Annotated in this window: 53 protein-coding genes, 8 tRNA genes and 1 pseudogene (2 of these 62 cut by a window edge); 20 read left to right on the top strand and 42 right to left on the bottom strand. The window is 72.6% G+C overall.

Features of this window, described 5'->3' with window-relative positions; genetic code table 11:
• Positions 1-687: the 3' portion of an exonuclease domain-containing protein gene (locus ACH4OW_RS04230; RefSeq protein WP_360135729.1), read on the top strand. The gene continues 39 nt to the left of window position 1, outside the view; only the last 687 of its 726 coding nucleotides appear in the window; the start codon falls outside the window, past its left edge; the stop codon is at positions 685-687.
• A gap of 66 nt (positions 688-753) precedes the next feature.
• Here ACH4OW_RS04230 and ACH4OW_RS04225 read toward each other — a convergent pair.
• The 4 genes from ACH4OW_RS04225 to ACH4OW_RS04210 all read right to left on the bottom strand — a co-directional run bounded on the left by ACH4OW_RS04225 (position 754) and on the right by ACH4OW_RS04210 (position 2,105).
• Positions 754-825: transfer RNA gene (locus ACH4OW_RS04225), tRNA-Val, on the bottom strand.
• A 118-nt stretch (positions 826-943) separates the two neighbouring features.
• Complete coding sequence (locus tag ACH4OW_RS04220) at positions 944-1,405, bottom strand: SRPBCC family protein (protein WP_398024804.1); 462 nt, start codon at positions 1,403-1,405, stop codon at positions 944-946.
• An 86-nt stretch (positions 1,406-1,491) separates the two neighbouring features.
• A tRNA-Val gene (locus tag ACH4OW_RS04215) sits at positions 1,492-1,563 on the bottom strand.
• 74 nt (positions 1,564-1,637) lie between these two features.
• On the bottom strand, positions 1,638-2,105 hold the full coding sequence (locus tag ACH4OW_RS04210) for a TIGR02611 family protein (RefSeq protein ID WP_360135224.1): 468 nt from the start codon (positions 2,103-2,105) through the stop codon (positions 1,638-1,640).
• A gap of 190 nt (positions 2,106-2,295) precedes the next feature.
• Between ACH4OW_RS04210 and ACH4OW_RS04205 the strand changes: the two genes are divergently transcribed.
• The gene (locus ACH4OW_RS04205; RefSeq protein WP_003987206.1) at positions 2,296-2,709 is read left to right on the top strand and encodes an SsgA family sporulation/cell division regulator; all 414 of its coding nucleotides are present in this window, start codon (positions 2,296-2,298) and stop codon (positions 2,707-2,709) included.
• A 236-nt stretch (positions 2,710-2,945) separates the two neighbouring features.
• A complete protein-coding gene (locus ACH4OW_RS04200; RefSeq protein ID WP_398024801.1) occupies positions 2,946-3,512 on the top strand; it encodes a CGNR zinc finger domain-containing protein in 567 nt (188 codons plus the stop codon).
• 36 nt (positions 3,513-3,548) lie between these two features.
• Here the strand turns inward: ACH4OW_RS04200 and ACH4OW_RS04195 are convergent, their stop codons facing one another.
• Positions 3,549-3,722 (bottom strand): hypothetical protein, encoded by a 174-nt coding sequence (locus ACH4OW_RS04195; protein WP_360135228.1) that lies wholly within the window; start codon positions 3,720-3,722, stop codon positions 3,549-3,551.
• A 174-nt stretch (positions 3,723-3,896) separates the two neighbouring features.
• Entirely contained in the window at positions 3,897-4,352 is a 456-nt protein-coding gene (locus ACH4OW_RS04190; protein WP_398025228.1) for a hypothetical protein, read from the bottom strand.
• A 201-nt stretch (positions 4,353-4,553) separates the two neighbouring features.
• On the opposite strand from ACH4OW_RS04190, the gene ACH4OW_RS04185 reads away from it, so the two are divergent.
• Positions 4,554-5,078 (top strand): DsbA family protein, encoded by a 525-nt coding sequence (locus tag ACH4OW_RS04185; protein ID WP_360135230.1) that lies wholly within the window; start codon positions 4,554-4,556, stop codon positions 5,076-5,078.
• Between the two features lie 30 nt (positions 5,079-5,108).
• Here the strand turns inward: ACH4OW_RS04185 and ACH4OW_RS04180 are convergent, their stop codons facing one another.
• The 3 genes from ACH4OW_RS04180 to ACH4OW_RS04170 are packed head-to-tail and all read right to left on the bottom strand — an operon-like array spanning position 5,109 to position 7,866.
• Complete coding sequence (locus ACH4OW_RS04180) at positions 5,109-5,939, bottom strand: GNAT family N-acetyltransferase (protein WP_360135232.1); 831 nt, start codon at positions 5,937-5,939, stop codon at positions 5,109-5,111.
• Positions 5,940-5,974: 35 nt separating this feature from the next.
• On the bottom strand, positions 5,975-6,799 hold the full coding sequence (locus ACH4OW_RS04175) for an aminotransferase class IV (protein ID WP_398024799.1): 825 nt from the start codon (positions 6,797-6,799) through the stop codon (positions 5,975-5,977).
• Positions 6,796-7,866, bottom strand: coding sequence for a chorismate-binding protein (locus ACH4OW_RS04170; RefSeq protein WP_398024796.1), 1,071 nt, complete (start codon positions 7,864-7,866; stop codon positions 6,796-6,798). The genes ACH4OW_RS04175 and ACH4OW_RS04170 overlap by 4 nt, the downstream gene beginning before the upstream one ends.
• Before the next feature lie 177 nt (positions 7,867-8,043).
• Between ACH4OW_RS04170 and ACH4OW_RS04165 the strand changes: the two genes are divergently transcribed.
• The 5 genes from ACH4OW_RS04165 (at position 8,044) to ACH4OW_RS04145 (ending at position 8,522) form a co-directional block, all read left to right on the top strand.
• A tRNA-Gly gene (locus ACH4OW_RS04165) sits at positions 8,044-8,116 on the top strand.
• Positions 8,117-8,150: 34 nt separating this feature from the next.
• Positions 8,151-8,224 (top strand) — tRNA-Cys (locus ACH4OW_RS04160).
• A gap of 1 nt (position 8,225) precedes the next feature.
• A tRNA-Val gene (locus ACH4OW_RS04155) sits at positions 8,226-8,297 on the top strand.
• A gap of 47 nt (positions 8,298-8,344) precedes the next feature.
• A tRNA-Val gene (locus tag ACH4OW_RS04150) sits at positions 8,345-8,416 on the top strand.
• A gap of 34 nt (positions 8,417-8,450) precedes the next feature.
• Positions 8,451-8,522: transfer RNA gene (locus ACH4OW_RS04145), tRNA-Val, on the top strand.
• A gap of 192 nt (positions 8,523-8,714) precedes the next feature.
• Here the strand turns inward: ACH4OW_RS04145 and ACH4OW_RS04140 are convergent.
• Positions 8,715-8,921 (bottom strand): hypothetical protein, encoded by a 207-nt coding sequence (locus tag ACH4OW_RS04140; protein ID WP_360135238.1) that lies wholly within the window; start codon positions 8,919-8,921, stop codon positions 8,715-8,717.
• Between the two features lie 188 nt (positions 8,922-9,109).
• Complete coding sequence (locus ACH4OW_RS04135; protein WP_360135240.1) at positions 9,110-9,376, bottom strand: hypothetical protein; 267 nt, start codon at positions 9,374-9,376, stop codon at positions 9,110-9,112.
• Between the two features lie 203 nt (positions 9,377-9,579).
• Between ACH4OW_RS04135 and ACH4OW_RS04130 the strand changes: the two genes are divergently transcribed.
• Entirely contained in the window at positions 9,580-11,076 is a 1,497-nt protein-coding gene (locus ACH4OW_RS04130; protein ID WP_360135242.1) for a protein kinase, read from the top strand.
• 53 nt (positions 11,077-11,129) lie between these two features.
• Positions 11,130-11,528 (top strand): DUF4440 domain-containing protein, encoded by a 399-nt coding sequence (locus tag ACH4OW_RS04125; protein WP_398024792.1) that lies wholly within the window; start codon positions 11,130-11,132, stop codon positions 11,526-11,528.
• Position 11,529: 1 nt separating this feature from the next.
• Here the strand turns inward: ACH4OW_RS04125 and ACH4OW_RS04120 are convergent, their stop codons facing one another.
• From ACH4OW_RS04120 to ACH4OW_RS04080, 9 genes are all read right to left on the bottom strand, one after another.
• Positions 11,530-12,369, bottom strand: coding sequence for a TrmH family RNA methyltransferase (locus ACH4OW_RS04120; protein WP_398024791.1), 840 nt, complete (start codon positions 12,367-12,369; stop codon positions 11,530-11,532).
• A gap of 35 nt (positions 12,370-12,404) precedes the next feature.
• Complete coding sequence (gene cobA, locus ACH4OW_RS04115; RefSeq protein WP_398024789.1) at positions 12,405-13,628, bottom strand: uroporphyrinogen-III C-methyltransferase; 1,224 nt, start codon at positions 13,626-13,628, stop codon at positions 12,405-12,407.
• 223 nt (positions 13,629-13,851) lie between these two features.
• Positions 13,852-17,466, bottom strand: a complete 3,615-nt coding sequence (cobT, locus tag ACH4OW_RS04110) for a nicotinate-nucleotide--dimethylbenzimidazole phosphoribosyltransferase (protein ID WP_398024787.1) — start codon at positions 17,464-17,466, stop codon at positions 13,852-13,854.
• Positions 17,467-17,703: 237 nt separating this feature from the next.
• Positions 17,704-18,918 (bottom strand): precorrin-6y C5,15-methyltransferase (decarboxylating) subunit CbiE, encoded by a 1,215-nt coding sequence (cbiE, locus tag ACH4OW_RS04105; RefSeq protein ID WP_360135252.1) that lies wholly within the window; start codon positions 18,916-18,918, stop codon positions 17,704-17,706.
• 193 nt (positions 18,919-19,111) lie between these two features.
• Entirely contained in the window at positions 19,112-19,747 is a 636-nt protein-coding gene (locus tag ACH4OW_RS04100; protein WP_360135254.1) for a GNAT family N-acetyltransferase, read from the bottom strand.
• A gap of 192 nt (positions 19,748-19,939) precedes the next feature.
• Positions 19,940-20,803: a MetQ/NlpA family ABC transporter substrate-binding protein gene (locus ACH4OW_RS04095; RefSeq protein ID WP_360135256.1), complete on the bottom strand. Its 864-nt coding sequence runs from the start codon at positions 20,801-20,803 to the stop codon at positions 19,940-19,942.
• Positions 20,804-20,912: 109 nt separating this feature from the next.
• Positions 20,913-21,689 carry a methionine ABC transporter permease gene (locus ACH4OW_RS04090; protein WP_398024784.1) on the bottom strand — a complete coding sequence of 259 codons (777 nt, stop codon included), beginning with the start codon at positions 21,687-21,689 and terminating at the stop codon, positions 20,913-20,915.
• Positions 21,686-22,747, bottom strand: a complete 1,062-nt coding sequence (locus ACH4OW_RS04085; protein ID WP_360135260.1) for an ATP-binding cassette domain-containing protein — start codon at positions 22,745-22,747, stop codon at positions 21,686-21,688. The genes ACH4OW_RS04090 and ACH4OW_RS04085 overlap by 4 nt, the downstream gene beginning before the upstream one ends.
• Before the next feature lie 384 nt (positions 22,748-23,131).
• Positions 23,132-23,779, bottom strand: coding sequence for an HAD-IA family hydrolase (locus ACH4OW_RS04080; RefSeq protein WP_398024782.1), 648 nt, complete (start codon positions 23,777-23,779; stop codon positions 23,132-23,134).
• Positions 23,780-23,916: 137 nt separating this feature from the next.
• Here ACH4OW_RS04080 and ACH4OW_RS04075 point away from each other — a divergent pair, with 137 nt between their 5' ends.
• The gene (locus ACH4OW_RS04075) at positions 23,917-24,285 is read left to right on the top strand and encodes a hypothetical protein (protein WP_360135264.1); all 369 of its coding nucleotides are present in this window, start codon (positions 23,917-23,919) and stop codon (positions 24,283-24,285) included.
• Positions 24,278-24,721 carry a hypothetical protein gene (locus ACH4OW_RS04070; protein ID WP_360135266.1) on the top strand — a complete coding sequence of 148 codons (444 nt, stop codon included), beginning with the start codon at positions 24,278-24,280 and terminating at the stop codon, positions 24,719-24,721. The genes ACH4OW_RS04075 and ACH4OW_RS04070 overlap by 8 nt, the downstream gene beginning before the upstream one ends.
• 40 nt (positions 24,722-24,761) lie before the next feature.
• Here ACH4OW_RS04070 and ACH4OW_RS04065 read toward each other — a convergent pair whose 3' ends face one another.
• The 3 genes and pseudogenes from ACH4OW_RS04065 to ACH4OW_RS04055 all read right to left on the bottom strand — a co-directional run bounded on the left by ACH4OW_RS04065 (position 24,762) and on the right by ACH4OW_RS04055 (position 27,222).
• Positions 24,762-25,292 carry a GNAT family N-acetyltransferase gene (locus tag ACH4OW_RS04065; protein ID WP_360135268.1) on the bottom strand — a complete coding sequence of 177 codons (531 nt, stop codon included), beginning with the start codon at positions 25,290-25,292 and terminating at the stop codon, positions 24,762-24,764.
• A 142-nt stretch (positions 25,293-25,434) separates the two neighbouring features.
• Positions 25,435-25,956: pseudogene (locus ACH4OW_RS04060) on the bottom strand (sigma-70 family RNA polymerase sigma factor); the annotation flags it as partial.
• 117 nt (positions 25,957-26,073) lie between these two features.
• Positions 26,074-27,222 carry a glycerophosphodiester phosphodiesterase gene (locus ACH4OW_RS04055; protein WP_398024779.1) on the bottom strand — a complete coding sequence of 383 codons (1,149 nt, stop codon included), beginning with the start codon at positions 27,220-27,222 and terminating at the stop codon, positions 26,074-26,076.
• Positions 27,223-27,474: 252 nt separating this feature from the next.
• Here ACH4OW_RS04055 and ACH4OW_RS04050 point away from each other — a divergent pair, with 252 nt between their 5' ends.
• A complete protein-coding gene (locus ACH4OW_RS04050) occupies positions 27,475-28,143 on the top strand; it encodes a lysophospholipid acyltransferase family protein (RefSeq protein ID WP_360135272.1) in 669 nt (222 codons plus the stop codon).
• Between the two features lie 94 nt (positions 28,144-28,237).
• Here ACH4OW_RS04050 and ACH4OW_RS04045 read toward each other — a convergent pair whose 3' ends face one another.
• The 6 genes from ACH4OW_RS04045 to ACH4OW_RS04020 form a co-directional block, all read right to left on the bottom strand.
• Complete coding sequence (locus tag ACH4OW_RS04045; protein ID WP_398025225.1) at positions 28,238-30,190, bottom strand: bifunctional metallophosphatase/5'-nucleotidase; 1,953 nt, start codon at positions 30,188-30,190, stop codon at positions 28,238-28,240.
• Between the two features lie 152 nt (positions 30,191-30,342).
• The gene (locus tag ACH4OW_RS04040; RefSeq protein WP_398024777.1) at positions 30,343-31,938 is read right to left on the bottom strand and encodes an MFS transporter; all 1,596 of its coding nucleotides are present in this window, start codon (positions 31,936-31,938) and stop codon (positions 30,343-30,345) included.
• Complete coding sequence (locus tag ACH4OW_RS04035) at positions 31,935-32,486, bottom strand: TetR/AcrR family transcriptional regulator (protein ID WP_360135276.1); 552 nt, start codon at positions 32,484-32,486, stop codon at positions 31,935-31,937. The genes ACH4OW_RS04040 and ACH4OW_RS04035 overlap by 4 nt, the downstream gene beginning before the upstream one ends.
• Positions 32,487-32,677: 191 nt before the next feature.
• Complete coding sequence (gene argH / locus ACH4OW_RS04030; protein ID WP_398024775.1) at positions 32,678-34,105, bottom strand: argininosuccinate lyase; 1,428 nt, start codon at positions 34,103-34,105, stop codon at positions 32,678-32,680.
• A gap of 110 nt (positions 34,106-34,215) precedes the next feature.
• Positions 34,216-35,409 (bottom strand): argininosuccinate synthase, encoded by a 1,194-nt coding sequence (locus ACH4OW_RS04025; protein ID WP_398024773.1) that lies wholly within the window; start codon positions 35,407-35,409, stop codon positions 34,216-34,218.
• Between the two features lie 134 nt (positions 35,410-35,543).
• Complete coding sequence (locus ACH4OW_RS04020) at positions 35,544-35,921, bottom strand: DUF488 domain-containing protein (RefSeq protein ID WP_398024771.1); 378 nt, start codon at positions 35,919-35,921, stop codon at positions 35,544-35,546.
• Between the two features lie 168 nt (positions 35,922-36,089).
• Between ACH4OW_RS04020 and ACH4OW_RS04015 the strand changes: the two genes are divergently transcribed.
• Positions 36,090-36,163 (top strand) — tRNA-Pro (locus ACH4OW_RS04015).
• 57 nt (positions 36,164-36,220) lie between these two features.
• On the opposite strand, the gene ACH4OW_RS04010 is transcribed toward ACH4OW_RS04015, so the two are convergent.
• Entirely contained in the window at positions 36,221-36,760 is a 540-nt protein-coding gene (locus ACH4OW_RS04010; RefSeq protein ID WP_360135283.1) for a GNAT family N-acetyltransferase, read from the bottom strand.
• Positions 36,760-37,755: a hypothetical protein gene (locus ACH4OW_RS04005; RefSeq protein WP_360135285.1), complete on the bottom strand. Its 996-nt coding sequence runs from the start codon at positions 37,753-37,755 to the stop codon at positions 36,760-36,762. The genes ACH4OW_RS04010 and ACH4OW_RS04005 overlap by 1 nt, the downstream gene beginning before the upstream one ends.
• A 436-nt stretch (positions 37,756-38,191) precedes the next feature.
• On the opposite strand from ACH4OW_RS04005, the gene ACH4OW_RS04000 reads away from it, so the two are divergent.
• Complete coding sequence (locus tag ACH4OW_RS04000; RefSeq protein ID WP_398024768.1) at positions 38,192-38,620, top strand: ATP-binding protein; 429 nt, start codon at positions 38,192-38,194, stop codon at positions 38,618-38,620.
• A 32-nt stretch (positions 38,621-38,652) separates the two neighbouring features.
• Here the strand turns inward: ACH4OW_RS04000 and ACH4OW_RS03995 are convergent, their stop codons facing one another.
• The 7 genes from ACH4OW_RS03995 to ACH4OW_RS03965 all read right to left on the bottom strand — a co-directional run bounded on the left by ACH4OW_RS03995 (position 38,653) and on the right by ACH4OW_RS03965 (position 45,423).
• The gene (locus ACH4OW_RS03995) at positions 38,653-39,822 is read right to left on the bottom strand and encodes an amidohydrolase family protein (RefSeq protein ID WP_398024765.1); all 1,170 of its coding nucleotides are present in this window, start codon (positions 39,820-39,822) and stop codon (positions 38,653-38,655) included.
• A gap of 88 nt (positions 39,823-39,910) precedes the next feature.
• On the bottom strand, positions 39,911-40,453 hold the full coding sequence (locus tag ACH4OW_RS03990) for an arginine repressor (protein WP_360135291.1): 543 nt from the start codon (positions 40,451-40,453) through the stop codon (positions 39,911-39,913).
• Positions 40,454-40,461: 8 nt separating this feature from the next.
• A complete protein-coding gene (locus ACH4OW_RS03985) occupies positions 40,462-41,706 on the bottom strand; it encodes an acetylornithine transaminase (protein ID WP_360135293.1) in 1,245 nt (414 codons plus the stop codon).
• The gene (gene argB / locus ACH4OW_RS03980; protein WP_360135295.1) at positions 41,703-42,626 is read right to left on the bottom strand and encodes an acetylglutamate kinase; all 924 of its coding nucleotides are present in this window, start codon (positions 42,624-42,626) and stop codon (positions 41,703-41,705) included. Before argB ends, ACH4OW_RS03985 begins: the two co-directional genes overlap by 4 nt.
• A complete protein-coding gene (gene argJ, locus ACH4OW_RS03975) occupies positions 42,623-43,777 on the bottom strand; it encodes a bifunctional glutamate N-acetyltransferase/amino-acid acetyltransferase ArgJ (protein ID WP_360135297.1) in 1,155 nt (384 codons plus the stop codon). The genes argB and argJ overlap by 4 nt, the downstream gene beginning before the upstream one ends.
• Positions 43,774-44,802 (bottom strand): N-acetyl-gamma-glutamyl-phosphate reductase, encoded by a 1,029-nt coding sequence (argC, locus tag ACH4OW_RS03970; protein WP_398024762.1) that lies wholly within the window; start codon positions 44,800-44,802, stop codon positions 43,774-43,776. Before argC ends, argJ begins: the two co-directional genes overlap by 4 nt.
• A 216-nt stretch (positions 44,803-45,018) precedes the next feature.
• Positions 45,019-45,423, bottom strand: a complete 405-nt coding sequence (locus ACH4OW_RS03965; protein ID WP_360135301.1) for a DUF5997 family protein — start codon at positions 45,421-45,423, stop codon at positions 45,019-45,021.
• A 58-nt stretch (positions 45,424-45,481) separates the two neighbouring features.
• Here ACH4OW_RS03965 and ACH4OW_RS03960 point away from each other — a divergent pair, with 58 nt between their 5' ends.
• Positions 45,482-46,264, top strand: coding sequence for a LysR family transcriptional regulator substrate-binding protein (locus ACH4OW_RS03960; protein WP_360135303.1), 783 nt, complete (start codon positions 45,482-45,484; stop codon positions 46,262-46,264).
• Positions 46,265-46,268: 4 nt separating this feature from the next.
• On the opposite strand, the gene ACH4OW_RS03955 is transcribed toward ACH4OW_RS03960, so the two are convergent.
• Positions 46,269-46,895: a TetR/AcrR family transcriptional regulator gene (locus tag ACH4OW_RS03955; protein WP_398024758.1), complete on the bottom strand. Its 627-nt coding sequence runs from the start codon at positions 46,893-46,895 to the stop codon at positions 46,269-46,271.
• Between the two features lie 130 nt (positions 46,896-47,025).
• Between ACH4OW_RS03955 and ACH4OW_RS03950 the strand changes: the two genes are divergently transcribed.
• On the top strand, positions 47,026-48,159 hold the full coding sequence (locus ACH4OW_RS03950; RefSeq protein ID WP_398024756.1) for an FAD-dependent oxidoreductase: 1,134 nt from the start codon (positions 47,026-47,028) through the stop codon (positions 48,157-48,159).
• On the opposite strand, the gene ACH4OW_RS03945 is transcribed toward ACH4OW_RS03950, so the two are convergent.
• The 3 genes from ACH4OW_RS03945 to ACH4OW_RS03935 form a co-directional block, all read right to left on the bottom strand.
• A complete protein-coding gene (locus ACH4OW_RS03945) occupies positions 48,153-48,824 on the bottom strand; it encodes a response regulator (RefSeq protein ID WP_398024754.1) in 672 nt (223 codons plus the stop codon). The genes ACH4OW_RS03950 and ACH4OW_RS03945 overlap by 7 nt on opposite strands.
• On the bottom strand, positions 48,821-50,245 hold the full coding sequence (locus ACH4OW_RS03940) for a sensor histidine kinase (protein ID WP_398024752.1): 1,425 nt from the start codon (positions 50,243-50,245) through the stop codon (positions 48,821-48,823). Before ACH4OW_RS03940 ends, ACH4OW_RS03945 begins: the two co-directional genes overlap by 4 nt.
• 201 nt (positions 50,246-50,446) lie before the next feature.
• Entirely contained in the window at positions 50,447-52,669 is a 2,223-nt protein-coding gene (locus tag ACH4OW_RS03935; protein WP_398024749.1) for an NADP-dependent isocitrate dehydrogenase, read from the bottom strand.
• Between the two features lie 282 nt (positions 52,670-52,951).
• Here ACH4OW_RS03935 and ACH4OW_RS03930 point away from each other — a divergent pair, with 282 nt between their 5' ends.
• The gene (locus ACH4OW_RS03930; RefSeq protein WP_360135315.1) at positions 52,952-54,175 is read left to right on the top strand and encodes a beta-ketoacyl-ACP synthase II; all 1,224 of its coding nucleotides are present in this window, start codon (positions 52,952-52,954) and stop codon (positions 54,173-54,175) included.
• 43 nt (positions 54,176-54,218) lie between these two features.
• A protein-coding gene (locus ACH4OW_RS03925) for an AAA family ATPase (protein ID WP_360135317.1) crosses the window boundary here: on the top strand, positions 54,219-54,435 show its beginning. Its footprint extends 416 nt past the window's final position; the window shows 217 of its 633 coding nt (coding positions 1-217); its start codon is at positions 54,219-54,221; its stop codon lies beyond the right edge, outside the window.

The following is a 54,435-nucleotide window of genomic DNA, read 5'->3' as shown; positions in this document are numbered from 1 at the left end:
ACCGAGACCACCGGGATCGACGTGGAGCGAGATCGCATCGTGTCCGCCGCCCTGGTCGTCCAGGAAACTCCGCGCAGCGTCCCCCGCATCACCCGCTGGCTGGTCAACCCGGGGGTGCCCGTCCCCGAGGCGGCCACCGCCGTGCACGGGCTGACCGACGGGCACCTGGCCCTGCACGGCCGCTGGCCGTCGCCCGTCATGGAGGAGATAGCCCGCGCGCTGACCGACCAGTCGCTCGCCGGGCGGCCGCTGATCGTCATGAACGCGCCATTCGACCTGACGCTGCTGGACCGCGAGTTGCGCCGGCACCGCGCCGCCTCGCTCCCGCACTACCTCGGCGCCCACCCGCTGTCCGTGCTGGACCCGCGCGTGCTGGACAAGCACCTGGACCGCTACCGCAAGGGGCGCCGGACGCTCACGGACCTGTGCGCGGAGTACGGGGTCGAGCTGACCGGGGCCCACGAGGCGGCCGCCGACGCGCTCGCCGCGCTCCAGGTCGTACGGGCGCTGGGGCAGCGGTACGCGGAACGGCTCCAGTCGCTCAGTCCGGCGCAGCTGCACACCCGGCAGGCGGTGTGGCACGCGGCGCAGGCGCGCGGCCTGGAGGCGTGGTTCGCGCGCAACGGCACGGAGGAGGCGGTGGACCCGCACTGGCCGATGCGGCCGGAGCTGCCGGCGGCCGCCTGACCGCGCGCAGTGCGTACCAACGCCGAGGGCCGGGCCGCCTGTTGGCGGCCCGGCCCTCGGTCCCGGTGGGCGATACTGGGTTCGAACCAGTGACCTCTTCGGTGTGAACGAAGCGCTCTCCCACTGAGCTAATCGCCCGGGTTTCGTTCCCGCGGTTTCCCCCGCGAACGATCTGAACAATACAGGCCGCGGCGCCTTTCCATCAAATTCCTTGCCGCCGCATTCCCGCCCCGGCCGCGTGGTGCCCTTTAGGAGATCACCCGTGGGCCAGCCAAGAGGCCAGCCCGCGTCGCCCGGCGCGCATCATCAGCGTGTGATTGACGACGAAGAGCGGCCGTCCCGGCAGCGCGAACCGGCGCATGGACGGCTTGCGCACCACCACCTCCTGCTCGAAGACGGCACGCGTTCCGCCGCCGGACGCACCGACCGTCCAGCGCACGAAGCCCTCCAGGTCGCCACGCACCACGAACTCCAGCACGCCTGCGTCGGGGACGCGCCGCGTGCCGGTCGCGGTGACCGTGAGGACGTACGGGAGCAGCGACCTGAAACGCGCGGTGCCGGTGTACTCGTCCACGCGGACCACCTGGCGCACCTGGGGCCACCAGTGCGGGTACGCCTCGGCGTCCGCCAGGGCGGCGAAGACCGCCGCCGGCGGCGCGGGCAGCCGCCATTCGCTCCGGAAGCGGTAGCGGTGCAGGGTGTGCGACCAGCCGGGCATGGACCGATTGTGCCGCTCCGGCGGCGCCGGGGGCAGGGAAACGACGACGGCCCGGAGGTCTGGGACCTCCGGGCCGTCGTCCGGTGTGGGCGATACTGGGTTCGAACCAGTGACCTCTTCGGTGTGAACGAAGCGCTCTCCCGCTGAGCTAATCGCCCGGGCGCAGAGAGAACATTACCGCACGTCGGAGGGGTCTCACGACCACCCGCGGGGCCGGTCAGCCGGGCGCCGGTCACGCATCGGCGTTCCACGGCAGCACGAAGCCGAACTTCCACAGGTAGACGGCGAGCCCGGCCACGATGATCACCGCGCCGATGCTCGTCAGGATGATGTTGCGCCGCCGCACCTTCGGGTCCAGCGCCTTCTGCGCCGCCTCGGTGACCTTGCGCTTGGTCCAGCGCAGCACCAGCTGCGCCCAGACGAACTCGGTCGCCCAGATCGCCATGCCGGCGAAGATCACCAGCCAGCCGGGGCCCGGCAGCGGCAGCATGATGATGCCGCCCACGACCACCGCGAGACCGACGATGAAGATGCCGACCTGCCAGCTCAGGTGCAGGGGCCGGGAACGCTTGATGAAATGCGGCGCCCGCGAGCCGAGTCGCTGTTCCACCTTCGCAGTCTCTCCCGCGCCGTCCTGTTCCGCAGCCGGAGCCGCCGCCGCGGCGGCTATGCCGACTCCCCCGTTACTCTCCGTATTCATGGGGAGAAACCTACCCGAGGGAAGCCGGTCACCGGAATGGCCGCCAGGGAGGATCCACAGCTCCGCCGTAAGAGGTACCGGAAGTCACCCAAAACCCTCAGAGGGGTTTACAACGGCACCGTAGGTGGCATGTCGATTTCGCCGACGTGCGAATCCCCGAGCGCACACTGAGCGAAAGGCCCTGGCGCTTATGAACACCACGGTCAGCTGCGAGCTGCACCTGCGCCTCGTTGTGTCGAGCGAGTCGTCACTGCCTGTACCCGCGGGCCTGCGGTATGACACGGCCGATCCGTATGCCGTGCACGCGACCTTCCACACCGGAGCCGAGGAAACGGTCGAGTGGGTCTTCGCCCGCGATCTCCTCGCCGAGGGCCTGCACCGGCCCACGGGCACCGGAGACGTCCGCGTTTGGCCGTCCCGGAGCCACGGACAGGGCGTTGTCTGCATCGCCCTGAGCTCCCCGGAGGGCGAGGCTCTCCTGGAGGCCCCCGCGCGGGCCCTGGAGTCGTTCCTCAAGAGGACCGACGCGGCGGTTCCACCAGGCACGGAACACCGGCACTTCGATCTCGACACGGAGCTCTCCCACATCCTCGCGGAGAACTGAAAGGCGGCGCAGCAGCCCATCGCAGCCATCCACCGCACCGAACCGCTCACACCTGCACCGTCCGACTCGGGGCGACGGGACAGGACCGACAAGTTCATACGGCACGAGCCGGCGTCGTCGCCGCGGACCCACCGCGGAGACGGCGCCGAGGCTTGTTGGACGCGCTAGAGTCGGCGACCATTCGGCAAGGACACCGGGGCGGCGCCGCCGACCCCGCCCGGCCAGGGAGCGAACCCGTGATGATCACCCACGACACCCGGTGCGCGCTCGACGCGGTCGTCGACCTCCTGAACACCGCTCCGGAGGGCGACGCCCCGGGAGCCACCGACAGCCTCACCGACCTGTCGGCGCTCCGGGCGTTCGTCGCGCGCAACGCGGTCAGCGACGTGGGCACGCTCGGCGACCGCGATCTGGCGGCCGTGCGGGCCGTGCGGTCGCGGTTCGCCGGGGTCTTCGCCGCGCCGGACGACCGTACGGCGGCCGAGCGGCTCAACGACCTGGTCGCGGCGGCCGGCACCACGCCGCAGCTGACCGACCACGACGGCTACGACTGGCACGTGCACTACTTCGCGCCGGGCGCCTCGGTGGCCGAGCACCTGGCGGCGGACGGCGGGATGGCGCTGGCGTTCCTGGTCGTCGCCGGGGAGCGGGAGCGGCTGCGGCACTGCGAGGCCCCGGACTGCCGCTTCGCGTTCGTGGACCTGTCGCGCAACCGTTCGCGCCGCTACTGCGACAGCCGTACGTGCGGCAACCGGCTGCACGTCGCGGCGTACCGGGCGCGCCGCCGCGAGGCCGCGCGCTGACTGTGCGATCCGGCCGTCCCGCACCGTCCGGCCTCCTCACAGGAAGAGCAGGTCGTGGAGGGCGCCGATGAGCAGAAGGACGGCGATGACGGTGAGGAAGAGCATCAGGGGCGGCTGCGACAACGCGAAAAGACAGCCACGCGGTTCGGGGGCCGGGGGGTCCGCCGGTGTGACGGCGGGGTCCCGGGGCAGGGCGCACTCGTCGTTCATCTCGCGCCGATAATGGCGCACGTGATCACGCGGGAATGGCCGAATCACCCCTCAGCGACGGGAGTTCACCAGATCCCGTGCACTTGCGTGATCGCTACGGTGTCCGAGACATCACCCTCACGAGCCACGCGGACGACCGGGTCCCGTACTCGGTCCCCTGCTCGGATCCCGTGCTCAGATCCCGTGCTTCTTCAAGATGGCCTCGATGTCGGAGAAGTCCTCCTGCGGGGCGCTCGCCTTCGGCTTCGCCCTGGCGGCGGGCTGCCCGGTCGCGGCGCCCGCGCCCAGCGAAGGGGCCGAGGCCGCGGGTGCCACCGCAGCGGGCTGCCGCCGGGCCGCGGCGCGCCGCTCCTTGCGGCTGCCGCCCGCCTTGACCGCGTGCCGCTCGGCCACCCTGCCGATCATGAACAGCACGGCGGAGAGGGCCAGCACGCCGAAGCCCGCCCACACCATGGGTTTGAAGACCAGGCCGGCGATCCAGTCGACGACGCCGGTCATCACCAGCCCGACGGGCACCAGGGAGAACGCCGCGATCCGCGTCGCGGCGAGGAAGCGCCTGCGGTAGGCCGTCAGCGCGGCGATACCCAGGCCCGCCGCCGACACCGCGGCGCAGACGGTCGAGGTCAGCAGCATCCGGTCCTCCAGCCGATGGTCGTGGCGCACCGCACGCCGGGCCGCCGCGCGATGCCGTCCTGTCCTGCTCTTCTTCCATCCTGCACCGTTCACGGGCGCCGCGGCCACGATCCGGGGCGGCCTCAGGGACATCTCGGGGTAGGGCTCCTCCGCAGGTCCCGGTTCGGGGCGGCGGCCGTCTGCTGGGAGACTGGGCCCATGAACGACGCCACGACCTCCGGTTCCGCGCGCCCCGTCGTCCTCGACGTGTGGTGCGAGCTGCAGTGCCCGGACTGCACCACCGCGCTGGACGACCTGCGGGCCCTGCGCGAGCGCTACGGGGACCGGCTGGACATCCGCCTCCGCCACTTCCCGCTGGCCAAGCACAAGCACGCCTACGCCGCGGCCCAGGCATTCGAGGAGGCCGCGGAGCAGGGCAAGGGCTGGCCGTACGCCGAAGCCGTCCTGGCCCGTACGGAGGAACTGGGCGTCCGCGGCGAGCAGTTCCTGCTCGCGGTGGCCGGCGAACTGGGCCTGGACGCCGAGGAGATGGACACCGCGCTCATCGACGGCCGGCATCTGCTGACCGTGGACGCGGACCAGGCCGAGGGCAAGGCGATCGGTGTGACGGGCACGCCCACCTACCTGATCGGCGGGGAGTTGCTGGACGGCGGCAAGAGCCAGGACGGCCTGCGCGAGCGCGTCGCGGAGATCGCCGACCGGCTGCTGGCGGAACAGGTCTGAGCCGTCCCGGGCGGGCGTGCTGCCGTCCGGTCAGAGCAGGGGCTTCTGCAGGGAGTGGTCGGCCGGCCGGTAGCCCAGCGAGTCGTACAGGCCGCAGGCCGGCACGTTGTCCGTGAAGACGTTGAGGCCCAGTACGGTGCGGCCGGCGGCGAGGCTCTCGCGCTCGGCGACGAGCATGAGCGTGCGCCCGTGGCCACGGCCGCGGTGCTCCGGCGCCACCCGGACAGCCAGGACGTAGCCGCCGGGCCGGCCGAAGGCGTCCGCCACGGTCCAGACGGTGCCCACGTCGGTGCCCTCGTAGGCCAGTACGCGCACCGACCGGCCGGCACTGGCCGCGCCGTCGGGCAGCAGCCTCCGGTGCTCCTCGTCCGCGGCCCGCTCCGCCCGCTCGCGCGGCATTCCGTGGCCCGTCTTCACCTCGACGTACTCGGCGTGCGCGGCGGCCAGCCAGGCCGGGAACTCCGCCGCGCCGAGCGGCCGGTCCACGCTGCCCTCGGGGAGCGCGGGCGGCGTGGTGAGTTCCTTGCGCATCCGGCGGCTGTACTCCGTGTAGCCGAGGGCGGCGGCGAGCCGCAGCGCGGGCCCGGCGCCGGCCGGCACGTCCAGTTCGATGCGCCGGCAGCCCCAGCCGCGCAGCACCTCCTCGGCGGCGAGGGCGGCGACCGTGCCGCGGCCGCGGTGCCGGTCCCGCTCGTCGATGCGCAGGTCGGCGATGCGGCCGGCGGACGGGCCCAGCCGGGCGTCCGTGGCCAGGCTTATCCGGCCCACCGGGCGGCTGTTGACGCAGACTTCGTACGTACGGGCCCGGCCGCCGTCGGCGCGTCGCTCTTCGGGTCCGGCGGGGCGCAGCGTAGTGGTCACGCTGGCTTTCTACCCGGTTTCCCGGGCGTCCGTCATCAGTGCGGGTCGAAGTCCGCGGCGGCGCGCTCCGCGAAGACGCGCATCGCCTCGGCGGTCAACGGGCCCGGCGCGTCACCCAGTTGCCGCCCGTCGACGCGGGTGACGGCCTGTACGTCGCGCAGCGTCGAAGTCAGGAAGACCTCCTCGGCGCGCTCCAGAACGTCCAGCGGCAGGTCGGTCTCCTTGGCGCCGGCCCACTCGACGGCCAGGGCGCGGGTGATGCCCGCCAGGCAGCCGGAGGACAGCGGCGGGGTGTGCAGCTCGCCGTCCAGGACGACGAAGACGTTGGAGCCGGTGCCCTCGCACAGCTGGCCGACGGTGTTGCCGAAGAGCGCCTCGGTGGCGCCCTGCTCGCGGGCGCGGGCGAGCGCGATGACGTTCTCCCCGTAGGAGGTGCTCTTCAGGCCCGCCAGCGCGCCGCGCTCGTTGCGGGTCCAGGGGACGGTGACGACCGCGGTGGTGTCGGGGTAGCGCGGGGACTCGCTGAGGGCGACGACCAGGGTGGGGGCCGCCTCGCCGCGGTCCGAGCCGAGCGGCGAGAGGCCGCCGGTGTAGGTGATGCGCAGCCGGCCGAGCGGCGCCGGGTTGGCGTCCAGGACGGCCGCACAGGCGCGCCGCACCTCGTCGAGGTCGGGCGCGGGCAGGCCCAGGCCGCGGGCGGAGGAGGTGAGCCGCTCCAGGTGGCGGGTGAGGGCGAAGGCGCGCCCGTCGACGGTCCGCAGCGTCTCGAAGACGCCGTCGCCGACCGTCAGGCCGTGGTCGAGGACCGAGACCCGGGCGCCGTCGGCGTCGCGCAGCTCTCCGTCGAGCCAGATCTTCATGGTCGTGTCCCTCCGCTCGGCTCGTGCAGGCCCGACGCTACCGCGAGCAGTCTGCGGGCCTTCAGCTCGGTCTCGTCCCACTCTCCCTCGGGGTCCGAGCCCCAGGTGATGCCGGCTCCGGCGCCGAAGCGCAGCACCGGGCCCTCGGGGGCCGTGCGGTCGATCCAGAAGGTGCGGATGCCGACGGCCAGCTCGCCGGTGCCGCGGTCGGCGTCCACCCAGCCGATGCCGCCGCAGTAGGGGCCGCGGGGCGCGGTCTCCAGTTCCTCGATGATGCGCTGCGACGCGAGCTTCGGCGCCCCGGTGATGGAGCCGGCCGGGAAGGTGGCGCCGAAGAGGTCCGCCCAGGCCGTCTTCTCGTGCTCGTCCGCCAGTTCGCCGCGCACGGTGGAGACGAGGTGGACCAGGCCGGGGTGCGCCTCGACCGCGCAGAGGGCGGGGACGGTGACCGAGCCGGTGCGGCAGACCCGGCCCAGGTCGTTGCGGACCAGGTCCACGATCATCACGTTCTCCGCCCGGTCCTTGTCCCGCAGGTCCTCCGGGATGCGGCCGGTGCCCTTGATCGGCCCCGACTCGACCGTGCGCCCGTGCCGGCGCAGGTACAGCTCGGGGGAGGCCGTCGCGACCTCGGTACCGTGCGCCGGGAGCCGGACCGTGCCCGCGTACGGGGCCGGGTTGCCGCGGGCCAGGACGGCGGAGAGCGCGTCCACGTCGGCGCGTGCGGGATCCGGCAGCGGCGCGCTCAGAATGCGGCAGAGGTTCACCTGGTAGACCTCGCCGGTGGCTATGTACGCGCGTATGCGCCGTACGCCCGCCGTGTAGGCGCCGCGGTCGAGGGAACTGCGCCAGTCCCCGGGGGCCGGGCCCCGCCAGCGGGCGGGGTCCGGCGGGGGCACCGCCCCGGCGTCCCGCACGTCCCCGAAGCGCGCGCAGATGAGACCGCCCTCGTAGTCGGCGACGACGGCCCACCACCCGGCCGAGTCCAGGGCCTCCGGATCACGGGTGACGTCGCGCAGGTCAGTGGCTATACGGCCGCCGAGACGGGCCAGAGGGGGGAGGTCGTTCACGCCATCGAGTCTATGGCTGGGGCCCGGCGGCCGCCCCGGCCGAGCGAGCAGCGCAGCACGCTGCACAAACGCGTTTTTGTACTGGCCCGGGAATCCGCTAGAGTTCAACACGTCGCCGGGACGCGGAAGCGAAACGGAGACGGGGTTCCTCCCCGGACCTGGTCCGGAAAGGCACCTGCGGACGTAGCTCAGTTGGTAGAGCACCACCTTGCCAAGGTGGATGTCGCGAGTTCGAGTCTCGTCGTCCGCTCGAAGTGGGGGATCTTCCCGACCCCCGCACTCCTGGTGGAGTGGCCGAGAGGCGAGGCAACGGCCTGCAAAGCCGTCTACACGGGTTCAAATCCCGTCTCCACCTCCAAGGACGATTAGCTCAGCGGGAGAGCGCTTCCCTGACACGGAAGAGGTCACTGGTTCAATCCCAGTATCGTCCACTGGTCCGCAAGGACCGTTCCTCCGCCTTCGGGCAGAGGGAAACCCCGCGCGATTAGCTCAGCGGGAGAGCGCTTCCCTGACACGGAAGAGGTCACTGGTTCAATCCCAGTATCGCGCACGCAGCACCCCGCGGCCCCTGGCCGCGGTCCCGAGGACGATTAGCTCAGCGGGAGAGCGCTTCCCTGACACGGAAGAGGTCACTGGTTCAATCCCAGTATCGTCCACACCGCAGACCGAGGGCCGGAGCGATGTGCTCCGGCCCTCGGTCGTTGGCGTACGCGGGCGGCCCTGACAGGCCGATGGCCGGGCATCTCCCCAGATGCCCGGCCACTCTGCCGTCCGCCGCACCCCCGTCCCCACGGGGTTGTCGGCCGGAAGTCCCCCGCCCCGGGCCGCTCTCCCGGGACCGGGGCGCCTCAGCGCCCCAGCATTCCGGCCACGGACGACGCCTGTGTCATGACGGCATCCCAGCCGCCGAATACGACGGCCAGCAGGGCCGCCAGCGGCAGCACCATGGCCACCGCGACGAGCGGATGGCGCTTCCCCGAGGGCTGCCCGCCGAACGCCGAGGCGGCTTGGCGCCCTTGCGTACGGACGGCCGTGCGCCCGAAGATGTCTGCCATCGCCCCGCTCCTGTCGTGTCTGGGGCGGCGGGCGTCTGACCTCGGGGGACGAGTGCTTCCACCCGCCGCTTGCACACAAGACTAGGCACCCGGCGGGCCCGGGGCGTCATGCCGTCGTACCCCTTTTCCGGCCTCCGGGAGGATGACGGTACGCCGCCGCGCGTACTCCCCTGGGTGGAGACGAGCCCTCAGGACCCGGGGACATCCCGGAGGGGTCGCTCCGCGGCCTCGGACTCCTCGGCCCGGGGCACGGGGTGTTCGACCAGGGCGAGGACCCGGTTGGCCATGAAGCGGGCCGTGCGGACCACCGAACCGCTCCGGGTGACTTCGCTCACTTCCACCACTCCCCTACGCACCGCCGTCTCCACCCTGCGGCCCGCCCTGCTCGCCACCACTTCGTACGCCCTGGTCGTGTCCCCGGCGTCCACGACGATCTCGACCCGGTCACCCTTCACCGTGTCAATCCCCCTTCCGCGACGGATCATTGGGACCACGCACGGGAGGCCGGGCCGCGCCGCGCCCGGCTCGCCCCCGCAACCTCAGGGTCCCACCCGGTACTGACAATCCGGTGGCCGACGCATGCGCGGCCTATCAGCACAGCGAGCCGTCAATCCGTAAGCTGTGCCACGTCAGACGGGACCGGGCAGCGGGGATGGACATGGCGATGATGCGGCTCCGGCGCGAGGACCCGCGTGTCGTCGGTTCGTACCGGCTCCACCGGCGGCTCGGCGCGGGCGGGATGGGTGTGGTCTACCTCGGCTCCGACAAGCGCGGGCAGCGGGTGGCCTTGAAGGTCATCCGCCCCGACCTCGCCGAGGACCAGGAGTTCCGCTCGCGGTTCGCGCGCGAGGTGTCGGCCGCGCGGCGTATCCGCGGCGGCTGTACGGCGCGGCTGGTGGCCGCCGACCTGGACGCGGACCGGCCCTGGTTCGCCACGCAGTACGTCCCCGGGCCCTCCCTGCACGACAAGGTCAACGACGAGGGGCCGCTCTACCCGGCGCAGGTCGCCTCGATCGGCGCCGCGCTGTCCGAGGGCCTGCTCGCGGTGCACGACGCGGGCGTGGTGCACCGCGACCTGAAACCGTCCAACATCCTGCTCTCCCCCAAGGGCCCGCGGATCATCGACTTCGGCATCGCGTGGGCCACCGGCGCGAGCACGCTCACGCACGTCGGCACCGCGGTCGGCTCGCCCGGCTTCCTCGCGCCGGAGCAGGTGCGCGGCGCTGCCGTGACCCCGGCGACGGACATCTTCGCGCTCGGCGCGACGCTCGCGTACGCCTGCACGGCGGACTCCCCGTTCGGGCAGGGCAGTTCGGAGGTCATGCTCTACCGCGTCGTGCACGAGGAAGCGCACCTGGCGGGGGTGCCGGACGCGCTGGCGCCGCTGCTCGCCTCCTGCCTGGCGAAGGACCCGGCGGACCGGCCGAGCACGCTGTCGCTGTCGCTACGGCTCAAGGAGATCGCGGCTCGCGAGGCGCAGGGCCTGTCGCTGTCCGGCGGCCCCGCGGACGGGGCGCCCGGCACGGGCCGGCTGTCCGGCGGCCCCGGGCGCGGGCGGCCGGGGCGCGGCCCGGCGGCGGAGCGGGGCCCGGTGTCCGAGCGCGGCGCGTCGGCCGAGCGCGGCCCGGCGTCCGAGCGGAGCACACCGGCCCGGCCCAGGCCCGTACGGCCGCAGGCGGACCGCCCGACGGGCAAGCGTGCGGAGGAGTACGCGCGGCAGCGGACGGAGCGGCGGGCGGCCAACACGCCGACGCCGCGTCCGCAGGCGCAGCGCGGGGGCGCGGCCCGTGGGCCCGCGCCGGCCAGGACCCAGGCGGCGCCGGGGGCCTCGGGGGCTCCCGGGGAGGCCGTGCCGAAGTCCCGGGGCGGCAGGCGGCCGTCGGGCCGTCCCGCCGTGCCGGGAGCGCGCACGGGGCGAAACGGTTCGCGGCCGGCGCAGGGGCCCCGTACGTCGCCCGGCGGGCGCCGGCCGGGCCCCGACCGGCGGCTGCTGCGGCAGCGGATCATCGTGTTCATCACGGTGACGCTGCTGGTCGCGCTGGGTATCGCGGCGGCGCAGGGCTGCCAGGGGCCCGCCAGGTCGTCGGGGTCCGAGCGGTCGGTGTACACGTCGTCGTCCGTGACGGAGGCGCCACCGGGGGCCGGGCGTACCTGAGTGACGTCCGCATTGCGGTGTCCTTGATCGCCGGCAGGTGCTAACGTCCCGCCGTGTCCAAGACCGAGATCGACGCGATAACCACCGAGTTCTTCGGTGCCTTCGACAACCGTGGCGGCCGGGCCGCCGATGTGGCCAGGATCCGCAAGCTGGTCCTGCCTACCGGCGTGATCGTCAGCACGGGAGAGAAGTTCACGGCCTACACCGTGGAGGAGTTCATCGAGCCCCGCCTGCGGTTGCTGACCGAAGGCCGGCTGGTCGAGTTCTCCGAGTGGGAGACCTCCGAACGCACCGAGATCGCGGGCGACATCGCGTCCCGGTTCGGCACGTACCGCAAGTCCGGGGTCATGGACGGCCGGCCGTTCGAAGGCAGCGGGACCAAGACCTTCCAGTTCGTCCGCACCCCGGAGGGCTGGCGGATCGCCGCCTTCGCCTGGTTCGACCAGCCCTGACTCACCCGGCGGCCGGGCCGGTGTCCCCCCGTCCCGCCGTCACGGCGTAGAACGCCACCGCGGCCGCCGCGCCCACGTTGAGGGAGTCGACGTCGTGGGCCATGGGGATGCGGACCCGGGTATCGGCGGCCGCCAGGGCCCGCGCCGACAGGCCGTCGCCCTCGGCGCCGAGCATCAGGGCGGCGCGGTCCAGACGGTGGGGTGCCACCTCGTCGATGGGGGTGGCTCCGGCGTCCGGGGTGAGGGCCAGCAGGGGGAAGCCGGCGTCGCGGACCGTCTCCAGGTCGCGGGGCCAGTTCTCCAGGCGGGCGTACGGGACGGCGAAGACCGCGCCCATGGACACCTTGACCGAGCGGCGGTAGAGGGGGTCGGCGCAGTCCGGGGAGAGCAGGACGGCGTCCATGCCGAGAGCGGCCGCACTGCGGAAGATGGCGCCGATGTTGGTGTGGTCGTTGACCGCTTCCATGACCGCGATACGGCGGGTGCCGGGACGCGCGAGGAGTTCGGCGGCCGTCGGCAGCGGCTTGCGGGCCATGGACGCCAGGGCGCCGCGGTGGACGTGATAGCCCGTCACGCGCTCGGCGAGGGCGGGGCTCACCACGTACACCGGTGCCGGGGCCGCGTCGATGACGTCGCGCATGACGTCGACCCACTTGGCGGACAGCAGCATCGAGCGCATCGCGTATCCGGCCTGCCCGGCGCGCCGGATGACCTTCTCGCCCTCCGCGATGAACAGACCCTCGGCGGGCTCGCGGCGGCGCCGCAGCTCCACGTCGGTCAGGCCCGTGTAGTCGCTCAGGCGGGGGTCGTCCGGATCGTCGACGGTGATGATGTCAGCCACGGGGTGGGTGCCTTGTCGGTGGTGGTTCGGCGGGGTCAGGGGGTGGGGTGCACGGCTACGACGTCGCCGATGACGATGACGGCGGGCGGGCGGATGCCTTCGGCCCGTACCGTCTCGCCGAGGGTGGCGAGGGTGGCGTCCACGCGGCGCTGCGCCGCGGTGGTGCCTTCCTGGACGACGGCCACGGGGGTCTCGGCGCCGCGCCCGTGCGCGATGAGCGTGGCGGCGATGTTGCCGCTGTTCTCGACGCCCATCAGGACGACGAGGGTGCCGCGCAGGCGGGCGAGCGCCGACCAGTCGACGGTGGAGCGCTCGTCGTCGGGGGCGACATGGCCGCTGACGACGGTGAACTCCTGGGCGACCCCGCGGTGGGTGACGGGGATGCCGGCGGCGGAGGGCACGCTGATGGAGCTGGAGATGCCGGGGACGACGGTGCAGGGGATGCCCGCCTCGGCGAGAGCCTGGAGCTCCTCCATGCCGCGCCCGAAGACGTACGGGTCGCCGCCCTTGAGGCGGACCACGGCCTTCCCGGCGCGGGCGTGCTCGATCAGCGCGTTGTTGATGGCTTCCTGGGCCATGAACCGGCCGTACGGGATCTTCGCGGCATCGATGACCTCGACGTGCGGCGGCAGTTCGGCGAGCAGGTCGCGGGGGCCGAGCCGGTCGGCGATGACCACGTCGGCCTCGGCGAGCAGCCGGCGGCCGCGCACGGTGATCAGATCGGGGTCGCCGGGACCGCCGCCGACCAGGGCGACGCCGGTGGCGCGGGCGCGGTGGTGCGGGGCGGCGAGGGTGCCGTCGCGCAGGCCCTCGACGATGGCGTCCCGCACGGCGGCGGAGCGGCGCGGGTCGCGGCCGGTGAGGACCGCGACGGTGACGCCCTCGCTGCGGCCGGTGGCCGGTGTCCAGGCGGTGGCGGCCTCGGCGTCGTCGGAGCGTACGCACCACACCCGGCGGTCCTCGGCCTCCTGGGAGGCGGCGGCGTTGGCTTCGGGGTCGTCGGTGGAGATCAGCGCGTACCAGGCGTCGGCGAGGTCCCCGGACTCGTACCGGCGGCGCTCCCAGCGGATCTCGCCGGTGTCGGCCATCGCCTCGACGGACGGCTTGGCGGACGGCGAGATCAGCAGGACGTCGGCGCCGGCGGCGACCAGGGAGGGCAGGCGGCGCTGGGCGACCTGGCCGCCGCCGAGGACGACCACGCGGCGGCCGGACAGGCGCAGTCCGACGGGGTAGGCGGCGTGTTCGGCGTGCTCGGCCATGGCGGTACGGCTCCTTGTGCGGGTGGCGCGGGGCGCTGGTGGTGCGGGCAGCGCTCGCGGGCGGGGGAACGGGGACGCGTTCGCCGCTGCGGCGCTGGAGCGGCTGGTGGGGCGGGGCGGTTGCCGCCCCGGGGGCCTCGGGCCTGGTGAGAGGGTACGGGCCCGGCCCACAGCCTATGTGGCTGCGGGCCGGGGGTCATGCTCAGGGCCGGTGGCCGTGCGGTCAGCTCTTCTCCGTGACTCCGGCGGAGTCGAAGGTGGCGACCTCGTGCATGGCGCGGGCGGCGCTCTGCACGACGGGCAGCGCCAGCAGGGCGCCGGTGCCCTCGCCGAGCCGCAGGTCGAGGTCGACCAGCGGGCGCAGCCCGAGCTTGTTGAGCGCGGCGACGTGGCCGGGCTCGGCGCTGCGGTGGCCCGCGATGCAGGCCGCCAGCGCCTCGGGGGCGATGGCGCGGGCCACCAGGGCGGCGGCTCCGGCGCTGACGCCGTCCAGGATGACCGGCGTACGCAGCGAGGCGCCGCCGAGGATCAGGCCGGCCATCGCCGCGTGCTCCAGGCCGCCGACCGCGGCGAGGACGCCGATGGGGTCGCCGGGATCGGGGCGGTGCAGCTCCAGGGCACGGCGGACGACGTCGACCTTGCGGGCGTGCGTCTCGTCGTTGATGCCGGTGCCGCGGCCGGTGACCTCGACAGGGTCGGCGTCGGTGTAGACGGAGATCAGGGCGGCAGAGGTGGTGGTGTTGGCGATGCCCATCTCGCCGGTGATCAGCGCCTTGTTGCCGGCGGCCACCAGGTCGCGGGCGGTCTCGATGCCCACCTCGATGGCGCGCAGCACCTCGTCGTGGCTCATCGCGGGGCCGACGGTGAAGTCGGCGGTGCCCGGCCGGATCTTGCGCGGCAGCAGGCCGGGGGTGGCCGGCAGGTCGGCGGCCACGCCGACGTCCACGACGCAGACCTCGGCGCCCACCTGGTTGGCGAAGGCGTTGCAGACCGCGCCGCCGCCCAGGAAGTTGGCGACCATCTGCGCGGTGACCTCCTGCGGCCAGGGGGTGACGCCCTGGGCGTGCACGCCGTGGTCGCCCGCGAAGACGGCGACGGCGGCCGGCTCCGGGATCGGCGGCGGGCACTTGCGGGACAGGCCGCACAGCTGCGCGGAGATGATCTCCAGCATGCCGAGGGCGCCCGCGGGCTTCGTCATCCGCTTCTGGCGCTCCCACGCCTCGCCGAGCGCCTTGGCGTCCAGCGGGCGGATGCCCTGGAGCGTCTCCTGGAGGAGGTTGGCGGGCGCTTCGCCGGGCAGGGCGCGGCGGCCGTACGTCTCCTCGTGGACCACCCAGGACAGCGGGCGGCGCTTGGCCCAGCCCGCCTGCATCAGCTCGGGCTCGTCGGGGAACTCGTCGACGTACCCGACGCAGAGGTACGCGACGACCTCCAGGTGGTCGGGCAGGCCCAGTTCGCGGACCATCTCGCGCTCGTCGAAGAAGCTGACCCAGCCGACGCCCAGGCCCTCGGCGCGGGCCGCCAGCCACAGGTTCTCCACCGCGAGCGCGGAGCTGTAGGGGGCCATCTGCGGCTGGGTGTGGCGGCCGAGGGTGTGCCGGCCGCCGCGGGTCGAGTCGGCGGTGACCACGATGTTCACCGGCGTTTCGAGGATGGCCTCGATCTTCAGCTCGCGGAACTGCTTGGCGCGGGCCTTGGGCAGCGACTTCGCGTACGCGTCGCGCTGCGCCGTGGCCAGCTGGTGCATCCGCTCCCGGGTCTCCTGCGAGCGGATGACGACGAAGTCCCAGGGCTGGGAGTGGCCGACGCTGGGGGCGGTGTGGGCCGCCTCCAGGACGCGCAGCAGCACCTCGTTGGGGATGGGGTCGGGGCGGAAGCCGTTGCGGATGTCGCGGCGCTCGCGCATCACGCGGTGCACGGCGGCGCGCTCGGACTCGTCGTAGCCGGTGGCCGGCGGGGCGACGGGCGCTTCCGGTACGCCGGCGGGCGCTTCCTCGGCCACGGCCGCACCTTCGGCGGCGGGGTCCTGGGCGTCGGCCGCCGGGGCCGCGGCCTCGGGCGCCGGGGCGGCCCCGGGCTTCGAGGCGGGCTCTGCGGCGGCTTCCTGCGCGTCCGGTACGTCGCCGAGCTGGACGAGTTCGGCGACGTCCTGCGGGTGCGCGGGCTGCTCCGCGTCGGCGGCGGGGGCTTCGGCGGCGGGAGCTTCGGCCACCGGGGCGGCCGGAGCAGCCTCGGCGGCCGGCTGCGCCACCGCTTCCTGTTCCTGGGGCGCCTCGGCCGCCTGGACCTCGTCGGGCCCGGCGGCGGGCTGCTCCACCGCGGGGGCGGCCTCGGCGGCCGGAGCGGGCTCGGGCGCCACGGCGGGCTGCGCCGCCTCGGGGGCCGCCGCTTCCGGGGCCTCCTGCGTCTGCGGTACGTCGGCCACGGCTTCGTCCCCTTGTACGGCCTCGGGGGCCTGCGCCGCCTCGGGCGCCACGGCGGGGGCCTGGGCCTCCGCGGAAGCCGCGGGCACGGCCTCGGCCTGCTCTTCGGGCGCGGCCTGCGGCTCGGCGGCGGACTGCACCTGCTCGGCGGCAGCGGGCGCGGCCGTCTCGGGGGCCGCCGGCGCGGGCTCCTCGGCCGCGGCGGCCGGTGCCTCCTCGGCGGGCTGTATGGGCTGCGGCACCTCGGCGGGCTCGGCGGGCTGCGCCACCACCGTGGCGCCCTCGGCCGTACCCGTCGCATGCGTGGTCTCACCGGCGCCCGCGGGCTCCTGGACCGGCTCCGCCGGCTGCACGACCGGAACGGCCTGCTCGGCGGACTCGGCGGGCCCGGCAGGCTCGGTCTGCGCCGCCGGAGCGGCGTCCTCCGCCGCCTCGCCGGCCTCGGCTTCGACCTCGGTTTCGGTCTCGGCCTCCGGAGCCTCCGGCGCCTCTGTAGTCACATCGGCCACCGCAGCCTCTTGAGCACCGGGAGCGACCGTTTCTGCAACCGGAGCGGTCCCGGCGGCCGGAGCAGTCCCGGCGGCGGCCGGGGCCTCGGGGGCCTCCGCGACGGCGGCCGCGGCGACCGGAGCGACCGGGGCGGCCTGCGCCGGGGCGCTGTCCCAGGACGGGACCTGCGCGGGGATCTCGCCGAGCTGCGGCCCGGGCACCGGGGCCCCGCCGGGCGCCGCGTACGCCTGGGCGGTCGCGGGCTGCGCGGCGGCGGCCGCCGGCTGCGGCGCCTCCTCCTCGACGTCCAGGTACTCGGGCACCGTCATCGCCGGGCCGGGGGTGCTGCGCACCGGCGGGCTCGGCGGCGCGCCGGCCGGGCCGCGGTCGGCGAGCGAGCGGACCACGCCGCCGGTCGCGTCGGGGACCGGCGGGCCCATGTGGAGCGGGCGGCGGGGCGGCGCGGGCGCCTGCTGCCGGCCTGCGGACGGCGGGACGCGCACGCCGCCCGGGTCGACGGAGCCCGGGTCGCGGCCGCCGCTCTCGTGGTCGCCGGCCTCCGGCGGCGCGGGCTCGTACGCCATGGCGCCGAGCGGCGCGGAGTCGTACGGCCCGGCCTGCTCCGGCACGGACGGCTGGGGCTGCGCCTGCTGCGGAACCTGCGGCAGGGGCTGCACGGGCTGGTGGTGCTGCTGCTCGCTCCCCCACGCGCCCTGCGCGCCGGGCATCAGCAGCAGGTCGTCGTCCTCGGCGCCCGCGTCGGCGGGGTCCAGGAAGGTGTAGGCACCGGGGGCCTCGGGCACGCCCGGTGCTTGCGTCGGGCCGGCATCGGCAGGGGAGGGGACGGCCGCCGGCTGCGGCTGTCCGGGCTGTCCGCCTGCGTTCTCCGGCAGTCCCTCGCCAGGGACCTGGCCGGTGTCGGTCATGCGTACCCCTCGCCCATTGGTAGTGCTCCTTCCAACCGCTCGTGCGACGCGCTCCACCGCGGCGCGCCGACCGCCCCTATAGCTAGAACGAGCGAGCGCGCCTCGCGGCACGTCCGCCCTTGAGAGCTTCAATTACGGCCAAAACCACGGCATGTTCCGGATATTGGCGTACGAAACCGAACGCGGGACGGCGGCGCAACGATCCGCCAGCCTACCTCCCACCGCACCCCGGCCCCGTCACGGGTGAGAAACCCGGTACCCGCTCAGCAGGAAAACGACGGCCCGCTCGCGCTCGACCCACGCGGAGGTGTCCAGCTCGACCGACTGGAGCAGCGCGCACTCGGTCTCGTATCCGCCGTCGGACAGCGCCCGGCCGACCGCCTCGGCCTCGTCGCGGGTCGCGGCGTGCGCGACGATCCGCTCGGGCCTGCGGTCGGCGCAGGCGGTGACCACCGCCGCTCCCCCGGCGCCGACCCGTACGACGTCCGGCTCCGGCAGGTCTTCCAGTACCTGGGGGGCGCGGCCGTGCACGACCTGGAGCTGGACGCCGTACCGGCGGGCCATCGCCGCGGTGCGGTCGCAGGCGTCCGGGTCGGCGTCAACGGCGATGACGGCCGCGCCGAAGCGCGCGGCCTCGACGGCGGCGGCCCCGCTGCCCGCGCCGATGTCCCAGACCAGATCGCCGGGCCGGGGCCCGAGGCGGGCCAGCTGGGCGCTGCGCAGCTGGACCGACTCCCCCTCCCCCAGGACGCCGCCGTACGCCTGGGCGGGCAGCCCCCAGCCGCGCGGCGGGGCCGGGTAGGCGACGTCGCGCCCCGCCATCCAGCCGCTGCCCTGGGTGGCGGCGCTGGCCCCGCCCGCGACGATGACGACGTTGGGGTCGCGCCAGACGTGGTCGGCGGCCTTGTCCGAGGTCAGTACGGTGACCTGCTCGCGTTCGGTGCCCAGTTCCTCGCAGATGACGAAGGTGCGGTGCACGCCGCGCAGCAGCAGGGCGAGTTCGGCGGGGCCGGCGCCGGGTGCGGTGAGGACCGCGACCTTGGTGTGCGCGCGGCAGACGTTCACGGCGCGCCGCAGGTCGCGGCTGTGGGCGACGACGATCTGGGCGTCGTCCCAGGGCATGCCGGCCCGCGCGAAGGCCGCGGCGACGGACGAGACGGCGGGCACCACCTCGACCTCCAGGCCGTGCTCGGGTGCGCGCAGGGTCCGTACGACGCCGAAGAATCCGGGGTCGCCGTCGGCGAGCACCACGGCGGTGCCGCGGTGCTGGGCGATGCGGCGGGCGGCCAGGCCCACGCTGCCCAGCCGGATCCGCTCGGCGTGCGGCGGGACTTCGGGGAGGGCGAGGTGGTGGGCGGCGCCGGCCACGAGGGTCGCCGCGCCGAGGGCGGAGCGGGCGGCGGCGGTCAACGGCGAACCGTCCCACCCGATCACCGTGACCCGGTCGGCCATCGTCGTCAGTCTCCTGGGCTTCGCTTGCTACGGGACAGGGCTGGGCCATACGGAACTCGCCGGGCACGCCGGGCGGCCCACGCGGCGGCGGCCGGCCGCGGCGTCCTGCGGGCAGGCCGAGACTACCCCGAGAGGTCCGGACCACAGCGAAGCGGGCCGTGCCCGGCCTGGCCGGAACCGGCCGGTCGCGCGGTCAGTTCCACTCGGGGTAGGCGAAGCCGTTGGCGTCGGCCATCCGGCCCGGGACGCCGTCGAGGTCCTCGGGGAGCAGGCTCCAGACGATCAGGTCCGTACGGATGTCCGCCCAGCCGCCGTCCTCGGTGCGCGAGCGGGCTATCCAGGCGTTCCGCAGCACGCCCTCGCTGATGCAGCCGACCTTCTGCGCCACCTGCTGGGCGGCGGTGTTGTCGGCGGCGGTGCGCAGCTCCACCCGTTCGAACTTCTGGTCGCGGAAGAGCCATTGCGCCACCGCCAGGACGGATTCGCAGGCGTAGCCTTCGCCGCGGGCCCAGGGCGCGGTGACGTAGGCGACCTCGGTGCTGAGCACCCGCCAGTCGGTGTGGTCGACCTGGATGGTGCCGACCAGGCGCTGGGTGAGGAACTCGGTGACGGCGAAGGCGATGCCGCGGCCTTCGGTGCGGACCTCGCCGGCCTCGCGGGTGGTCCAGTGCCGGGCGGTGTCGGTGGTGTACGGGTGCGGCCGCGCCGTCCAGGCGGTGGTCAGCTCGTCGTTCATCATCTCCGTGAGCGCGGGCACGTCGGCCTCTTCGAAGGGGCGTAGCACCAACCGATCCGTGCTGATGGAGATGTCCGGAAAGGTGGATGTCATGCCGCTGCTCCAACGCCGTTGACCGTGCTGCTCCGAAGTTCGGGCCGTGTTGACCGTCTTGAGTGCACCAGCATGCAGCATCCGACCGGGGATGTGCCACGCACGCGGGCCCCGGTGGCGCGGTGCGCGCTTCCGGGGCCCGTCGTCGGGCGGCCGGCGGCCCGGTGCGGACGCCGTGTGCGGTGGCGGCGGTCAGCCCTGGGGAGCGCCGAAGGCCGGGATGACCGAGCCGTCCTTGTACTTGTCCTCGATGAACTTCTTGACCTCGGGCGAGTTCAGCAACTTCGCCAGCTTCTTGACCCGCGGGTCGTCCTCGTTGCCCTTCTTGACGGCCAGGAAGTTGGCGTACGGGTTGCCCTCGGCCTTCTCCAGGGCGAGCGCGTCGGTGGAGGGCTTGAGTTGCGCGCCGATGGCGAAGTTGCCGTTGATCACGGCGGCGTCGACGTCGGCGAGGCGCGGCGCGATCTGGCCGGCCTCCAGCTCGGTGAGCTTGAGGCCCTTGGCGTCCTCGACGTCGGTCAGCTTCGCGTCGGAGCCGACGCCCTTCTTGAGGGTGATGACGCCGTTGTCGGCGAGCAGCTTGAGCGCGCGGCCCTCGTTGGACGGGTCGTTGGGCACGGAGACGGTGTTGCCCGCGGTCAGCTCGGAGAGCTTCTCGATCTTTTTGGAGTAGACGCCGAGCGGCTCGATGGCGACGTTGACGACCGGCACGACGTGGGTGCCGTTCTTCTCGTTGTACGTGTCCAGGAACGGCTTGTGCTGGAAGAAGTTCGCGTCGACCTGGCCGTCCTCGGTGACCTTGTTCGGCAGGTTGTAGTCGTTGAACTCCTTCACCTCCAGCGTGAGCCCTTCCTTCGCCGCGAGCTTGTCCTTGACGAAGTTGAGGATCGCCCCGTGCGGGGTGGGGCTGGCGGCGACGGTCAGCGGCGCGCTGCTGTCGGCCTTCTTGCCCCCTCCGGAGGAGGAGACGTCGGAGGGCGCGCTGCAGGCGCTCGCGCCGAGGGCGACGGCTGCCGCGGCCAGGGCGGCCACGGTGATGTTGCGGGTGGTACGCACGAAGAGTGCCCCTATCTCGGTTTTCTCGGACGCGCGGGGCCGACGGCACCGCGCGGGCTGCGCCCGGCAAAGGGTCCGGGCTCAAGAGGGTCCGCGCTGGGACCCGGTATCAGGCGCCGACCCGCTCCTCGGGGGCGTCGGCGGGTGCGGTCTGCGCGGGCTGCCCGGCGGCGGTGGCCGGGGCGGGCGCCTTGCGCAGTCCGACGCGTACGGAGGAGGAGCCGCGGCTGCCGCGGGCGGCCAGGCGGCGCACGATCAGGTCGCCGAGCAGCTGGACGGCGATGACCAGGATGATCAGCAGCACGATGGTGATGACCATCAGGTTGGTCTCGTACTGGAGGTAGCCGTAGGTGTAGGCCAGGTTGCCCAGGCCGCCGCCGCCGACCGCGCCGGCGATGGCGGAGTAGCCGATCAGCGTGATGACGGTGGTGGTGACGGCCGCGACCAGCGCGGGCAGCGCCTGCGGCAGCAGCACCTTGAAGACGATGGTCCAGGTGCCGCCGCCCATCGACTGGGCGGCCTCGACCAGCCCGTGGTCGACCTCGCGCAGCGCGGCCTCGACGAGCCGGGCGAAGAACGGGATGGCCGCGATGACCAGGGGCACCACCGCGCCCGTCGGGCCGATGGAGACGCCGACGACCAGGCGCGTGAAGGGGATCAGCGCGACCATCAGGATCAGGAAGGGGAAGGAGCGGCCGATGTTCACCACCGCGCCGATGATCTTGTTGACGACGACGTTCTGCAGGATGCCGCCGCGGTCGGTCAGGATCAGCAGGACGCCGAGCGGGACGCCGAACAGGACGGCGTAGAACGTCGACCACCACACCATGAAGAGCGTGTCGAGCGTGTTGTTGTACAGCAGCGGCTGCATCTGCGACCAGGTCACTTGGCACCTTCCTTCACCAGCGCGCCGGCGGTCGCCGTCGCCGCGGGGCCGGCCGGCTCGCCGGCCACGTCCACCTGGAGGCCCTGCTCGCGCAGGAAGCCGATGGGTACGACGTTCTCCTCGAAGCGGCCGGGCAGCTCGATGCGCATCCGGCCGATCTGCTTGCCGCCGACGGTGTCCATGGCGGCGCCGAGGATGGAGATGTCCACGTTGTACGTACGGGACAGCTCGGAGATCACCGGGCGGGTGGCGGCCTCGCCGTGGAAGGTGACGTCCACGACGGTCCGGTCGGGCCCCGAGGGCTCGCCGCCGACCGGGAACAGCTCGCGGGCCAGCTCGGAGCCGGGGGTGGCGAGCAGTTCCGAGACGGTGCCCTGCTCGACGACGCGGCCGTTCTTCATCAGCGCGGCCGAGTCGCAGATCGTCTTGACGACGTCCATCTCGTGCGTGATGAGCAGCACGGTCAGGCCGAGCTGGCGGTTGAGGTCGCGCAGGAGCTGGAGGATGGAGCGGGTGGTCTCCGGGTCCAGGGCGCTGGTGGCCTCGTCGGAGAGCAGCACCTTGGGGTCGCCGGCCAGGGCGCGGGCGATGCCGACGCGCTGCTTCTGGCCGCCGGAGAGCTGGGCGGGGTACGCCTTGGCCTTGTCGGCGAGCCCGACGAGGTCGAGCAGTTCCAGTGCCTTGCGGGAGCGCTCGCGGCGGTCGACCTTGAGGATCTCCAGCGGCAGCTCGATGTTGTCCTGGACGGTGCGCGAGGAGAGCAGGTTGAAGTGCTGGAAGACCATGCCGATGTGGCTGCGGGCCGCACGCAGCGCGGCGTTGGCGCGCTGCCCCTTGCCGGCCAGCGAGGTCAGTTCCTGGCCCGCGACGGTGACCGTGCCGGAGGTGGGGCGCTCCAGGAGGTTGACGCAGCGGATGAGGGTGGACTTGCCGGCGCCGCTCTGGCCGATGACGCCGTACACCTCGCCCTCGCGGACGTGCAGATCGACGCCGTCCAGGGCGGTGACTTCGCGGTCTCCTGAGCGGTAGACCTTGGTCAGGCCCGTTGTGGTGATCACTGGGAATTCCGTCACTGTCGTGTGACCGGCGGCTCGCCCGCCGGGCACGGGGCATTCATTGCGGAGTGCGGCATGGGGTCCCGGAGGGCGCTTGGGCCCGGCTTCGGGTTCCGGTGACGCGGGGCGGCCGGGGCCGTGGCGTACGCGGGGGTACGGCTCGCACGGCGCAAGGCGGCGGGTCTCGCTTCGGGGCGCGAGGCTCGGCGGGGGCCCTCAGCGGTCACACATTCGACACATGCAACGAGCACCGGGCGTCATGGGCGCCTCGGTCGCAGGGGTGCGGCTGCTCGTCGTGGTCATGTTGGCCAGTAAACCAGACAGGCGTACGGACCGATCAAGCCTGTCCGTATGCCGGACAGGCTCGACCGCCCTGTGGACAGCCGCTCAGCCGCCCGTGACGATCTCCACGCCGTCCGCCGTGGCCTGCGCGGACACCGCCGACAGGTCCCCGACGAGCACGTCGGCGGACAGCTCTTCGACCCGGTGCGTTGTGGCCAACGCCACGGTGGTCATGCCCGCCGCGCGCCCGGCCGCCAGCCCGGCCGGCGCGTCCTCGAAGACCACGCAGCGGGCCGGGTCCACGCCGAGCCGCCGGGCGGCCAGCAGGAAGGGCTCCGGGTCGGGCTTGCCGCGGGTGACGTCGTCGGCGGCTATCAGGTGCTTGGGGTGGATCCCGACCTCGGCGAGCCGGGCCTCGGCGAGCCTGCGGGTGGCGGAGGTGACGACCGCCCACCGCTCCGGCGGCACCTGGGCCAGCAGCGCGAGGGTGCCGGGCAGCGCCACCACGCCGCCCGCGACGTCCTCGACCTCCAGCTGCTCGATGCGGGCCAGCGCCTCCGGTACGCGGGCGGCGGGCAGCAGGTCGGCGACGATGTCGGCGGCCAGGCGCCCGTGCAGCTCGACCCGGGCGAACTCCTCCGCGGTGATCCCGTACTCCTCTGCCCACCGCGTCCAGCAGCGGCGGACGGATTCGATGGAGGAGACGAGGGTGCCGTCGTTGTCGAAAAGCAGTGCGGACGCAGAGATCTTCATGCTGCGCCAGCGTACGTGAGGCCCGGTACCCGGCGGGCGACCGGCGGGGTCGCGCGCAGCCCGGGCCCGGCCGCCGATTAGAGTCGTCTCATGCCCCTTTTCCCCACTGCGCGCAGCCGCGCCGGGCGGAGGTTCCGGTGATCGACGCGCTGACGGTCGCGATCGGCGTGACCGCCCTCGCCCTGGCCGCCTGGTGCGGCTTCGCCGCGTACCGCGACGAGCCGACGAAGGACTGGCACTTCATCGGCATGGCCGTGGTCTCGCTGCTCGGCGTGGTCCAACTCGTCGTGGGCCTGGTGCAGTTGGGGCGCGGCGAGACGCCGCGGGACGGTACCGCGATCTTCGTCGCCTATCTGGTGGGCGCGGCCGCCTGCGTACCGGCCACCGGCTTCATGTCGCTCTCGGAGCGCACCCGCTGGGGCTCGGCGACCGTGGCCGCGGGCGCCGTGGTACTCGCCGTACTGGAAGTGCGGCTGTTCGACATCTGGGGAGGCGGCCATGCCTGAGACGTCCGCGGGGTCCCGGACCCCCGAAGCCGCGGCGGGCGGCGCCCGGCGTTCCCTGGGCACCGGCCCCGGCCGGCTGCTGGTCGCCCTCTACGGCGTCTTCACCGTCGCCGCCGCGTCGCGCGCCGCCTACCAGCTGATCGCGCAGTTCGACCGGGCGCCGCTGGCCTACGTCCTGTCCGCGGTGTCCGCCGTGGTCTACGCCTTCATCCTTTTCTCGCTGGTGCGCGGCGGCGAGGGGGCCCGCAGGGCGGCGGTCGTGTGCTGCGCGCTGGAGCTGGCCGGTGTGCTCGGCGTCGGTACGTGGACGCTGGTGGACCGCTCGGCCTTCCCGGACGCCACCGTCTGGTCGAACTTCGGGATGGGCTACCTCTTCATCCCGATCTTCCTGCCGGTGACCGGTCTGCTCTGGCTGCGGCGGGCCCGCCGGGCGTGACGCGTTTCCCGGCGGGCCCGCCGCTGTGCGGTCCGGCCGGTCAGGCGCTCGCCACGCAGGCCCGCTGCGTGCCGTCCGCGGCGGCCTTGGCGGCTGCCGCCTCCTTCTCCAGCGTGACCAGGTCGAGCCGCGGGCTCAGCTGCTCGGTGCCGACGGGCTCGTAGCCGTGGCTGCGGTACAGGCGCAGGTTGCCCTCGCTGCGGTGGCCGGCCAGCAGCCGGTAGCGCTTGGCGGAGCGTTCGGCGGTCAGGCGCTCCTCGACGGCGTCGAGGAGCCGGCCGCCGAGGCCGTGGTGCTGCATCCGGGGGTGGACGATGAGCTTGTCGATGGCGGCCGTGCCGTCCGCGCCGACCGAGCCGCGGACCGCCCCGACGACCTCCGTGCCGAGCCGGGCCACCACCACGCAGGCGTCGCCCAGTTCGGCACGCAGGTCATCCAGGGTCTGGGTGAGCGGCTGGATCGAGTAGTCGTCGTACAGCGCGGCCTCGGCCTGGTAGCAGAGGTACTGGAGTTTGAGGATCTGCTCGGCGTCCTGCTCGGTCGCCGCAGAGATGGTCACGCTCATGCCCATGCGCGGGTGCCTCCCCTTATTCGGTTCGGTGCGCCCGGGCGCGCAGAGGGTGAGAGGGTACGCCCGGACCTGTTGCCCTGACTGACGGAGCCGTGTGGTGCACGCCGCCGTCATGGCGTGGCTGACGCTGCTGCTTCCGGATTCCCCGGTTTCGCGCAGCGGCAACCTCCGCCGTGAGCATTCTGCGCAGGCATGACAGGCAACGGGAACGGACCGGTCCCAAGCTCCCCTGTGACATTCCCAACTCAGATGAGATTTCCCGGTAGGTGAGGTCAGCGCGCGACAGCAGGGCGCGCACCAGCGCCGGGCAGCGTCCGGGGAGCCGTTCGACGGCGGCGAGCAGCGCGCGCCGCTCCTCGGTCTCCAGCGCCGCGCGTTCGGCGACGGCGGCGATCAGGGGCTGGGGTCCGGTGGGGTCGTACGGGATCTCCCGCAGCGCCAGCCGCCGCGCGCCGCGGGCCTCGGCGCGTACCGCACGGCGCAGCCAGCGGGCCGGTTCGGCGGGCGGGCCGGCGTCCCTGGTGTGCTCCAGCAGCCGGGCCCACACGCTCTGTTCGAGGTCCTCGGCGTCGGCTCCGGCGGCGTCCGCCTCGGCCGCGACTTCGGCGGCCAGCAGGGGGCGCAGGGTACGGATGAGGTCGTGGTCCGTGGTGGCGTGCCGCATGGCGTGCGAGACGCGGCGGCGCGTCCGGGTGGTTTCGCCGGCGCCACGGCCTCACTCGTCCGTGGCACCGGCGGCGCCGGGTTGACGTCTTGGGTGCCGCCCGGCGGTACGCGGCGGTCAGCGCCCGCGGAACTCCGCGGCGGCCAGCAGCGCCGTGTCGCAGTTGTCGGAGAAGAGGCCGTCGATGCCGGTGGCCAGGCACTTCTTGAAGTAGCCCAGCGCGTTGCCGTAAGCCGCCGGGTCGGTGCCCCGGCGGTAGTCGGCGGGCAGGAAGGTGTTCTCGTTGCGCCCGGTGTAGGGGTGCAGGACCAGCCCGGCGGCGTGCGCGTCCCTGACGACCGAGGTGGGCTCGCCCAGCTTGTCGTCCTTGGTGCGCGGGATGACGACGGTCAGGTCGGGGCCGATGCCCTGCGCGAACTTGGAGATCCACTTGAGGCCCGCGGGCTTGACCAGGTCTGCGGTGGTACGCGGGTCGCCCGCCACCTCGAAGTCCCAGGGGCGGTCCTTGAGGGTGCCCAGCAGCAGGACCTTGGGGCAGTCGACGAGCTTGTCGAGCCGCTGGAGGCTGCTGGGCTCGAAGGACTGGAGGAAGTTGGGCGAGTGCTTCTTGTGCCGGCCGTACGCGCGCAGCAGCCGGGCGAGACGTTCCTCCAGGCCCAGGCCCAGCTTGCGGAAGTAGGTGGGGTGCTTGGTCTCGATGTGCAGCCAGACGCGGCGGCCGCGCTTGCGGCCTTCGCGGTCGGCCCACTTGAGCACCTCTTCGAAGGTGGGTACGTCCCACACGCCGTCATAAAGGGTGTTGTGCTGCCGGGTGCCCGGAATGCGCTCCTTCGCCCGCAGCGTCTTGAGCTCGGCGAGCGTGAAGTCCTCGGTGAACCAGCCGGTGAGCTTGGCCCCGTCCACCGTCTTGGTCGTCTTGCGGTCCGCGAACTCGGGGTGGGCCGAGACGTCCGTGGTCGCCGTGATGTCGTTCTCGTGCCGGCAGACGAGGTGGCCGTCCTTGGTGGGCACGACGTCCTGCTCGATGACGTCGGCGCCCATGTCGAGCGCGAGTTGGTAGGAGCCGAGGGTGTGCTCGGGCCGGTAGCCGCTGGCGCCGCGGTGGCCCACGATCAGCGGTACGGGCAGCTCGTCGTGCGCGCCGTGGCCGCGCCCGCGGGAGCTCGCCGCGCTCGCCGTGCCGGCGCCGCCCCAGACCGCCGCGCCCGCGCCGAGGGCCGCCGCGCCCAGTACCGTCCGGCGTCCCGGCTGCTGCCGTTCCTGCATGATCGCGCTCCTCGTTCCACGGCGCCGGCGAGGGTGTCCGGCACCTGACAATGGGGTCGGGGCGATCCTAGGCACGTACATCTTTCGAACGGGAGACCTGCCCCCCAACGCGCGGGAAACCCACGTCAACTCTGCGTATCGGCCTTGTGAACCCGATGTGCGATCGGGGCGGGCCGACGAGTATCGTCCTGGGCTGCATACTCTTGCAGGCTCGCGGCGGCCGCCGCAGACCACCCACGACCGGAGGGCCCGTTGTCCCGCATTGTGCTGAAGGCGTTTCTCGGATTCGTCATGCGTGTCCTGTTCCGCCCGAAGGTCGAGGGCATGGACCGCATCCCGGGCAGTGGGCCGGTGATCCTGGCCGGCAACCACGTCACCTTCATCGACTCGCTCTTCCTCTCCCTCGTCGTCAAGCGCCAGGTGTTCTTCATCGGCAAGGACGAGTACGTGAACGGCAAGGGTCTCAAGGGACGCCTGATGTCCTGGTTCTTCACCTGCTCCGGCATGGTCCCGGTCGACCGGGACGGCGGACACGGCGGTGTCGCGGCGCTGATGACCGGCCGCCGCATCCTGGAGGAAGGGAAGATCTTCGGCATCTACCCCGAGGGCACCCGCTCCCCCGACGGCCGCCTGTACCGCGGCCGTACGGGCATCGCCAGGCTCGCCCTGATGACCGGCGCGCCCGTCGTCCCGTTCGCGATGATCGGCACCGACAAGGTGCAGCCCGGCGGCAAGGGCCGCCCGCACATCGCCCCGGTCACCATCCGCTTCGGCGAGCCGCTGTGCTTCGAGCGCTACGAGGGCATGGACCGGGACCGCTACGTGCTGCGCGCCGTCACCGACGAGGTGATGAGCGACGTCATGGAGCTGTCGGGCCAGGAGTACGTCGACATGTACGCCACCAAGGCGCGAGCGGCCTGACCGTACGCCCCCACCGCCACGCGCCGGGCCCCGTCCGACCAGGGACGGGGCCCGGCGCGTTGTCGTACCACCGCGGCCCGCGGGCGCCTGCGGGTCAGCAGGGCACGCGGAACCCTTCCGCCGTGGGCCGGCCGGCGGCGAGCATCGCGGCCTCGGCCCGGGGCAGCAGCGTGCCGTCCGCGCGCCGGAGCCGCGGCGGCACGGTGGTCTCGCCGATCCGCGCGCCCGCGACGGCACTGTTCTTGACCGTCACCCGGTTCAGCGGCGCCGGCGCGATCTGCTGCCGCTCCTTGATGTACGCCACGAAGCTCTCGAAGTCCCGGTTGTGCCGGTAGGGCGAGGTGAAGCCGGTGAACGCGGCGTACCCGTCCTGGTTGAGCAGCGTGTACGAGGGCATCGCGATCCGGTAGGAGCGGGACACGTCCAGCGCGGTGCCGTCGATCAGCACGTCGGCGGGGTCGACCCGGTCGCCGGCCGGTCCCGTCGCGTCGAAGCTGTAACGGACGTTGGCGGAGACCGCCAGCGGCGCGTACTTCAGACCGCCGCCCGTCGGCACCGTCCACTGCTGCTCCAGCGCGTCGTGGATCTGCTGCCCGGTGACGGTCGCCGTGACGATCGGGTCGCCGAAGCCGACCGCGTTCCACGCCTTGCCGAAGGCGACGGTGCCGCCCGTCGCGGAGTCGTACGTGAGGTCCCCCGCGATGATCGCCTGGCCCAGGCGCGGCGCGATGGCGATCACGGCCAGGTCGGCGGGGACGTTGGGGTACGGGTTCGCGTCGTTCATCGGGCCGGTGGGCTGCCGCCCGGCCCACAGCGCCCAGTCGGCCACCAGGTCGCCCATGGTGCTCTCCCCCGCCGCGTTGCGGGTCCGGGTGAAGGAGGCGGTCTGCTTGCCGAGGGCGACCGCGGCACGCCGCGTTCCGTACCCGGCCCAGTACGTGACCACCTCGGCCAGCTCCCGGTGCGGGGCCACGTCGCGGGTGTTGGGGTGGTTGGTGGCGGTGGTCAGCTCGCGGACGACCTTGCCGGTGGCCGGGTCCAGCCGGAGGTTGATCTCGTTGATGATCTGGCCGTGGCAGCCGGCCTCGACGAAGGGGCGGGGCACGCCGTCCGGGTCCGGCACCATCATGTTGAAGGCGGTGTGCCAGTGGCCGCAGACGATGGCGTCGATGTCCGGCGAGGCGCGCAGCGCCAGTTCGTAGGCGGGCCCCGAGGGGTTGGTGCCGCTGTTGAAGTCGCTGCCGGCCACCGCGCCGTCGTGCATGCTCAGCACGATCGCGTTGACGCCGCGCGCCTTGAGTTCGGCGGCGCAGCGGTTGGCGGTGGCCAGCTGGTCGAGGCTGCCGAGCCCCGGCTGGTAGGAGGCGGGCATCAACTCGGTGCCGAGGGCGGTCAGATGGATGAATCCGACCGGCAGCCGGCGGCCCCCGCCGGCGTCCACCCACTCGATGTTGTACGGCGGCAGGACCCGCTGCCCGTTGCCGGACCACACCATGTTCGCGCTGTAGTACGCGAAGTCGGCGCCGTGGAAGCGCTGCCCCGAGGAGTCGACGAAGGAGTTGTCCCAGTCGACCGTCGGGTAGGAGATGCCGTCCACCATGTGCTGCGACAGGAAGGCGGGCGACTTGTCGAACTCGTGGTTGCCGGCCGAGGCGAAGTCCATGCCCATCCGGTTGAGGGCCTCGATGGTCGGTTCGTCGGCCAGGGATTCGGCGGAGAACCACCAGCCGGAGAAGAGGTCTCCGGGGGCGAAGAAGAGGGAGTTGGCGCGGCCCGCCCGCAGCCGTTCGAGGTGCGCGGCCATGTAGGCCACGCCGCCCACGGTGTATTTCCTGCCACCGGCGCCGGTGATGACGGAGCTGCTGCCCGGTGCCGCGTCGAGGTAGCCGTGCAGGTCGGTGATGTTGAGCAGTTGCACGTCCACGTATTCGTCAGCGGACCGCGCGTCGCGCGCGTGGCCGGAGGCGAAGGCGTGGCTGCCGACCGCTGTGGCGGTGGCGAGGGCCCCCGCCGCGGTGAAGAAGATGCGTCTGCCGATCTCTGCCAAGGTCTTCACCCTCCTGAGAGTGCCCGAGTTGGCGGGAACGACTGGAGAGTCAAACGAGCCATGGGAGCCTGCCGGCCCACGGGAGGCGACCGGGACGTGAACGGGCGAGGGACAACCACTGTCCCCCGCCCGTGTCCGCGAGATCACCCGTTTCAGTGCGGCGCGACCCGCTCCTTGCCCTCGGCGTGCGCGGGCTCGACGGGGCTGTCCTCCAACCGCTGGCCGCGCAGCAGGAACCACGCGGCGCAGGCGGCGGCCAGCAGGACGGCGGCGCCGACCCCGGCCGCGGTGTCCAGCCCGCTGACGAACGAATGCTGGGCGGCCTTGAGCAGGCCCGTCCCGGCGTCGGCCGGCAGCGAGCCGGACGCCTCGACGGCGCCGCCGAGCGACTCGCGGGCGGCGTCGGCCGCGGACTCGGGCACCCCCGCCGGGGTGGCGAAGTCCCGGTAGATGCCGGTGACGATGGAGCCGAGCAGCGCGATGCCGAGCGCCGCGCCCAGTTCGTACGCCGTCTCCGAGACCGCGGAGGCGGCGCCCGCCTGCTCCTTGGGCACGCTGGAGAGGATCACGTCCGCGGTGACGGTGAACGCGAAGCCCGCGCCGACGCCGACGGCGAACAGGATCGTGCCGAGCGCGAAGGTGCTGGTGTCCCCGTCCAGGCCGATGCAGCCGGCCAGGGCCAGCCCGACCACCGCCAGGCCGCCCGCGACGACCAGCCGTACCGACAGCCGCCGCGCGACGTACCCGGCGGCCAGTCCCGCGCCCACCGCGCCGATCGCCGCCGGCAGTTCGACCAGGCCCGCGTTGAGCGGCGAGCGCAGCTGCACCATCTGGAGGAACTGCGAGAGGAAGAAGACCAGTCCGGACAGGCCCAGGATGGTCAGCAGGTCGGCCAGTACGGCACCGGAGAAGCCGCGGTTCTGGAAGAGCCGCATGTCCAGCAGCGGCGACGCCAGGGTCTGCTGCCGCCGTACGAAGGTGACCAGGGCGAGCAGGCCGAGGACGCCGGCCGCCGCGATGTCCCAGCGGAAGCCGTGCACGGAGGCTTCCTTGACCGCGTAGACGACGCCGACCATGCCGACGAGGGACAGGCCGACGCTGGGCAGGTCCCAGGGGCCCGGGTCGGGGTTCTTGGACTCCGGCAGCACCTTGGCGCCGACGATCACCAGCAGCGCCATCACCGGCAGGTTGATCAGGAAGACCGAGCCCCACCAGAAGTGGCCGAGCAGGAAGCCGCCGAGTACGGGGCCGACGGCCGCGCCCGCCGACGCCATGGCGCCCCAGATGCCGATGGCCAGGCTGCGTTCCCTGGGGTCGTGGAAGAGGTTGCGGATCAGGGCGAGGGTGGAGGGCATCAGCGTCGCGCCCGCCACGCCCAGCAGCGCCCGCGCCGCGATCATCATGGCGGGGGTGCCCGAGTACGCCGCGAGCACCGACATGGCGCCGAACACGACCGAGCCGGTCAGCAGCAGCTTCTTGCGTCCGACGCGGTCGCCGAGGCTGCCCATGGAGACGAGCAGGCCGGCGATGACGAACGAGTAGACGTCGCCGATCCACAGCAGCTGCGTGCCGGACGGGCGCAGGTCCTCGCTGAGGAAGGGGGTGGCCAGGCCCAGCACGGTGGCGTCCACGCCGACCAGCAGTACGGCGAGGACCAGGACGGCGAGCGCGAGCCAGCGTCCGGCCCTGGGCTGGTCCTCCCCGGTGCCACCGGTGCGGTCCGCGGTCTCCTTGGCAGGCTTGCTCATTTCTCCATGCTCCGTCGGATGCCGCCGAGCAGCAGCTCGACGATCGAGTGGTTGAGTTCCCTGCGGGCGACGCGCCCCTCGTGCACGGCCCACGCGCCGGCGCCGATCAGTCCGTACAGCGCCTCGGTGAGCCAGACGGGTGTCAGGTCGATCCGGAAGGCGCCCTCCTCCTGGCCGCGCCGGAAGAGCGCGTGGATGCGGGCGTCCAGCCGCTCCCAGCCCTCGTTGATCTCCTCGCCCTCGAAGAGCTGGTTCTCGGTGTAGAGGAAGGCGAGGAAGCCGGCGACCGGCTCGGCCTCGGCGATCAGGCGGCGCAGTGCGCAGACCGCGTCGTCCTCGTCGAGGCGGGCCGCGTCCAGCGCGCCGGCGAACTGCCGGATGCCCAGCTCCTCCAGCGCCTTGATCAGGGCGTCCCGGCCCGCGAAGTGGCGGTGCAGGGTCGCGCGGCTGATGCCGGCGGCCTTGGCGATCTCGTCCATGCCGGCGGTCGCCTTGCGCGTCAGCAGACCCGCGGCTTCTTTGAGCACATGCTCCCGGTCAACAGCCATGAGACAGAGGATAACCGAATGAGACGTTCATGTCTCATCCAAAGCGCACACGTCTCCCACCACGGCAGGCCACGCCCCCAACCAAACGGGCGCGGCCCCCTCGGAACTCCCGAGGGGGCCGCGCCCGGCCCCGAGCACCGCCGTCCGGTGCTCAGCGCCCGCTGTAACCCTGCTCCTGTGTGCCGTGGGGGCTACCGCTTGGCCTCCGCCCACCCCCGCTGCGTGGCCAGGTCCGCCTTGACCTCCGCCAGCTGGACGGCGACGGCGGACGGGGCCGTGCCGCCCCGGCCGCTGCGCGAGGCGAGCGCCCCCGGCACGTTCAGGACCGTCCGCACCTCCGGCGTCAGATGCGGCGAGATCACGGCGAACTGCTCGTCGCTCAGCCCGTCCAGCTCGACGCCGTGCCGCTCGCACTCCTTGACGCACTCCCCCGCGACCTCGTGCGCCACCCGGAACGGCACCCCCTGCCGTACCAGCCACTCGGCGATGTCCGTGGCGAGCGAGAACCCGGCCGGCGCCAGCTCCTCCATCCGCTCCCGGTTGACGGTCAGCGTGGCCATCATCCCGGTGAAGGCCGGCAGCAGGACCTCCAGCTGGTCACAGGAGTCGAAGACCGGCTCCTTGTCCTCCTGGAGATCGCGGTTGTAAGCGAGCGGGAGGGCCTTGAGCGTGGCCATCAGACCCGTCAGATTGCCGATCAGCCGCCCGGACTTGCCGCGCGCCAGCTCGGCGATGTCCGGGTTCTTCTTCTGCGGCATGATCGAGGAGCCGGTGGAGAACGCGTCGTGCAGCGTCACGAAGGAGAACTCCTTCGTGTTCCAGATGATGACCTCCTCGGCGATCCGGGACAGATCCACCCCGATCATCGCCGTGACGAAGGCGAACTCGGCGGCGAAGTCCCGCGAGGCCGTACCGTCGATCGAGTTGCCCGAGCTGCCGCGCCCGAACCCGAGGTCGGCCGCGACCGCCTCCGGGTCCAGCCCCAGCGAGGACCCGGCCAGCGCCCCCGACCCGTACGGCGAGACCGCCGTCCGCTCGTCCCACTGCCGCAGCCGCTCCGCGTTCCGCGACAGGGCCTGGACATGCGCGAGGACGTGGTGCGCGAACAGCACCGGCTGCGCGTGCTGGAGATGCGTACGCCCCGGCATCGCCACGTCCGGATGCGCCTCCGCGAGACCGACCAGCGCCTCCTGGAGATCCGCGATCAGCCCGCCGATGATCCGGGCGTGGTCCCGCAGATACATCCGGAACAGCGTGGCGACCTGGTCGTTACGGGACCGGCCGGCCCGCAGCTTGCCCCCGAGGTCCGGGCCGAGCCGCTCCAGCAGCCCCCGCTCCAGCGCGGTGTGCACGTCCTCGTCGGCGACGGTCCCGACGAAACTGCCGTCGGCGACATCGGCCTCCAGCCGGTCCAGTCCCGCCAGCATCCGCGCCAGCTCGTCCTCGGTGAGCAGCCCCGCCTTGTTCAGCACGCGCGCGTGCGCACGGGAACCCGCGATGTCGTACGGCGCCAGCCGCCAGTCGAAGTGGACGGACGCGGACAGCTTCGCCAGGGCCTCGGCGGGCCCGTCGGCGAACCGCCCGCCCCAGAGCCGGACGTCACCGCTGTTGCTGCTCACTTGCTCAGCTCCTCGTGGATGGTGAGATGTACGGATCCCCGGCAGCCGGACGGACCGGCCACCGGGGACGGAGTCGGGGACGCGCCCCGACCGGGACGGATCGCGTCCCGCTACGCCAGGTCCCGCTTCGCGGCGATCTTCGAAGACAGCCCGAAGATCTCGATGAAGCCCTTCGACAGCGACTGGTCGAAGGTGTCGCCCGTGTCGTACGTCGCCAGGTCGAAGTCGTACAGCGACTGGTCCGACTTCCGCCCGGTGACCACCGCGCGCCCGCCGTGCAGCGTCATCCGGATATCGCCGCTGACCTGCTGGTTCGCCTCGGCGATGAACCCGTCCAGTGCCCGCTTCAGCGGCGAGAACCACAGGCCGTCGTAGACCAGCTCGCCCCACCGCTGCTCGACCTGCCGCTTGTAGCGGGCCAGCTCGCGCTCGACGGTGACGTTCTCCAGCTCCTGGTGGGCGGTGATCAGCGCGATGGCGCCGGGCGCCTCGTACACCTCACGGGACTTGATGCCCACCAGCCGGTCCTCGACGATGTCGATCCGGCCGATGCCCTGGGCGCCGGCCCGCTCGTTGAGCTGCTGGATGGCCTGCAGCACGGTGACGGGCTGGCCGTCGATCGCGACCGGCACGCCCTCCTTGAAGGTGACGACGACCTCGTCGGCCTCCCGCGGCACCGCCGGGTTCTGCGTGTACTCGTACACGTCCTCGATCGGCGCGTTCCAGATGTCCTCCAGGAAGCCGGTCTCCACGGCCCGCCCGAAGACGTTCTGGTCGATCGAGTACGGCGACTTCTTGGTCGTCGTGATCGGCAGGCTCTTGCTCTCGCAGAAGGCGATGGCCTTGTCCCGCGTCATCGCGTAGTCCCGCACCGGGGCGATGCACTTCAGATCGGGAGCCAGCGAAGAGATCCCCGCCTCGAACCGCACCTGGTCGTTGCCCTTGCCGGTGCAGCCGTGGGCGACGGTGGTGGCGCCGTGCTTCTTGGCAGCAGCCACCAGGTGCTTGACGATCGTCGGCCGCGACAGCGCGGAGACCAGCGGGTACCGGTCCATGTACAGCGCGTTGGCCTTGATCGCCGGGAGGCAGTACTCGTCGGCGAACTCGTCCTTGGCGTCCGCGACCTCGGCCTCGACCGCGCCACAGGCGAGTGCGCGCTTGCGGATGACGTCCAGGTCCTCACCGCCCTGGCCGACATCCACAGCCACGGCGATGACCTCGGCGCCCGTCTCCTCGGCGATCCAGCCGATGGCGACGGAGGTGTCCAGGCCGCCCGAGTAGGCGAGTACGACGCGCTCGGTCACGGGTTTCTCCTTACGGTGCATCCACTGATGGGTATAACTATGCACTCCACCGCATGGTTCGTCAACGCCATACACCCAAATGGCCCAGCCACCCCGCCACCCCACCCCATCACCGCAGGTCAGCCCACCTGCCCCTACTCCCCCAGAACCTCCGCCAACACCGTCACATGACTCAGCTCCACGTCCTTGGTCGCGGTCAGCAAGGTCAGCGGCCCCTCCGCCACCCGCCCCCGAAGCCCCTCAAGCGCCTCCGCCGCCGGCGAGGCACCCAGCTCCGCCCGGTACCGCTCGGCAAACTCCTCATACCGCTCGGGCCGGTGCCCGTACCAAGTACGCAGCTCCTTCGAGGGCGCCACGTCCCTGCACCACTCGTCCAAGCGCGCGGCATCCTTCGACACCCCCCTCGGCCACAACCGGTCAACAAGCACCCGAGCCCCGTCCCCGACCTCGGGCTCCTCGTACACGCGCCGCTGCCGGACTTCTCCCGGCCCCTGTCCCCGCCGACCACCCATGGCGCCATGGAAACACGCCCCCACACCCCCCGCACGGCACTCCCCCACCACCCCCGCCACAGCCCCCCGCACCCCTCAAAGGGACCCCGCTTTGGATTCAGGGCCCCGGACAGGGTATTTTTCTTGTGCACGCCGCGACCGGGCGAAAAACCCGGCCGAAGCGAGCACCGGGACGTGGCGCAGCTTGGTAGCGCACTTGACTGGGGGTCAAGGGGTCGCAGGTTCAAATCCTGTCGTCCCGACTCGAAAGAGTCGCAGATCAGAGGCCGTATCGGAGGAACTCCGAGACGGCCTCTCGATCATTTTCCCGCCCGCGCCAGCGGCAGCATCGCGATCATGACCGCATACACCGGGGAATCCGGGAACGGCTGGTCCTCACCAACCTTCCGGTACCCCCAGGACCCGTACAGGGCCTGGACCCTCGGGTGGGTGGTGTCCACCAGAAGCGCGGCGAGGTCTTCGCTCCTGGCACCCATCAGCGCCCGGTGCAGCCGCTCGGCCGCACCCGTCTTCCGCCAACGCTCGCGGACCATCAGCTCGGAGAAATGGAACGTACGGTTCTTCTCCGGTACGGGCTCCAGATGGCCACGCCACCACTCCCGCCCCGGCGCACCGGGAGCACCGTACGCGAAGCCCATGGCTTCGCCTCCGTCGTACGCGATCACACAGGAGAATCCGGGGTTACCGCCCCAGTGATCCACGAACCAGGGAAACTTCTGCCTGAACTCGTCGTCCGCCATGCGGGCGGCGTGCACATCGGCGTGTACGTCGACCAGCGTCTGCCGGATCTCCGGCAGGTCGTCGTGGGTGAAGAAGCGTAGTTCCGGGGTGGGGGTCATCAGGCTTGGCTCCAGTCTGATCGGTAGCGGTCCTTCCATTCACGCGCGGTGTCGGCACCCGGGGCGGCAGAGATCAAGCCACGGTAGAAGTCCCCAAGGTACGAACGCATGCGCCCCGGCAGGGGACAACCGTCCATCAGCACGAACACCCGCTCCGCAGTCGCGCATGCCTGGTCGATGTCACACTGGTGCAGTTGCGTCAGAGCGAGTTGGAGAGTAGCCAGTGCCCGATTACGGCGAAACTGCTCAGGGATGGCCACCAGCGCCCTGTGCGAGGCGGCCTCTGCTCCAACTGCGTCGCCGATGTCATCGCGAACGATCGCAGTGATGGCCAGAAGTTCGGCAGCACCGTAGAACGCCACCCAGGACGGTCGGGACTCATCAGAGTCAGCTTTCGCCAGCGCTTCCTCGGCGCGCCCCAAGGAGCGCAAAGCGCCCTGCCGGTCCCTGAGCTTCGAATACCCGATCGCCGTGCGTGCATGAGCGAGCGAGGCGAACAACGGGTCCCGGCGCGTCACGGCAGTGGTCTGTGCAGCCTGGGCCGCATCCACCGCCCGCGAGAACTCTCCTCGAAGGTTCGAAAGCATGGCGTGCGAATTCCACACGCGCAGTTGGGCCACGGGGTCCTTGCCCATTCCCGCCAGGTACAGGGCCCGGTTCAAATGCCTCTGTGCCCGGTCGCTCTGACGCGCGTCCACTGCCGACCAAGCGGCACTGGCCGTGTAGTTGGCGGCCAAGCCGAAGAGACGCCGGCGAATGCGCTGGGAGGCTGCCCGCTTCTGCAACTCCAGCGCCTCGGCGGCGCCCGCCAGCGCCGCCCGTTCCAATGCCTCGTGGCCACCTCGCGTGGCGTCGAGGGCTGTGAGAGCGTCCAGACCACTGCGGAGTCGGATGACGTCAGTGGTGCCGACCGCGTACGGCCGAGCAGCAATCAGAGGTATGGCTGCTGCTGCCGTCGTCGCAGTGGTGGCCGTGAGGAAATTGCGTCGTCGCACGGGGGCCTCCGTATCGCTGATAGGACTCCGTCTGTCTGCCGGCGGAGTGAAGCCCACCTCCTCGGAGGTACAGCCGAAAACCGTTTCAAGAGCCTCGCGCTGCCGAGGGTGTGGCCAGCGGGTCTTTCCGTTCAGCCAGTACCGTACGGTGCGATCGCTGACCGTCCCCTCTCGGCCGAGGGACCGCAGGTAATCGTTCACCGCCTCCGCCAACTCGGCTTGGGTCAGCCCGGCTTGGCTGAGCGCGACTGCCAAGTGCCTATTCGCCTCCACACCCTCAAGGTAGCCAGTACCGGCGATCTAGGCGCCGGAGCAGCTGCGAAATTTCCGGTCGCCCACCCTGCACAGCGCCATCACTTTTCCTCACGCTCCGTCACGACTCGGCGTTCACTGAGTGGCAGGCCGCAATGGCGCCCGCTCATGGACGAGGGTCCTTATGATCGTGACCACATCCCGCCCTACCGGGTCTCCGGGTTACACCGAGACCCTCCCCCGCATCCCCGAAAGCGCGGCCACCGCCAGACGTCTGGTGCGCGTCGCCGTAGCCGTCTGGGGTCTGGAGGAGTTGGCCGAGGACGGTGCTCTGGTCGTGTCCGAGTTGGTGTCCAATGCTGTTCGGTACGCGCGGTGCCGGTCCATTCGGGTCTCGGTCGCCCGGCCGGGGGCGGGCCGGGTGCGTATCGGTGTCGTGGACAAGTCGGTGAAGCTCCCCGGGCTCCGCGAGCCGGATGGCGAGGACGCGAGTGGGCGCGGTTTGTTGCTCGTGGCCGGGCTGGCGGTGGCGTGGGGAGCCGATCCGCTGCCGTGGGGCAAGCGGGTGTGGGCGGAGTTGCAGGGAAAGGGACAGGACGGGGGTGGGCGGTGAGTGGAGGCGGTGCCCTGCGCGTGCGCCGTTTCTCAGCCCACTCTCACTCCTCCTCTCACCACCGCCACCACGTCGTGTACTGCCGCCGCGTTGGTGAGGGGGTCGCCGCCTACTGCGATCAGGTCTGCGTCGTGGCCGGCGGCGATGCGGCCTTTTCGGCCGCCCAGGCCGCAGATCATGGCTGCCGTCGAGGTGGCGGCGCGCAGGGCCTGGGCCGGGGTGAAGCCGAAGTCGGTCATGGCGGTGATGCCGTGGGGGTAGCTGCCGTGGGCCTTGACCGGGAAGATGCCGGAGTCGCTGCCGAGGGCCATGGTGACGCCGGCTTCGCGGAGGGTGGCCAGGCCGGTGACGAGGGACGGGATGCGGCGGGCGATGTGGGGTGGTGGGGGCGGGCCGCCGGGGAGGGCGCCGAGGGTGAGGGAGGCGGTCACGCCCCGGCGGGCCATTTCCTCGATCACCCGGCGGTCGAAGTCGACGCCGGTCTCGGTGAGGAAGAAGCAGTGTTCGATCGTGTCGAAGCCGGTGGTGACCGCTTCGCGGATGCCCGTGACGGCGTGGGCGTGGGCGGTGACCGGGAGGCCGTGGTGGTGGGCCTCGTCGACGATGGCGTGCAGTTCGTCGCGCCGGTACTGGACGCTGTACGGGTCCGAGCCGGGGGTGAGGTCGCCGCCGGTCACCATGACCTTGACGACGTCCACGCCGCGCTCGGCCCGTTCCCGTACGGCGGCGCGGACGCCGTCCACGCCTTCCGCGCGGCCGCCGAGGAACCAGCAGTGGCCGCGGGTGGTGGTCAGGGGTGGTCCGGAGGCGACGATGTGCGGGCCGGCGGCGGGGTCCTGTGCGGTTTCGGCGCGGAGGCGCAGGGTGAGGTAGCCGCGGTCGCCGAGGTCTCGTACGGTCGTCACCCCGGCGGCCAGGGACGCCTGCGCGGCGGCCCTGATCCGGTCGAGGAGGGTGTCGTCGTCGGCGTCGGTGAGCCGGCCGACGACGTCGGTGCTCGCGTCGAATGCCAGGTGGGTGTGGGTGTCGATGAAGCCGGGGAGGAGGGTGGCGGCGCCCACGTCGAGGACCTCGGCGCCGATCACCGGTGTGCCGCCGGGCTGGACGGCGGCGATCCGGCCGTGCTCGATCAGTACCGTGGGGCGTTCGACGAGCCCCGGCCCCACGCCGTCGAACAGCGCTCTTGCGCGTACTGCCAGCATCGGTCCTCCCGAACCGCCCGGCCGCCGCGGCCGGGACGGGCCCCCCAGTACAGCGGCCGGGCCGGCGGCGCGGCGCGGACCGGGCGGTTCAGCGTGCCTTTTGCGCCAGTTGCAGCAGGTGGTCGGCGAGTGCCTGGCCGCCGGCCGGGTCGCGGCTGATGAGCATCAGGGTGTCGTCGCCGGCGATGGTGCCGAGGATGTCGTGCAGTTCGGCCTGGTCGATGGCGGAGGCGAGGAACTGGGCGGCGCCGGGCGGGGTGCGCAGGACGACGAGGTTGGCGGACGCCTCGGCGGAGATGAGGAGTTCGCCCGAGAGCCTGCGCATCCGCTCCTCCTTGGCCGACTCTCCCAGGGGCGCCCGCGGTTTGCGGTCGCCGCCCTCGCTCGGTACCGCGTAGATCAGCTCGCCGCCGGTGTTGCGGATCTTCACGGCGCCCAGTTCGTCCAGGTCGCGCGAGAGGGTGGCCTGGGTGACGGTCAGGCCGTCGTCGGCGAGCAGCTTGGCGAGCTGGCTCTGCGAGCGGACGGCCTGCCGGTTGAGGATGTCCACGATCCGGCGGTGGCGGGCGGTGCGGGTCTGCGGTACGGCAGGGCCGCCGTGCAGCGTCTCGTTGTCCTGCGCCTCGGTCATCGTTGTCGTCAGTCTCCGGATCGTTGTACCCCGTGTGCCCCTGCGAGGGCCGTGTCGAGGACGGCGGGGAGCTTCCGGAGGAACGTATCCGCTTCGTCGTCGGAGACGATCAGCGGCGGGGCGAGCCGGACGACGTCCGGCGCGACCGCGTTCACCAGGAGGCCCGCGTCCTGAGCCGCTCGCTGCACCTGTGGTGCGACGGGCTCGGTCAAGACGATACCCAGGAGGAGACCCGCGCCGCGGACCTGGCCGACGAGCGGGTGCGCCGACGCCTCGATCCCGCCACGCAGCCGCTCGCCCACCCGCTTGACGTGGTCGAGGAGGCCGTCGGCCTCGATGGTGTCGAGGACCGCGAGCGCGCCCGCGCACACGACCGGGTTGCCGCTGAACGTCGAGCCGTGCGAGCCGGGGGTCAGCAGGTCGGCGGCCGGGCCGAAGGCGAGGGTGGCGCCGATGGGCAGGCCGCCGCCGAGGCCCTTGGCCAGCGTGATCACGTCGGCTTCGACGCCCTGGGCCTGTGAGGCCAGCCAGTGGCCCGTGCGGCCGATGCCGGTCTGGATCTCGTCCAGGACGAGGAGGGTGCCGGTGGCGGCGGTGATCTCGCGGGCGGCCGCCAGGTAGCCGGGCGGCGGGACGACGACGCCGTTCTCGCCCTGGAGGGGTTCCAGGATCACCAGGGCGGTGTCGGTGGTGACGGCGGCGCGCAGCGCTTCGGCGTCACCGTACGGGACGAAGTCGACGTCGCCGGGAAGCGGCCGGAAAGGGTCCTGCTTGGCGGGCTGGCCGGTGAGTGCGAGGGCGCCCATGGTGCGGCCGTGGAAGCCGCCGGTGGTGGAGACCATGCGGGTGCGCCCGGTGAGCCGGCCGATCTTGAAGGCGGCTTCGTTGGCCTCGGCTCCGGAGTTGGAGAAGTAGACCCGGCCGGGGCGGCCGGCGAGGCCCAGGAGCCGTTCGGCCAGCGCGACGGTGGGTTCGGCGACGAAAAGGTTGGAGACGTGGCCGAGGGTGGCGATCTGCCGGGAGACCGCGCGGACGACGGCGGGGTGCGCGTGGCCGAGGGCGTTGACGGCGATGCCGCCGAGGAAGTCGAGGTAGTCGTTGCCGTCGGCGTCCCAGAGCCGTACGCCCTCGCCGCGTACCAGGGGCACGCGCGGTGTGCCGAAGTTGTCCATCATCGAGCCCTGCCAGCGCTCGGTGAGGGCCGAGTTGGCCGCCGTGCCGGGCGTCGTGCCGCTCGCCGGGTCGCCGCTCATGCCGTTCCCCCTGCCTCGTCCGTCTGTGTGTCCGGCACGACCATCGTGCCGATTCCCTCGTCCGTGAAGATCTCCAGCAGGATCGCGTGCTGGACCCGCCCGTCGATCACCCTGGCGGTGCGCACACCGTTGCGTACGGCGTACAGGCAGCCCCGCATCTTGGGCACCATGCCGCTGGCCAGTTCGGGCAGCAGCTTCTCCAGTTCGGTGGCGGTGAGCCGGGAGATCACCTCGTCGCTGAGCGGCCAGTCCTCGTACAGGCCCTCCACGTCGGTGAGGACCATCAGCGTCTCGGCGCCGAGGGCCGCGGCCAGGGCGGCCGCCGCGGTGTCGGCGTTGACGTTGTAGACGCCGGTGTCGTCGCCCTCGTCGGCGCTGCGGGCGACGGAGGAGATGACCGGGATGCGGCCGTCGTCCAGCAGCGCCAGCACGGCGCCCGGGTCGACCCCGGTGACCTCGCCGACCCGGCCGATGTCCACCCGCTCGCCGTCCACCTCGGCGTAGTGCCGCGTGGCCGACATCAGCCGGGCGTCCTCGCCGGTCATGCCGACGGCGAGCGGGCCGTGCTGGTTGAGCAGCCCGACCAGTTCCCGCTGCACCTGCCCGGCGAGCACCATGCGTACGACGTCCATCGCCTCGGGCGTGGTGACCCGCAGGCCCGCCTTGAACTCCGATTTCAGGCCGACCTTGTCGAGCTGGGCGCTGATCTGCGGGCCGCCGCCGTGTACGACGACCGGCCGCAGCCCGGCGTGCCGCAGGAAGACCACGTCCTGCGCGAAGGCGGCCTTGAGCTCCTCGTCGACCATGGCGTTGCCGCCGAACTTGATCACGACGGTCTTGCCGTGGTGCCGGGTCAGCCAGGGCAGCGCCTCGATGAGCGTGCGGGCCTTGGGCAGCGCGGTGTGCTTGCGGGTGCTCATGACGCGTACGCGCTGTTCTCGTGGACGTAGTCGGCGGTGAGGTCGTTCGCCCAGATCACCGCGGACTCGGTGCCGGCGCTGAGGTCGGCGGTGATCCGCACCTCCCGGTAGCGCATGTCCACCAGGTCCCGGTCCTCGCCCACCGAACCGTTCTTGCAGACCCACACGTCGTTGATGGCGACGTTCAGCCGGTCCGGGTCGAAGACGGCCGACGTGGTGCCGATGGCGGACAGCACCCGCCCCCAGTTCGGGTCCTCGCCGTGGATGGCGCACTTCAGCAGGTTGTTACGGGCGATGGACCGGCCCACCTCGACGGCGTCGTCCTCGCTGGCCGCGCCCACCACCTCGATCCTGATGTCCTTGCTCGCGCCCTCCGCGTCGCCGATGAGCTGCCGCGCCAGGTCGTCGCAGACCGTGCGGACCGCGTCCGCGAACGCGTCGTACTCCGGCACCGCCCCGGACGCCCCGGAGGCCAGCAGCAGCACCGTGTCGTTCGTGGACATGCAGCCGTCGGAGTCGACCCGGTCGAAGGTGGTCCGGGTCGCGTCGCGCAGCGCCCGGTCCAGGACCGGCGCTTCCAGGTCGGCGTCGGTGGTCAGCACGACGAGCATGGTGGCCAGCCCCGGCGCGAGCATGCCGGCGCCCTTGGCCATGCCGCCGACCGTCCAGCCGTCCCCGCCGACCACGGCGGTCTTGTGCACGCTGTCGGTGGTCTTGATCGCGATCGCGGCCTTCTGGCCGCCGAGCACGCTGAGGTCGGCGGCGGCCTTCTCGATGCCCGGCAGCAGCCGGTCCATCGGCAGCCGTACGCCGATCAGCCCGGTCGAGGCGACGGCGACCTCGCCGGCGCTGTGCCCGGGGAGCACCTCGGCGGCCTTCTCCGCGGTGGCGTGGGTGTCCTGGAAGCCCTCGGGGCCCGTGCAGGCGTTGGCGCCGCCCGAGTTGAGGACCACGGCCGAGACCCGGCCCCCCTTGAGCACCTGCTCCGACCAGAGCACCGGCGCGGCCTTGACGCGGTTGGCGGTGAAGACGCCTGCGGCGGCCAGTCGCGGACCGTTGTTCACCACCAGGGCGAGGTCCGGGCTCCCGTTCTCCTTGATCCCGGCGGCGATGCCCGCCGCCGAGAATCCCTTGGCTGCCGTGACGCTCACGGTGCGACTCCGATCGTAGAGAGCCCGGTGGCCTCGTCGAGGCCGAGGGCGATGTTCATGCTCTGCACCGCGCCGCCCGCGGTGCCCTTCGTCAGGTTGTCGATGGCGGCGACCACGACGATCCGGCCGGCCGCCGCGTCGTGCGCCACCTGCACCAGCGCGCTGTTGGACCCGTACACGGCCGCGGTGGACGGCCACTGCCCCTCCGGGAGCAGGTGGGCGAACGGCTCGTCGCCCAGCGCCTTCTCGTACGCCGCCCGCAGGTCCGCGCCGTCCACGCCGGGCCTGGCCTTGGCCGAGCAGGTGGCCAGGATGCCGCGGGACATGGGCGCGAGCGTCGGCGTGAAGGAGACGGTGACCGGCTCCCCCGCCGCGGCGCTCAGATTCTGCGCCATCTCCGGCGTGTGCCGGTGCGCCCCGCCCACGCCGTACGGGCTCATCGAGCCCATCACCTCGCTGCCCAGCAGGTGCGGCTTGAGCGCCTTGCCGGCGCCGGAGGTGCCGGTGGCCGCGACGATCACGGCCTCGGGCTCGGCGAGCCCCGCCGCGTACGCCGGGAAGAGGGCCAGCGTCACCGCGGTCGGGTAGCAGCCCGGCACCGCGATCCGCCGGGTGGTGCGCAGCGCCTCCCGGGCGCCGGGCAGTTCGGGCAGCCCGTACGGCCAGGTGCCGGCGTGCGGCGAGCCGTAGAACCGTTCCCAGGCCGCGGCGTCCGCCAGCCGGAAGTCGGCGCCGCAGTCCACCACGAGCACCTCGGGGCCCAGCGCCTCGGCCACCGCGGCGGACTGCCCGTGCGGCAGGGCCAGGAAGACGACATCGTGCCCGGCCAGGGCCTCGGCCGTGGTGGCGACCAGTTCCCGTGCGGCCAGCGGCACCAGGTGCGGCTGCACCGCTCCGAGGCGCTGCCCCGCGTTGGCGTGCGCGGTCAGCGCCCCGATCTCCACGTCCGGGCGCCCCAGGAGCAGCCGGAGAACCTCACCCCCGGCGTACCCGCTCGCTCCGGCCACTGCTGCTCGTACTGCCATGGACCCTCCTCCTTGAGGGCATGACTATACGTAGGGCAGCAGGTTTATGCAATGGTGGTTTCATGGTTGACAGGGAGGGGGCTGAGGGGGTGGAGGTGCGGCTGCGCTCGCGGCCGGAAACGCGTCGGCCGACCGGGCCGGCGTATCGCGTACGCCGGGGCCCGGTCGGCCGGTTCCGCTTCGGGAGCGTGTGATCAGCGGCTCCCGAGTGGAGCGCTACTGGTCGCGCTGCTCCTGCTTCGCCTGCTTCTCCTTGTTCTTCTCCTTGATCCGCACGGTTTCCTTGCGGACCTCGGCCTGGGTGGCGCGCTCCTTCTGGAGCCACTCGGGGGACTCGGCCTTGAGCGCGTCGATCTGCTCCGTGGTGAGGGCTTCGGTGACTCCGCCGCGGGCGAGGCCCGAGATGGAGACGCCCAGCTTCGCGGCGACGACGGGGCGGGGGTGGGGGCCGTTCTGTCGCAGCTCCCGCAGCCACTCGGGCGGGTCGGTCTGCAGCGCGTTCAGCTCGGCGCGCGAGACGACACCCTCCTGGAACTCGGCGGGGGTGGCTTCGAGGTACACACCCAGCTTCTTCGCCGCGGTCGCGGGCTTCATCGTCTGGGTGTTCTGGTGCGACGTCATGCCGTCAAGGGTATCGATCGTGTGCGCTACCGCTGACCACGACCGGTAACCTGGCGGAGTGACAGGCTCGGAAGAAACCCTCTCGTTCCGGCTCGCGTACGTCCCGGGGGTGACGCCCACCAAGTGGGTGCGTATCTGGAACGAGCGGCTGCCCGACGTTCCGCTGGAGCTCATCGCGACGCCCGCCGCCGAGGCGTACGGCGTGCTGCGGGACGGCGGCGCCGACGCGGGTTTCGTACGGCTGCCTGCCGACCGGACGTACTTCAGCGCGATTCCCCTCTATGAGGAGACGACGGTGGTCGTGGTCCCGAAGGACCACCTCTTCACCGCCGCCGACGAGGTCGCCGTCGAGGACCTGGCCGACGAGATCGTGCTGCACCCCCTCGACGACACCCTCGGCTGGGAGCGCCCGCCGGGGCAGCCCGCCTTCGAGCGCCCCGCGACGACGGCGGACGCCGTCGAGCTGGTGGCGGCGGGCATCGGCCTGCTCGTCGTGCCGCAGTCGCTGGCCCGGCTGTACCACCGCAAGGACCTCAAGTACCGGACGCTGACGGACGCGCCCCAGTCCCGGGTCGCGCTGGCCTGGCCGGAGGAGCGAACGACCGACCGGGTCGAGGACTTCATCGGCATCGTCCGCGGCCGGACCGTCAACAGCACCCGCGGCCGCACCCAGCCGGAGGCCGCGGCCAAGGCGAAGCCCAAGCAGCCCGGTAAGGCGGGCGCCGGCAAGACGGGCGCTCGTAAGCCTGCCGCGGGCAAGCCGGCCGGCAAGGGCGCCCGCGGCCCGCGCGGCGGCTCCGGCGCCCCGAAGGGCGCCCGGCGGGGCAAGCCCCGCCGCTGACCGGTCAGCCTCCCGGGCGTACCGCCTCCCATCCCCGCTCCAGCAGGTCGAAGATCTCTTCGGTGGCCCGGCGGGGCGCGGGGTGCCGGTCGGCGAGGTTGCGGGAGGCGAGGGCGAAGTGGGCCAGGGCGGCGCAGGTGGCGTCGTCCTCGGGGGCGCCGACCTGCTCGGCGATGGCGCGGGCCAGGGCCGATTCGTGGCGCATCCACATGCGCCGGGCGTAGTCGCGCAGCGCCGGGGTCTCGGACACCAGGCGCAGGAACGCGGCGATCTCGGGGTGCGTGACGTCTTTCTCGCTGCGCAGGACGTACGCACGGAGGGCTTGCAGGATCGACTGGCCGGGGGCCCGGTCGCGTACGGCGGCGACGAGGGCGGCCTCGATGTCGTCGTCCCGGTCGAAGACGAGCGCTTCCTTGCCGGGGAAGTGCTTGAACAGGGTCGTCACCGAAACGTCGGCGGCGTCGGCGATCTCCTTGACGCCGACCTGTTCGTAGCCACGCTCCAGGAAGAGCCGCAGGGCGGCGTCGGCGAGGGCCTGGCGGGTCTGGGCCTTCTTGCGTTCGCGGCGGCCGAGGGGGGCGCCGCCGCCGGGGGGCGGGGGCGGCTCGATGCGGGGAGCGGGTTCGGTCACGGTCTCAGCCTACCTCGCCGCGTATCGGGTTCGAAAGTTTAGTCGTTGCACTTATTTATTGGGTGTGCTTTTTTGGAAAGGTGCCGTCGACGTCCGGTCCGGCGCTCCGTGCACCCCTGGAGGGGGACCCATGAACCTCACCCGAGACGCCCGCGTCGCGATCGTCGGCGCCGGCCCCGGCGGCCTGGCCTGCGCCCGCGTCCTGCAGCTCCACGGCCGCTCCGTCACCGTCTTCGAGCGCGAGACGTCCCCGGACGCCCGTTCGCAGGGCGGCTCCCTCGACCTCCACCCGGACACGGGCCAGGCCGCCCTGCGCGCGGCGGGCGTGCTCGACCGGTTCCACGAGCTGGCCCGCCCCGAAGGCCAGGAGTGGCGGGCCCTGGACCACGCCACCGCGGCCGCGCTGGAACAGCAGTGGCCTCCCGGGGACGAGGGCGCGGGCGTGGAGGACCGGCCGGAGATCGACCGCGGGCACCTGCGGGGGCTGCTGCTGGACTCGCTCGCGCCGGGGACGGTCCGCTGGGGGCGCGCCGTCGGCAGCGTCCTGCCGCTCGGCGACGGCACCGGCCGCCTGGTGTTCGCGGACGGCGCCACCGAGGACTTCGACCTGGTCGTCGGCGCCGACGGCGCCTGGTCGCGGGTCCGCCCTGCCGTCTCGGACGCCCTTCCCCGGTACACCGGCGTCACCTTCGTCGAGGCCGGCTTCGACGACTCCGACGTACGCCACCCCGGCCTGGCGCGGCTGGTCGGCCCCGGCACCATGGTGGCGAAGAACGGCTCCACGGGCCTGTTCGCGCAGCGGAACAGCAACGGCCACATCCGCGTCTACCTGGCGTTCCGGGCCCCGCAGGACTGGCACACGGTTGCCGGACTCGACCTGGGCGACAAGGCGGCGACGCGTGCGTACCTCTCGGAGATGCTCGACGGGTGGGACGAGGGGCTGCGTTACGCGATGCTCGGCGCCGACAGCGACTTCGCCCACCGGCCCCTGTTCGCGCTGCCCGTCCCGCACGTGTGGGACCACGTCCCGGGTGTGACCCTGCTGGGGGACGCCGCGCACCTGATGCCGCCGCTCGGCGTGGGCGTCAACCACGCGCTGCTCGACGGCACCGACCTGGCCCAGGCGCTGATCGCCCAGGAGGACACGGACGACGCCGTGCGCGCCTACGAGGGGCTGATGCTGCCGCGGTCGGCCGAGCTGGCCAAGAGGTGCGCGGAGGGGCTGCACCACCTGATACCGCCCGTGGCGGCGGACGGTCAGTAGCCGGCCGGGCGGACCAGGCCCGTCTCGTACGCGAAGACCGCCGCCTGGGTGCGGTCGCGGACGCCCAGTTTGACCAGGATGCGGCTCACGTGGGTCTTCACGGTCTGCTCGGCCAGCACCAGGCGGGCGGCGATCTCCGCGTTCGACAGGCCCTGGGCGACCAGGGAGAGGACCTCCGTCTCGCGTTCCGTCAGGTCGCCGACGCGGTCCTTGAGGGGCGCGCGGGGCTGCCCGGTCATCCGGGAGAACTCGGCGATCAGGCGCTTGGTGATGTTGGGGGAGAGCAGCGCGTCCCCGGCCGCGACCACCCGCACGGCCTGGGCGAGGTCGGCGGCCGACGCGTCCTTGAGGAGGAACCCGGACGCGCCGGCGCGCAGCGCCTCGTACACGTACTCGTCCAGGTCGAAGGTGGTCAGGACGAGGACCTTGACGCCGGTACCGGCGGCCCCGGCGAGGCGGCGGGTGGCCTCGATGCCGTCGAGGTTGGGCATCCGGATGTCCATCAGCACGACGTCGGGCGCGAGTTCGGCGGCCTTGGCGAGGGCGTCGAGGCCGTCGACGGCCTGGCCCGCGACCTCGATGCCGGGCTCGGCGTCGAGCAGCACCGTGAAGCCCTGGCGGACCATGACCTGGTCGTCGGCGATGAGCACGCGGATGGGTCTCATGGGGTGTCCTCGGCGGGGTCGGCGGGATGCGGGTCGGTGTCCAGAGGCAGGACGGCGGTGACTTCGTAGCCGCCGCCGGGGGCCGGGCCCGCGGCGAGGTCGCCGCCCAGCATGGCGGTGCGTTCGCGCATGCCGAGCAGGCCGTGGCCGGCGCCCGGCGAGGGGGCGACAGGGCGGTCCGGCGCGGTGTTGGTGACGCGTACGGCGAGGGCGGCCGGGCGGTAGGCGATCGTCACTTCGACGCGCGCGCCGGGCGCGTGCCGCATCGCGTTGCTGAGCGCCTCCTGCACGATGCGGAACGCCGACAGTTCGACGCCGGGCGACAGGGGGCGCCGGTTGCCGGTGTGTGTGGTGATGACCGTCAGTCCGGCGCTGCGGACGTTGGCGACGAGTTCGTCGAGGCGGTCGAGGGTGGGCTGCGGAGTGTGCGGGGCGGCGCCGCCCGTGCCCGGCGCGTCCTCCGAGCGCAGCACGCCCAGCACCCGTCGCAGTTCGGTCAGCGCCTCCACCGCGTTCGTACGGATGCCCGTGAGGTTCTCTTTCAGCGCGTCGGACGGGTTCTCGGCCAGGTGCGGGGCGACCTGCGCCTGGATGGAGATCACCGACATGTGGTGGGCGACCACGTCGTGCAGTTCGCGGGCGATCCGGTTGCGCTCCTCCAGGAGTGTGCGGCGGGCCCGCTCCTCACTGGTCATCTCCTCTTGTACGACGAGTTCGGTACGGGCCACTTGGCGGCCGCGCAGCGCGGCGCCGACCACGACGGCGGTGACGAGGACCGCCGTGGCGATGCCGAGGGAGGAGGCCCGGAGCTGTGCGGTGCCGGCACCGCACGCCAACCCGGCGCCCAAGGTGAGCGCCAGCGCTCCGGCTGCCGCTCGCGCACGGAGCCGCAGCGCCAGCAGGAGCAGCACCCCGGCCTGCGTGGCGAGCCCGGGGCCCGTCCAGGGGTACAGTCCGCCCCGGTCGAAGGGTGGCTCGGTGAGCGCCGCGGGTCCGATGGCCGGCCACGGCTGCGCCCCTGTCCCGGCGGCCGCGTATTCCGTGACCGCCACGAGGGCGACCATCACGGCCGTCGCCACCCACCAGGCCGCCACCGGCCGGAACGCCGCCAGGACGAGCGCCAGCGCCTGGGCGCCGCCGAGCAGCAGGGCGAGGGGCATGCCCGCGCCGTGGAGCAGGCCGAACGCCACGTGGTTCACGGTGGTGATGCAACTGCCCAACGCGCCCGTCGACAGCCCGAGCACGATGGCCGGCTGCCAGACCAGCCAGGCGGGCCGCTCCCCCGGCGGCGGGCCGACGGCTCCCGCCACCAGGTCCTCGCGCAACGCGCGCGGCACCCCGGTCACGGCTTCCAGCAGCCGCTTCCTGCTTCCCGGGCGGGCGTCCGCCCCGTTCTCCCCCACGAACCGCACCTTGAACACCGTGCTCCATCTCCTCCAGGGAGGGTTTCCCCGTACCGGCTACGGAAGGTACAGATCACGGTGTGTGGCCGGCGTCCCGCTGGGGAGGGCACCCGTCACGTAGCTCCCGGGTATGACGGGTAGGGGCTGCCGGGGAAGCCGTACGGACACGGGTCCGCCCCGGCCGGGCGGAAGTGCCGGCCGGGGCGGACCCGTCGCGGATCAGCTGCCGAGCGTCGCCAGCGCCTGGTTCAGCGTGGCCGACGGGCGCATGACGGCCGCGGCCTTGGCCACCGAGGGCCGGTAGTAGCCGCCGATGTCGACGGGCGAGCCCTGAACGGCGATCAGCTCGTCGACGATCGTCTGCTCCTGCTCGGCCAGCGTCGCCGCGAGCGCCGCGAAGGACTCCGCCAGCTGCGTGTCCTCGGTCTGGCGCGCCAGCTCCTGGGCCCAGTACAGGGCCAGGTAGAAGTGGCTGCCGCGGTTGTCGATGCCGCCGAGCTTGCGGCTGGGCGACTTGTTCTCGGCGAGGAACGTGCCGGTCGCGCGGTCGAGGGTGTCGGCGAGCACCTGGGCGCGCGCGTTGCCCGTCTTCTGCGCGAGGTGCTCGAAGCTCACCGCGAGCGCGAGGAACTCGCCCAGGCTGTCCCAGCGCAGGTAGTTCTCCTTGACCAGCTGCTGGACGTGCTTGGGCGCGGAGCCGCCGGCGCCGGTCTCGAACAGGCCGCCGCCGTTGATGAGCGGCACCACCGAGAGCATCTTGGCGCTGGTGCCCAGCTCCAGGATCGGGAACAGGTCGGTCAGGTAGTCGCGCAGCACGTTGCCGGTGACGGAGATGGTGTTCTCGCCGCGGCGGATGCGCTCGACGGAGAACTTCGTCGCCTCGACCGGGGACATGATCTCGATGGTCAGGCCCTCGGTGTCGTGCTCCGGGAGGTACTGCTTGATCTTGGCGATCAGGTTCGCGTCGTGCGCGCGGCCCTCGTCCAGCCAGAACACGGCCGGGTCGCCGGTCGCGCGGGCGCGGGAGACGGCCAGCTTGACCCAGTCGCGGATCGGCACGTCCTTGGTCTGGCACATGCGGAAGATGTCGCCGGCGGCGACCGTCTGCTCCAGGACGGCGTTGCCGTCCTGGTCGAGGACCCGCACCGTGCCGGTGGTGGCGATCTCGAAGGTCTTGTCGTGGCTGCCGTACTCCTCGGCCTTCTGCGCCATCAGGCCGACGTTCGGCACCGAGCCCATGGTCGACGGGTCGTACGCGCCGTTGGCCTTGCAGTCCTCGATGACGGCCTGGTAGACGCCGGCGTAGCTGCTGTCCGGGATGACGGCGAGGGCGTCCTGCTCCTGGTCGTCCTTGTTCCACATGTGGCCGGAGGTGCGGATCATGGCCGGCATGGAGGCGTCGACGATGACGTCGCTGGGAACGTGCAGGTTGGTGATGCCCCGGTGGGAGTCGACCATGGCCAGGTCCGGGCCCTCGGCCAGCTCCGCGTCGAAGGATGCCTTGATCTCCTCGCCCTGGGGCAGCGACTCCAGGCCCTTCCAGATGCCGCCCAGACCGTCGTTCGGGGTCAGGCCGGCCTTGGCGAGCACGTCACCGTACTGGGCGAAGGTCTTCGGGAAGAAGGCGCGCACCACGTGACCGAAGATGATGGGATCGGAGACCTTCATCATCGTGGCCTTGAGGTGCACCGAGAACAGCACGCCCTCGGCCTTGGCGCGCGCGACCTGCTCCTTGAGGAACTCGCGCAGCACGGCGACGCGCATGACGGAGGCGTCCACGACCTCGCCCGCGAGCACCGGTACCGACTCGCGCAGCACGGTGGTGGAGCCGTCGTCACCGGCCAGCTCGATGCGCAGGGTGCCGTCCTCGGCGATGACCGCGGACTTCTCGGTGGAGCGGAAGTCGTCGCCGCTCATGTGCGCGACCTCGGTCTTCGAGTCGGCCGACCAGGCGCCCATCCGGTGCGGGTTGGCCTTGGCGTAGTTCTTCACCGAGGCGGGGGCGCGGCGGTCGGAGTTGCCCTCGCGCAGCACCGGGTTGACGGCGCTGCCCTTGACCTTGTCGTAGCGGGCGCGGATGTCGCGCTCCTCGTCGGTCTTCGGGTCGTCCGGGTAGTCCGGCAGCGCGTAACCCTGCTCCTGCAGCTCGGCGACGGCCGCCTTCAGCTGCGGGATGGAGGCCGAGATGTTCGGCAGCTTGATGATGTTGGCCTCGGGCGTCTTCGCCAGCTCGCCGAGCTCGGCGAGGGCGTCGTCGATGCGCTGTTCCTCCTGGAGCCACTCCGGGAAGCCGGCGATGATCCGGCCCGCCAGGGAGATGTCGCGGCTCTCCACCGTGACCCCGGCCGTCGAGGCGTAGGCCTCGATCACCGGCAGGAACGAATACGTCGCCAGGGCCGGGGCCTCGTCAGTGTGTGTGTAGATGATGGTCGAGTCAGTCACCGGGTGCTCCGCTCCACGTCTGCAACATTGCTCGACATCAAGATATCTCGTGATCGGCCTCTTACCGGCAGGGCCCTGCATCACGTCTTGGCCCCCTCGTACGCACCGAGCACTCTGGCGCCTTCCTTTTGCAGGAATCCCACAAGCACAAGCGGCAGGTCTCCGTGCGGATCGCCACCCGACAAGCCGCCAAAACCCTGGAAGAGTGAGCGACAAGTTGATCACTCCCCCGCCGCACTCGGACCGGGGAGTTGTATCCACACGACAATGGGGGTTCATCCAGTGCGTACTGTCACCGACGACGTCGTCGTCACCGGCCTCGGAGCCACCACGCCGCTGGGCGGAGACGCCGCCACGACCTGGGCGGGCATGCTGGCCGGGCAGTCCGGCATCAGGGCCATCGAGGAGGACTGGGCGGCGGCCCTGCCGGTACGGATCGCGGGCCGCCTCAAGACCGAGCCGGGCGAGGTCCTGGACCGGGTGCAGGCCCGGCGCATGGACCGCTGCGAGCAGGTGGCGCTCGTCGCGGCCCGCGAGGCGTGGGCCGACGCGGGCGCGCCCGAGGTCGACCCGGAGCGGCTGGCCGTCGTGATCGGCACCGGGACCGGGGGCGCGCTCACCCTGCTCGGCCAGGACGACGTCCTCGAAACGTCCGGCGTGCGGCGCGTGTCCCCGCACACCGTGCCGATGCTGATGGCGAACGGCCCGGCCGCCTGGGTCAGCATCGAACTCGGCGCCAAGGGCGGCGCCCACACCCCGGTCAGCGCCTGCGCCTCCGGGGCCGAGGCCATCGCAACGGGCCTGGACCTGATCCGCCTCGGCCGGGCGGACGTCGTCGTGGCAGGCGGCGCGGAGGCGTGCGTCCACCCGCTGCCGCTGGCCGGGTTCGCGCAGGCCAGGGCGCACTCGACGCGTAACGACGAGCCGGCGCGGGCCTCGCGTCCGTTCGACGCCGACCGGGACGGCTTCGTCATCGGCGAGGGCTCGGCGGTGGTCGTCTTGGAGCGCGCCGGATTCGCCGCCGCGCGGGCGGCCCGCGCCCACGCGACGCTCGCCGGCGCCGGTGTCACCTCGGACGCCCACCACATCACGGCCGCGCACCCCGAGGGGCAGGTACGGGCGATGCGGCTGGCGCTGTCCGCTGCGGGACTGTCCCCGCTCGCGGTCGGCCACGTCCACGCGCACGCCACGTCCACGCCCTCGGGCGACCTGACGGAGGCCGAGTCGATCACCGAGGCGATCGGCACCCACCCGGCCGTCACCGCGACCAAGTCGATGACCGGCCACCTCTTCGGCGCGGCCGGCTCGCTCGGCGCCCTCGCCGCGATCCTGGCCGTCCGCGACGGCGTCATTCCGGCGACCCGGAATCTCGACACCCTCGACCCCGCGGTGAAGCTCGACGTCGTCACGGGCGCACCGCGCCGCCAGGCCCTGTCCGCGGCCCTGACGAACTCCTTCGGCTTCGGCGGCCACAACGCGTCACTCGTCTTCACGCCCGCCCCGTGAAGCGTCAAGGCGCCGCCGGACGCCGGGCCTTAGAGTGCTGCGCATGCTCCTGTGGATCAACGGCCCGTTCGGCGGCGGCAAGACGCAGACCGCGCACGAACTCCGGCGCCGGCTGCCCGGCAGCGTCATCTGCGACCCCGAACACGCCGGCTTCGGCCTGCGCCGCATGATGCCCGCCGCCCTGCGCGGCGACTTCCAGGACCTGCCGGCCTGGCGGCAGGGCGTGTACGAGGTGCTGGACCTGGCCCTGGCCGGGCACC

Origin of the sequence: Streptomyces sp. NPDC017056 (assembly GCF_044332485.1) — a bacterium.
Classification (GTDB): domain Bacteria; phylum Actinomycetota; class Actinomycetes; order Streptomycetales; family Streptomycetaceae; genus Streptomyces.
The sequence above is the reverse complement of the archived record's forward strand: the minus strand, read 5'-3'. Positions and strand labels throughout refer to the sequence as shown.

Bases quoted from the DNA above. Each gene is read 5' to 3' on its own strand.
- ACH4OW_RS04035 (WP_360135276.1), bottom strand. From the start codon at position 32,486: ATGGCTGTTGACCGGGAGCATGTGCTCAAAGAAGCCGCGGGTCTGCTG.
- cobT (WP_398024787.1), bottom strand. From the start codon at position 17,466: ATGACCGACACCGGCCAGGTCCCTGGCGAGGGACTGCCGGAGAACGCA.
- ACH4OW_RS03945 (WP_398024754.1), bottom strand. From the start codon at position 48,824: ATGAGACCCATCCGCGTGCTCATCGCCGACGACCAGGTCATGGTCCGC.
- ACH4OW_RS04220 (WP_398024804.1), bottom strand. From the start codon at position 1,405: ATGCCCGGCTGGTCGCACACCCTGCACCGCTACCGCTTCCGGAGCGAA.
- ACH4OW_RS04185 (WP_360135230.1), top strand. From the start codon at position 4,554: ATGAACGACGCCACGACCTCCGGTTCCGCGCGCCCCGTCGTCCTCGAC.
- ACH4OW_RS04070 (WP_360135266.1), top strand. From the start codon at position 24,278: ATGCCTGAGACGTCCGCGGGGTCCCGGACCCCCGAAGCCGCGGCGGGC.
- argB (WP_360135295.1), bottom strand. From the start codon at position 42,626: ATGAGCACCCGCAAGCACACCGCGCTGCCCAAGGCCCGCACGCTCATC.
- ACH4OW_RS04065 (WP_360135268.1), bottom strand. From the start codon at position 25,292: ATGGGCATGAGCGTGACCATCTCTGCGGCGACCGAGCAGGACGCCGAG.
- ACH4OW_RS03965 (WP_360135301.1), bottom strand. From the start codon at position 45,423: ATGACGTCGCACCAGAACACCCAGACGATGAAGCCCGCGACCGCGGCG.
- argC (WP_398024762.1), bottom strand. From the start codon at position 44,802: ATGGCAGTACGAGCAGCAGTGGCCGGAGCGAGCGGGTACGCCGGGGGT.
- cobA (WP_398024789.1), bottom strand. From the start codon at position 13,628: ATGGCCGAGCACGCCGAACACGCCGCCTACCCCGTCGGACTGCGCCTG.
- ACH4OW_RS04195 (WP_360135228.1), bottom strand. From the start codon at position 3,722: ATGAACGACGAGTGCGCCCTGCCCCGGGACCCCGCCGTCACACCGGCG.
- ACH4OW_RS04140 (WP_360135238.1), bottom strand. From the start codon at position 8,921: ATGGCAGACATCTTCGGGCGCACGGCCGTCCGTACGCAAGGGCGCCAA.
- ACH4OW_RS04130 (WP_360135242.1), top strand. From the start codon at position 9,580: ATGGCGATGATGCGGCTCCGGCGCGAGGACCCGCGTGTCGTCGGTTCG.
- ACH4OW_RS03985 (WP_360135293.1), bottom strand. From the start codon at position 41,706: ATGAGCGGCGACCCGGCGAGCGGCACGACGCCCGGCACGGCGGCCAAC.
- ACH4OW_RS04000 (WP_398024768.1), top strand. From the start codon at position 38,192: ATGATCGTGACCACATCCCGCCCTACCGGGTCTCCGGGTTACACCGAG.
- ACH4OW_RS04175 (WP_398024799.1), bottom strand. From the start codon at position 6,799: ATGAAGATCTGGCTCGACGGAGAGCTGCGCGACGCCGACGGCGCCCGG.
- ACH4OW_RS04210 (WP_360135224.1), bottom strand. From the start codon at position 2,105: ATGAATACGGAGAGTAACGGGGGAGTCGGCATAGCCGCCGCGGCGGCG.
- cbiE (WP_360135252.1), bottom strand. From the start codon at position 18,918: ATGGCCGACCGGGTCACGGTGATCGGGTGGGACGGTTCGCCGTTGACC.
- ACH4OW_RS04020 (WP_398024771.1), bottom strand. From the start codon at position 35,921: ATGGGTGGTCGGCGGGGACAGGGGCCGGGAGAAGTCCGGCAGCGGCGC.
- ACH4OW_RS03950 (WP_398024756.1), top strand. From the start codon at position 47,026: ATGAACCTCACCCGAGACGCCCGCGTCGCGATCGTCGGCGCCGGCCCC.
- ACH4OW_RS04040 (WP_398024777.1), bottom strand. From the start codon at position 31,938: ATGAGCAAGCCTGCCAAGGAGACCGCGGACCGCACCGGTGGCACCGGG.
- ACH4OW_RS04100 (WP_360135254.1), bottom strand. From the start codon at position 19,747: ATGACATCCACCTTTCCGGACATCTCCATCAGCACGGATCGGTTGGTG.
- ACH4OW_RS03995 (WP_398024765.1), bottom strand. From the start codon at position 39,822: ATGCTGGCAGTACGCGCAAGAGCGCTGTTCGACGGCGTGGGGCCGGGG.
- ACH4OW_RS04080 (WP_398024782.1), bottom strand. From the start codon at position 23,779: ATGAAGATCTCTGCGTCCGCACTGCTTTTCGACAACGACGGCACCCTC.
- ACH4OW_RS03990 (WP_360135291.1), bottom strand. From the start codon at position 40,453: ATGACCGAGGCGCAGGACAACGAGACGCTGCACGGCGGCCCTGCCGTA.
- ACH4OW_RS04055 (WP_398024779.1), bottom strand. From the start codon at position 27,222: ATGCAGGAACGGCAGCAGCCGGGACGCCGGACGGTACTGGGCGCGGCG.
- ACH4OW_RS04010 (WP_360135283.1), bottom strand. From the start codon at position 36,760: ATGACCCCCACCCCGGAACTACGCTTCTTCACCCACGACGACCTGCCG.
- ACH4OW_RS04205 (WP_003987206.1), top strand. From the start codon at position 2,296: ATGAACACCACGGTCAGCTGCGAGCTGCACCTGCGCCTCGTTGTGTCG.